The 54,312-nt window shown below is 76.4% G+C and carries 55 protein-coding genes and 3 tRNA genes; 34 read left to right on the top strand and 24 right to left on the bottom strand.

The features are described 5' to 3' along the window. Window positions 1–134: 134 nt before the first annotated feature. From ACI8AR_RS20690 to ACI8AR_RS20675, 4 genes are all read left to right on the top strand, one after another. Window positions 135–893, top strand: coding sequence for a DUF3566 domain-containing protein (locus ACI8AR_RS20690; protein ID WP_457052665.1), 759 nt, complete (start codon window positions 135–137; stop codon window positions 891–893). Between the two features lie 57 nt (window positions 894–950). Further along, window positions 951–1,024 (top strand) — tRNA-Ile (locus ACI8AR_RS20685). Window positions 1,025–1,098: 74 nt separating this feature from the next. Then, window positions 1,099–1,248, top strand: a complete 150-nt coding sequence (locus tag ACI8AR_RS20680) for a DLW-39 family protein (protein WP_456927731.1) — start codon at window positions 1,099–1,101, stop codon at window positions 1,246–1,248. A gap of 40 nt (window positions 1,249–1,288) precedes the next feature. Continuing rightward, a tRNA-Ala gene (locus ACI8AR_RS20675) sits at window positions 1,289–1,361 on the top strand. A gap of 27 nt (window positions 1,362–1,388) precedes the next feature. Here the strand turns inward: ACI8AR_RS20675 and ACI8AR_RS20670 are convergent. Then, the gene (locus ACI8AR_RS20670; RefSeq protein WP_457052664.1) at window positions 1,389–3,305 is read right to left on the bottom strand and encodes a winged helix-turn-helix domain-containing protein; all 1,917 of its coding nucleotides are present in this window, start codon (window positions 3,303–3,305) and stop codon (window positions 1,389–1,391) included. A gap of 69 nt (window positions 3,306–3,374) precedes the next feature. After that, entirely contained in the window at window positions 3,375–4,085 is a 711-nt protein-coding gene (locus ACI8AR_RS20665) for a hypothetical protein (RefSeq protein WP_457052663.1), read from the bottom strand. 143 nt (window positions 4,086–4,228) lie between these two features. Here ACI8AR_RS20665 and ACI8AR_RS20660 point away from each other — a divergent pair, with 143 nt between their 5' ends. Both ACI8AR_RS20660 and ACI8AR_RS20655 read left to right on the top strand, forming a co-directional pair. After that, window positions 4,229–4,762 (top strand): peptidylprolyl isomerase, encoded by a 534-nt coding sequence (locus ACI8AR_RS20660; RefSeq protein WP_456927734.1) that lies wholly within the window; start codon window positions 4,229–4,231, stop codon window positions 4,760–4,762. Between the two features lie 128 nt (window positions 4,763–4,890). After that, a complete protein-coding gene (locus ACI8AR_RS20655) occupies window positions 4,891–5,658 on the top strand; it encodes a rhomboid family intramembrane serine protease (protein ID WP_457052662.1) in 768 nt (255 codons plus the stop codon). A 16-nt stretch (window positions 5,659–5,674) separates the two neighbouring features. Here the strand turns inward: ACI8AR_RS20655 and ACI8AR_RS20650 are convergent, their stop codons facing one another. Beyond that, on the bottom strand, window positions 5,675–6,085 hold the full coding sequence (locus ACI8AR_RS20650) for a PH domain-containing protein (protein WP_457052661.1): 411 nt from the start codon (window positions 6,083–6,085) through the stop codon (window positions 5,675–5,677). A gap of 467 nt (window positions 6,086–6,552) precedes the next feature. Next, window positions 6,553–6,825 carry a cell division protein CrgA gene (gene crgA, locus ACI8AR_RS20645; RefSeq protein ID WP_456927737.1) on the bottom strand — a complete coding sequence of 91 codons (273 nt, stop codon included), beginning with the start codon at window positions 6,823–6,825 and terminating at the stop codon, window positions 6,553–6,555. A 139-nt stretch (window positions 6,826–6,964) separates the two neighbouring features. Between crgA and ACI8AR_RS20640 the strand changes: the two genes are divergently transcribed. After that, complete coding sequence (locus ACI8AR_RS20640; protein WP_457052660.1) at window positions 6,965–7,729, top strand: DUF881 domain-containing protein; 765 nt, start codon at window positions 6,965–6,967, stop codon at window positions 7,727–7,729. Window positions 7,730–7,754: 25 nt separating this feature from the next. Continuing rightward, the gene (locus tag ACI8AR_RS20635; protein WP_457052659.1) at window positions 7,755–8,402 is read left to right on the top strand and encodes an aminodeoxychorismate/anthranilate synthase component II; all 648 of its coding nucleotides are present in this window, start codon (window positions 7,755–7,757) and stop codon (window positions 8,400–8,402) included. Window positions 8,403–8,466: 64 nt separating this feature from the next. On the opposite strand, the gene pknB is transcribed toward ACI8AR_RS20635, so the two are convergent. The 7 genes from pknB to ACI8AR_RS20600 all read right to left on the bottom strand — a co-directional run bounded on the left by pknB (window position 8,467) and on the right by ACI8AR_RS20600 (window position 18,006). Continuing rightward, window positions 8,467–10,422, bottom strand: a complete 1,956-nt coding sequence (pknB, locus tag ACI8AR_RS20630; protein ID WP_457052658.1) for a Stk1 family PASTA domain-containing Ser/Thr kinase — start codon at window positions 10,420–10,422, stop codon at window positions 8,467–8,469. A 136-nt stretch (window positions 10,423–10,558) separates the two neighbouring features. Continuing rightward, complete coding sequence (locus ACI8AR_RS20625) at window positions 10,559–12,370, bottom strand: protein kinase domain-containing protein (RefSeq protein ID WP_457052657.1); 1,812 nt, start codon at window positions 12,368–12,370, stop codon at window positions 10,559–10,561. Beyond that, the gene (locus ACI8AR_RS20620; RefSeq protein WP_457052656.1) at window positions 12,370–13,812 is read right to left on the bottom strand and encodes a peptidoglycan D,D-transpeptidase FtsI family protein; all 1,443 of its coding nucleotides are present in this window, start codon (window positions 13,810–13,812) and stop codon (window positions 12,370–12,372) included. Before ACI8AR_RS20620 ends, ACI8AR_RS20625 begins: the two co-directional genes overlap by 1 nt. Continuing rightward, complete coding sequence (locus ACI8AR_RS20615; RefSeq protein WP_457052655.1) at window positions 13,809–15,221, bottom strand: FtsW/RodA/SpoVE family cell cycle protein; 1,413 nt, start codon at window positions 15,219–15,221, stop codon at window positions 13,809–13,811. Before ACI8AR_RS20615 ends, ACI8AR_RS20620 begins: the two co-directional genes overlap by 4 nt. After that, the gene (locus tag ACI8AR_RS20610; protein WP_457052654.1) at window positions 15,221–16,642 is read right to left on the bottom strand and encodes a PP2C family protein-serine/threonine phosphatase; all 1,422 of its coding nucleotides are present in this window, start codon (window positions 16,640–16,642) and stop codon (window positions 15,221–15,223) included. The genes ACI8AR_RS20615 and ACI8AR_RS20610 overlap by 1 nt, the downstream gene beginning before the upstream one ends. 67 nt (window positions 16,643–16,709) lie before the next feature. After that, window positions 16,710–17,171 carry an FHA domain-containing protein FhaB/FipA gene (locus ACI8AR_RS20605; protein WP_387988658.1) on the bottom strand — a complete coding sequence of 154 codons (462 nt, stop codon included), beginning with the start codon at window positions 17,169–17,171 and terminating at the stop codon, window positions 16,710–16,712. Window positions 17,172–17,184: 13 nt separating this feature from the next. Then, window positions 17,185–18,006 carry an FhaA domain-containing protein gene (locus tag ACI8AR_RS20600; RefSeq protein WP_457052653.1) on the bottom strand — a complete coding sequence of 274 codons (822 nt, stop codon included), beginning with the start codon at window positions 18,004–18,006 and terminating at the stop codon, window positions 17,185–17,187. A 176-nt stretch (window positions 18,007–18,182) separates the two neighbouring features. Here ACI8AR_RS20600 and ACI8AR_RS20595 point away from each other — a divergent pair. Continuing rightward, window positions 18,183–18,265, top strand: a tRNA-Leu gene (locus ACI8AR_RS20595). 61 nt (window positions 18,266–18,326) lie between these two features. On the opposite strand, the gene ACI8AR_RS20590 is transcribed toward ACI8AR_RS20595, so the two are convergent. The 6 genes from ACI8AR_RS20590 to ACI8AR_RS20565 all read right to left on the bottom strand — a co-directional run bounded on the left by ACI8AR_RS20590 (window position 18,327) and on the right by ACI8AR_RS20565 (window position 24,147). Continuing rightward, the gene (locus ACI8AR_RS20590; RefSeq protein WP_457052652.1) at window positions 18,327–18,965 is read right to left on the bottom strand and encodes a response regulator; all 639 of its coding nucleotides are present in this window, start codon (window positions 18,963–18,965) and stop codon (window positions 18,327–18,329) included. A 15-nt stretch (window positions 18,966–18,980) separates the two neighbouring features. Beyond that, complete coding sequence (locus tag ACI8AR_RS20585) at window positions 18,981–20,909, bottom strand: histidine kinase (RefSeq protein WP_457052651.1); 1,929 nt, start codon at window positions 20,907–20,909, stop codon at window positions 18,981–18,983. A gap of 35 nt (window positions 20,910–20,944) precedes the next feature. After that, window positions 20,945–21,679 carry a hypothetical protein gene (locus ACI8AR_RS20580; protein WP_457052650.1) on the bottom strand — a complete coding sequence of 245 codons (735 nt, stop codon included), beginning with the start codon at window positions 21,677–21,679 and terminating at the stop codon, window positions 20,945–20,947. A gap of 303 nt (window positions 21,680–21,982) precedes the next feature. Next, window positions 21,983–22,378: a nuclear transport factor 2 family protein gene (locus ACI8AR_RS20575; RefSeq protein ID WP_457052649.1), complete on the bottom strand. Its 396-nt coding sequence runs from the start codon at window positions 22,376–22,378 to the stop codon at window positions 21,983–21,985. 71 nt (window positions 22,379–22,449) lie between these two features. After that, window positions 22,450–22,887, bottom strand: a complete 438-nt coding sequence (locus ACI8AR_RS20570) for a DUF1707 SHOCT-like domain-containing protein (protein WP_457052648.1) — start codon at window positions 22,885–22,887, stop codon at window positions 22,450–22,452. Window positions 22,888–22,983: 96 nt separating this feature from the next. Beyond that, window positions 22,984–24,147, bottom strand: a complete 1,164-nt coding sequence (locus ACI8AR_RS20565; RefSeq protein WP_457052647.1) for an acyl-CoA dehydrogenase family protein — start codon at window positions 24,145–24,147, stop codon at window positions 22,984–22,986. Window positions 24,148–24,245: 98 nt separating this feature from the next. Between ACI8AR_RS20565 and ACI8AR_RS20560 the strand changes: the two genes are divergently transcribed. The 4 genes from ACI8AR_RS20560 to ACI8AR_RS20545 are packed head-to-tail and all read left to right on the top strand — an operon-like array spanning window position 24,246 to window position 27,079. Then, complete coding sequence (locus ACI8AR_RS20560) at window positions 24,246–24,833, top strand: TetR/AcrR family transcriptional regulator (protein ID WP_457052646.1); 588 nt, start codon at window positions 24,246–24,248, stop codon at window positions 24,831–24,833. Continuing rightward, window positions 24,830–25,303, top strand: a complete 474-nt coding sequence (locus tag ACI8AR_RS20555) for a GNAT family N-acetyltransferase (protein ID WP_457052645.1) — start codon at window positions 24,830–24,832, stop codon at window positions 25,301–25,303. The genes ACI8AR_RS20560 and ACI8AR_RS20555 overlap by 4 nt, the downstream gene beginning before the upstream one ends. A 31-nt stretch (window positions 25,304–25,334) precedes the next feature. Continuing rightward, window positions 25,335–26,015: an RNA polymerase sigma factor gene (locus tag ACI8AR_RS20550; protein ID WP_457052644.1), complete on the top strand. Its 681-nt coding sequence runs from the start codon at window positions 25,335–25,337 to the stop codon at window positions 26,013–26,015. Then, complete coding sequence (locus ACI8AR_RS20545; RefSeq protein ID WP_457052643.1) at window positions 26,012–27,079, top strand: hypothetical protein; 1,068 nt, start codon at window positions 26,012–26,014, stop codon at window positions 27,077–27,079. The genes ACI8AR_RS20550 and ACI8AR_RS20545 overlap by 4 nt, the downstream gene beginning before the upstream one ends. A 60-nt stretch (window positions 27,080–27,139) precedes the next feature. On the opposite strand, the gene ACI8AR_RS20540 is transcribed toward ACI8AR_RS20545, so the two are convergent. Next, on the bottom strand, window positions 27,140–28,321 hold the full coding sequence (locus ACI8AR_RS20540) for a DUF222 domain-containing protein (protein WP_457052666.1): 1,182 nt from the start codon (window positions 28,319–28,321) through the stop codon (window positions 27,140–27,142). A gap of 223 nt (window positions 28,322–28,544) precedes the next feature. Between ACI8AR_RS20540 and ACI8AR_RS20535 the strand changes: the two genes are divergently transcribed. Then, on the top strand, window positions 28,545–29,468 hold the full coding sequence (locus ACI8AR_RS20535) for an aldose epimerase family protein (RefSeq protein ID WP_457052642.1): 924 nt from the start codon (window positions 28,545–28,547) through the stop codon (window positions 29,466–29,468). 7 nt (window positions 29,469–29,475) lie between these two features. Continuing rightward, on the top strand, window positions 29,476–30,180 hold the full coding sequence (locus tag ACI8AR_RS20530) for an MOSC domain-containing protein (protein ID WP_457052641.1): 705 nt from the start codon (window positions 29,476–29,478) through the stop codon (window positions 30,178–30,180). A gap of 27 nt (window positions 30,181–30,207) precedes the next feature. Here the strand turns inward: ACI8AR_RS20530 and ACI8AR_RS20525 are convergent, their stop codons facing one another. Then, window positions 30,208–30,624 carry a hypothetical protein gene (locus ACI8AR_RS20525; protein WP_457052640.1) on the bottom strand — a complete coding sequence of 139 codons (417 nt, stop codon included), beginning with the start codon at window positions 30,622–30,624 and terminating at the stop codon, window positions 30,208–30,210. Between the two features lie 175 nt (window positions 30,625–30,799). Between ACI8AR_RS20525 and ACI8AR_RS20520 the strand changes: the two genes are divergently transcribed. The 4 genes from ACI8AR_RS20520 to ACI8AR_RS20505 are packed head-to-tail and all read left to right on the top strand — an operon-like array spanning window position 30,800 to window position 34,443. Next, window positions 30,800–31,015 carry an RNA-binding S4 domain-containing protein gene (locus ACI8AR_RS20520; RefSeq protein ID WP_456927759.1) on the top strand — a complete coding sequence of 72 codons (216 nt, stop codon included), beginning with the start codon at window positions 30,800–30,802 and terminating at the stop codon, window positions 31,013–31,015. Further along, window positions 31,012–32,466, top strand: coding sequence for an RNB domain-containing ribonuclease (locus ACI8AR_RS20515; protein WP_457052639.1), 1,455 nt, complete (start codon window positions 31,012–31,014; stop codon window positions 32,464–32,466). The genes ACI8AR_RS20520 and ACI8AR_RS20515 overlap by 4 nt, the downstream gene beginning before the upstream one ends. Beyond that, complete coding sequence (locus ACI8AR_RS20510; protein ID WP_457052638.1) at window positions 32,463–33,659, top strand: pyridoxal phosphate-dependent aminotransferase; 1,197 nt, start codon at window positions 32,463–32,465, stop codon at window positions 33,657–33,659. Before ACI8AR_RS20515 ends, ACI8AR_RS20510 begins: the two co-directional genes overlap by 4 nt. A 22-nt stretch (window positions 33,660–33,681) precedes the next feature. Next, entirely contained in the window at window positions 33,682–34,443 is a 762-nt protein-coding gene (locus tag ACI8AR_RS20505) for a nitrilase-related carbon-nitrogen hydrolase (RefSeq protein ID WP_457052637.1), read from the top strand. Here ACI8AR_RS20505 and ACI8AR_RS20500 read toward each other — a convergent pair. After that, entirely contained in the window at window positions 34,440–35,405 is a 966-nt protein-coding gene (locus tag ACI8AR_RS20500; protein WP_457052636.1) for a PRC and DUF2382 domain-containing protein, read from the bottom strand. The two genes, ACI8AR_RS20505 and ACI8AR_RS20500, sit on opposite strands and share 4 nt — an antisense overlap. 125 nt (window positions 35,406–35,530) lie before the next feature. Here ACI8AR_RS20500 and ACI8AR_RS20495 point away from each other — a divergent pair, with 125 nt between their 5' ends. The 4 genes from ACI8AR_RS20495 (at window position 35,531) to ACI8AR_RS20480 (ending at window position 39,708) form a co-directional block, all read left to right on the top strand. After that, window positions 35,531–37,135 carry a CYTH and CHAD domain-containing protein gene (locus ACI8AR_RS20495; RefSeq protein ID WP_457052635.1) on the top strand — a complete coding sequence of 535 codons (1,605 nt, stop codon included), beginning with the start codon at window positions 35,531–35,533 and terminating at the stop codon, window positions 37,133–37,135. 230 nt (window positions 37,136–37,365) lie between these two features. Next, window positions 37,366–38,487: a metallophosphoesterase gene (locus ACI8AR_RS20490; protein ID WP_457052634.1), complete on the top strand. Its 1,122-nt coding sequence runs from the start codon at window positions 37,366–37,368 to the stop codon at window positions 38,485–38,487. Window positions 38,488–38,566: 79 nt separating this feature from the next. Next, entirely contained in the window at window positions 38,567–39,307 is a 741-nt protein-coding gene (locus ACI8AR_RS20485; RefSeq protein WP_456927766.1) for a GntR family transcriptional regulator, read from the top strand. Window positions 39,308–39,375: 68 nt separating this feature from the next. Further along, window positions 39,376–39,708: a hypothetical protein gene (locus tag ACI8AR_RS20480; protein WP_457052633.1), complete on the top strand. Its 333-nt coding sequence runs from the start codon at window positions 39,376–39,378 to the stop codon at window positions 39,706–39,708. An 8-nt stretch (window positions 39,709–39,716) separates the two neighbouring features. Here ACI8AR_RS20480 and ACI8AR_RS20475 read toward each other — a convergent pair whose 3' ends face one another. Beyond that, on the bottom strand, window positions 39,717–40,850 hold the full coding sequence (locus ACI8AR_RS20475; RefSeq protein WP_457052632.1) for a hypothetical protein: 1,134 nt from the start codon (window positions 40,848–40,850) through the stop codon (window positions 39,717–39,719). Window positions 40,851–40,993: 143 nt separating this feature from the next. On the opposite strand from ACI8AR_RS20475, the gene ACI8AR_RS20470 reads away from it, so the two are divergent. From ACI8AR_RS20470 to ACI8AR_RS20460, 3 genes are all read left to right on the top strand, one after another. Further along, the gene (locus ACI8AR_RS20470; protein WP_457052631.1) at window positions 40,994–41,458 is read left to right on the top strand and encodes a MarR family winged helix-turn-helix transcriptional regulator; all 465 of its coding nucleotides are present in this window, start codon (window positions 40,994–40,996) and stop codon (window positions 41,456–41,458) included. Continuing rightward, window positions 41,455–41,919 (top strand): SRPBCC family protein, encoded by a 465-nt coding sequence (locus ACI8AR_RS20465; protein ID WP_457052630.1) that lies wholly within the window; start codon window positions 41,455–41,457, stop codon window positions 41,917–41,919. The genes ACI8AR_RS20470 and ACI8AR_RS20465 overlap by 4 nt, the downstream gene beginning before the upstream one ends. Window positions 41,920–42,015: 96 nt before the next feature. Then, on the top strand, window positions 42,016–42,285 hold the full coding sequence (locus ACI8AR_RS20460) for a GlsB/YeaQ/YmgE family stress response membrane protein (RefSeq protein ID WP_456936239.1): 270 nt from the start codon (window positions 42,016–42,018) through the stop codon (window positions 42,283–42,285). Between the two features lie 25 nt (window positions 42,286–42,310). Here the strand turns inward: ACI8AR_RS20460 and ACI8AR_RS20455 are convergent, their stop codons facing one another. Continuing rightward, window positions 42,311–42,949 (bottom strand): MBL fold metallo-hydrolase, encoded by a 639-nt coding sequence (locus ACI8AR_RS20455; RefSeq protein WP_457052629.1) that lies wholly within the window; start codon window positions 42,947–42,949, stop codon window positions 42,311–42,313. Between the two features lie 105 nt (window positions 42,950–43,054). On the opposite strand from ACI8AR_RS20455, the gene ACI8AR_RS20450 reads away from it, so the two are divergent. Further along, window positions 43,055–43,306 carry a hypothetical protein gene (locus ACI8AR_RS20450; protein ID WP_457052628.1) on the top strand — a complete coding sequence of 84 codons (252 nt, stop codon included), beginning with the start codon at window positions 43,055–43,057 and terminating at the stop codon, window positions 43,304–43,306. A 92-nt stretch (window positions 43,307–43,398) separates the two neighbouring features. Here ACI8AR_RS20450 and ACI8AR_RS20445 read toward each other — a convergent pair whose 3' ends face one another. Further along, window positions 43,399–44,190 (bottom strand): enoyl-CoA hydratase-related protein, encoded by a 792-nt coding sequence (locus ACI8AR_RS20445; RefSeq protein ID WP_457052627.1) that lies wholly within the window; start codon window positions 44,188–44,190, stop codon window positions 43,399–43,401. A gap of 141 nt (window positions 44,191–44,331) precedes the next feature. Between ACI8AR_RS20445 and efeU the strand changes: the two genes are divergently transcribed. The 5 genes from efeU to ACI8AR_RS20420 all read left to right on the top strand — a co-directional run bounded on the left by efeU (window position 44,332) and on the right by ACI8AR_RS20420 (window position 51,368). Next, window positions 44,332–45,261 carry an iron uptake transporter permease EfeU gene (efeU, locus tag ACI8AR_RS20440; RefSeq protein ID WP_457052626.1) on the top strand — a complete coding sequence of 310 codons (930 nt, stop codon included), beginning with the start codon at window positions 44,332–44,334 and terminating at the stop codon, window positions 45,259–45,261. Next, window positions 45,254–46,408: an iron uptake system protein EfeO gene (gene efeO, locus ACI8AR_RS20435; RefSeq protein ID WP_457052625.1), complete on the top strand. Its 1,155-nt coding sequence runs from the start codon at window positions 45,254–45,256 to the stop codon at window positions 46,406–46,408. Before efeU ends, efeO begins: the two co-directional genes overlap by 8 nt. A gap of 82 nt (window positions 46,409–46,490) precedes the next feature. After that, entirely contained in the window at window positions 46,491–47,810 is a 1,320-nt protein-coding gene (efeB, locus tag ACI8AR_RS20430) for an iron uptake transporter deferrochelatase/peroxidase subunit (protein WP_457052624.1), read from the top strand. A gap of 208 nt (window positions 47,811–48,018) precedes the next feature. Further along, the gene (locus ACI8AR_RS20425) at window positions 48,019–49,770 is read left to right on the top strand and encodes a serine/threonine protein kinase (RefSeq protein WP_457052623.1); all 1,752 of its coding nucleotides are present in this window, start codon (window positions 48,019–48,021) and stop codon (window positions 49,768–49,770) included. Window positions 49,771–49,790: 20 nt separating this feature from the next. After that, on the top strand, window positions 49,791–51,368 hold the full coding sequence (locus ACI8AR_RS20420; RefSeq protein WP_457052622.1) for a serine/threonine protein kinase: 1,578 nt from the start codon (window positions 49,791–49,793) through the stop codon (window positions 51,366–51,368). Window positions 51,369–51,383: 15 nt separating this feature from the next. On the opposite strand, the gene ACI8AR_RS20415 is transcribed toward ACI8AR_RS20420, so the two are convergent. After that, a complete protein-coding gene (locus tag ACI8AR_RS20415; protein ID WP_457052621.1) occupies window positions 51,384–52,205 on the bottom strand; it encodes a hypothetical protein in 822 nt (273 codons plus the stop codon). 166 nt (window positions 52,206–52,371) lie between these two features. Between ACI8AR_RS20415 and ACI8AR_RS20410 the strand changes: the two genes are divergently transcribed. Together ACI8AR_RS20410 and ACI8AR_RS20405 are read left to right on the top strand one after the other, a co-directional pair. Next, entirely contained in the window at window positions 52,372–53,655 is a 1,284-nt protein-coding gene (locus tag ACI8AR_RS20410; protein ID WP_457052620.1) for a competence/damage-inducible protein A, read from the top strand. Window positions 53,656–53,710: 55 nt separating this feature from the next. Then, window positions 53,711–54,130: an SRPBCC family protein gene (locus ACI8AR_RS20405; protein ID WP_457052619.1), complete on the top strand. Its 420-nt coding sequence runs from the start codon at window positions 53,711–53,713 to the stop codon at window positions 54,128–54,130. Window positions 54,131–54,312: the final 182 nt, after the last annotated feature.

Below are 54,312 nucleotides of genomic sequence, written 5' to 3'. Positions count from 1 at the left end.
GTGGTGACCTCCGGTCACCACGCGCCCCCGGCTCCCGCTGACGGACACGACCGGCGCCCGGGCGCCTCCGGCACCACGCCGGACCGCCCCGGCGCGAGAGCGCGGCGAGGGCCGCAGGCGAACGGGAGAACGGCATGAGCGACCGGCCGCAGGCGGTGCGCACCGGGGTCCGCCCGGAGAGCGCAGCCGGAGCGGACGGAGCCCCGGCGACGGGCTCGGCGCCCGCCACCGGCCAGACGCCCGCTCCGTCCGGGGCGACCCCGGCCGGGGCCACCCCGCCGGGCGCGGCCCCGTCACTGGCCAAGCCGGCCACCGGCCAGGCGCCCGCCCAGCAGGTGCCGCCGGTGGCGCCGCCGCAGCAGGCTCCCCGTCCGGCGGACGCGACCATGCCGGGGCCGGTGAGCGCCACCCAGGCGGTCCCGCCGGCCGCGGTGGCCGCCCCGCCGCCGGCGGCGGCCCGGGCGCCCCAGCAGCCGCCCGCGGCCCAGCAGCAGGCCGGCAAGCAGGCCAAGAACCGCGGCAACCGCGGTCCGCGGCGCGCCCGGCTGCAGCTGCGGCACGTCGACACCTGGTCGGCGCTGAAGATCTCGCTGGTCCTGTCGATCGCGATGTTCTTCATCTGGATGGTCGCGGTCGGGATCCTCTACGGGGTCCTGTCCGGGCTCGGCGTCTTCGACACCCTCAACGACCTGTTCGGCCAGCTCGGCACGTCGTCGAGCGGCGAGGGCGGCGGCGACGTCATCACCCCGGGCATCGTCTTCGGCGGGGCGGCCGTCATCGGCGCGATCAACATCGTGCTGATGACCGCGCTGTGCACCGTCGCGGCGTTCATCTACAACCTCTGCGCCGACCTGGTCGGCGGCCTCGAGGTGACGCTCGCCGAGCGCGACTAGACGAGGGACCCGCCTACAGGGGCCGTCCGCGGCCCCTGTACGCTGGTCGAGGTCCACGGGCCTGTAGCTCAGGCGGTTAGAGCGCATCCCTGATAAGGATGAGGCCGGAGGTTCAAGTCCTCCCAGGCCCACCCGTGAACCGGTGCCCCGGCACCGCGACAGCGAGGCCCCGTCCGTGGCCGCCGTCGTACCCAGGAGGTACCGCGTGCTGAAGAAGCTGGCCCTGGCCGCCGTCGCGGCCGGCGCCGTCGCCGCCGTCCGCCGGCGCTCGTCCGGCAGCGGCAAGGCCGAGGCCGACCTCTGGCACGAGGCCACCAACGGCCCGCAGTCGGTCAGCCGCCCCACCACCCGCTGAACCCGGGCTCCCGCGCGGAGCTCCCGGGGACAGCGCCCCCGGGGACGTAGCTCAATTGGCAGAGCACCGCCTTTGCAAGGCGGGGGTTAGGGGTTCGATTCCCCTCGTCTCCACCGCAGGACGCCGGGTGCGTCCGCCGCTCAGGCCAGCTGTGAGCGCCAGTCCTCCCGCAGCCGGTACCCCCGCCCCCGCACGGCCTCGACAGCCGGGGCGCCCGGCCCCAGCTTGGCCCGCAGGGTCCGCACGACGGCGTCCACGACGTTGCTGCCGCCGGCGTACTCGGTGTCCCAGACCTCCCGCAGCAGTTCCGGCCGGCTCACCGTGCGGCCCTCCCGGTCGCGCAGGCACCGCAGGAGGCCGAACTCCAGCGGCGTGAGCGCGACCCGCCGCCCACCGACCACCAGCTCGTGGGCGTCGGCGTCGAGGGCCGGTTCGTCGGCCACCCCGAGCTCCCTGGCCAGCAGCTCGACCAGCCAGCCGTCGACCGAGCGCCTCCCGAAGTCGAGCACCACGCTCGTGAACGGCCGGCCGTCGAGCACGACCGGGGGACCGGGGAGCGGACGGAAGCCCAGCTCCCGGACGACGGGCCAGTAGGCCGGGACGTCCTGGACGACGACGAACATCTGCCGCAGCGCCGGGCGCAGCGCCATGTAGGTCCGCTTCACGTCCAGCCAGCACGCCGCCTGCGTCGTCCCCGGGGCCTCGCCGCGCTCCCGGTCCAGCCACCGGCGCAGCCCCAGCGCGACCTCACGGCGCCCCAGCGGGTGGCTGTCCAGGTGCCGGGCCCAGGACCGGACGACGGGGTCGTCGGCGACGGGGGAGTGCCGGATGCGGGCGTCGTCGAGCAGCACGGAGAAGGCCGCCACGCCGCCGTCGCGGTCCCGGGAGACGGAGAACGCCGACGGCGTCGTGACCCACCACCGGTCCAGCAGCCGGGCGCCCTGGGGGCCCTCGTGCCGGTGCGTGATCCCCCGGACCGCGTCCTCGTCGAGGGTGCTCGCGGGCTCCACGGCCGGCTGCTGCGCGTCGGCGGGGAAGAATGCGGTCCGCACGACCGGGTTGTCGAGCAGGTAGAGGACGTCCGCGGTGTAGCGCCACAGCTCGGCGGGCGCCGCCGACCGCATCTCGTCGCGCAGCCGCCGCCACGCCGCCCGCCGGTACTCGCGGTGGCGCACCGGGTCGGCGGTGCGCAGGTGCCCGGCCACGGCGTCGCGGACCGCCTCGTGCACGACCGCGCCGTCGCGGCCGGCCACGACGAAGGGGAGCGCGAGCAGGCGCTCCATCGCGACGGCGCCGCCGCCGTCCAGGACGGCGTCGAGCAGGGACTCCGTGGCCCGGCGCAGGACCGAGGCCGCCTCGAGCGCCCGCCGCGTCAGCGGGTCGGCGATGTCCTCGAAGTACAGCCGGGTCAGCTCCTCGACGACGCGGGACATCGCCGCGTCCTCCAGCCCGAGCTGCGGGTTCTCCGCGACGCCGGCCGTCGCCAGGACCAGCGCCAGCGGGTGCCCGCGGGCGACGCGGTTGAGCCGGTCCGCCTCCGTCGCGGCCACGCCGTGCTCGGCCAGCAGCAGGCCCGCGTCGGCGTCGGACAGCGGGGCGAGCGGGACGGTGCGGAAGCCGGGCACGCCGTACCAGGCCGGCACCGGGCGCTCGCGGCTGCCGAGGACCAGGAGGGTGCCGGCCGGGAGCGCGGGCGCGAGGGTCCGGCGCAGCCAGGTGTCCATGAGCCGGAAGTGCTCGTACTGGTCCAGGACCAGCACGACCGGGGGCTCGGGCCCCTCCAGGGCGGCGACGAGCGCCTCCACGGTGGGGTGGCCGCCGAGGGCGCCCAGCAGCCCGCGTTCGGTCGGCTCCACGGTCCGGCAGTCCAGCGCCACGACGGTCGCGCCCGCGTCCGCCGCGAGGCCCGCGAAGGCGTGCAGCAGGGCCGACTTCCCGATGCCGGGCAGGCCGTGCACGTGGGTGGTGCCGCCGCGGCGCAGGTGGTCGAGCAGGAGCGTGACCTCGGGTCCGCGCCCCAGCAGCGGAGCGGCGCCGGGCCGCGTGGCCGTGCGCACGCCCCGAGACTGGCCGCCGGGGGAGGGTGCGGCAAGGGACCGACGTCCCCCCGCCGCCGGTTCCCCGGGTCACTCCGGGACGACCTCCACGGTGACCGAGAGGGACCCGTCGTTGTTGTCGTACCAGCCGGGCGGGCCCTGGTAGTCGTAGGCGTCGGCGAAGCCGAGGAAGAGCCGGGTGGCCCCGTCCGGGGCGGTGACCCGGAGGTCGCGCCCGTCCCCGACGAGGAAGGTCTGGCCGATCTCCGGCGCGACGGGACGGGCGGTGTTGACGCCGGTGACGTCCAACCGCGGCGGTGCCTCACCCCGCGGCGGGTCGTCGGTGAGGAACACCCCGGTGAGGAACATGCCGTTGTCGTCGGCGACGATCCCGGAGATCCCGCCGTACGACTCGACGTCGGTCGTCCCGTTCGCCCCGCCGTCGCCCCCGGGGCCCACCCGGCTCGCGGTGCCCACGATGGGCGTGACGCTGCCGTCGACGTCCGGGAAGGTCACGACGCGGCCCCCGTCCTCCGGGAGCCGGAACAGGACCGGGGGCACGCCGTCGCCGCCCCCGCCGGGGCCGGGCGGGTCGTCGAGGCCGGCACCGAAGACGTTGGCCTGGGCCGGGACCTCGAGCGCGCCGTCCCCGCCCCCGGAGACGACCGCCACGACCCCCCACGCGAGCAGCCCGCCGGCCGCCGTGCCGGCGACCACCGTCGCCACCCGGCGCCCGGGAGGACGCCGCTCACCGGGCGCCCGGCCCGTCGTCCGTCGCGGTGTGGTGGTGGAGGTGGCCACGGCCGTCCCCTCTCGTGCGTCAGGAGAGCAGGGTGGCCCGCCGGCGGGCGCCGTCGATGAGGGGTCGATGAGGCTCCGGTGAGGCTCCGGTGAGGCCCGCTCCCCGTGCTCGGGGGCGGCGGAGCAGTGGGAGAGTGGGCGGCGTGACCGAATCGACCCCCGCACGCCGTGCCGTGCTCCACACCAACCACGGCGACATCACCGTCGACCTGTTCCCCGACCACGCGCCGAAGACGGTCGCGAACTTCGCGGACCTGGCCGAGGGCCGCCGCGAGTGGACGCACCCGGCGACCCGGCAGAAGAGCACCGACCCGCTGTACGACGGGACGGTCTTCCACCGGATCATCGACGGTTTCATGATCCAGGGCGGCGACCCGCTGGGGCAGGGCTTCGGCGGCCCGGGCTACCAGTTCGGCGACGAGTTCCACCCCGAGCTCAGCTTCGACCGGCCGTACCTGCTGGCCATGGCCAACGCCGGGCCCGGCACCAACGGCTCGCAGTTCTTCATCACCGTCAGCCCGACGCCGCACCTCAACCGCAAGCACACGATCTTCGGCGAGGTCGCCGACCAGAGCAGCCGCGAGGTCGTGGACCGCATCGCCAAGGTCCGCACCGGCCGCAACGACCGCCCTGTCGAGGACGTCGTCATCCAGTCGGTCGAGGTGCAGCGCAGCTGACCACCGGTTCCGACGACGGGGGCGCCGGCCGGCCGCCGGCGCCCCCGTCGGCCACCTGCTACCGCCACCCGGACCGGCCGACCGGCGTCCGGTGCGCGCGCTGTGACCGGCCGATCTGCCCGGAGTGCATGACGCCGGCCGCCGTCGGCTTCCAGTGCCCCGACGACGTCCGGGCCGGTTCTGCCGGGGTCCGCCGTCCCCGGCCGGCCTCCCGGTGGTCGGGCGCCCGCCGCCGGTTCGGACCGGTCACCGTCTCGCTGGTCGCGGTCAACGTCGTCGTCTTCGTGATCACGGCCGTGTCGGCGGCGTCGGCCGGCCAGAGCCCGCTGGACAACTGGCGCTCGCCGGTGTTCGAGGAGTTCTCGCAGGTCCCCGTCCTCGTCGACGTCTTCGGCCAGGACTGGCGGCTGCTCACCGGGGCGTTCCTGCACATCGGGATCACCCACCTGCTGCTCAACATGCTCAGCCTGCTGGTGTTCGGCCCCGAGCTCGAGGGCCGCCTGGGCTGGTGGCGCTACCTCGCCGTGTACCTGCTCTCCGCCCTGGGTGGCGCCGTGGCCATCCAGCTGTTCGGCGACCCGGGCCGGCCCGTGGCCGGGGCGTCGGCGGCCCTGTACGGCCTCCTGGGCTCCCTGGGCGTGCTGCTGCTGGTCGCCCGGCAGGACCTGCGCGGTCTGCTCACCCTGCTGGCCATCAACGTGGTCATCAGCTTCCTGCCCGGCGTCTCGCTGCTGGGCCACCTCGGCGGCCTGGTCGCCGGCGCGCTCGCCACCGGGCTGCTCGTCCTCACCCGCCGGCGGACGGCGGCGCAGGCGGCGTCGCTGGTGGCGCTGGCCGCGGTCCTGGTGACCCTCGCCCTCGCCGTACCGGTGCCGCTGGCCGTCCTCGCCCTGTAGCGGGCCGTCCCGCCCCTCAGCCGGGCCGCCGCGCCTCCAGCGCCTGCGCCACGGCCGCCGGGTCCGTCCCCAGGTCCCGGCGGCCCAGCAGCACCAGGGTGCCCGCGTCGTCGGGGTCCGTCGCGGCGGTGTCCAGCTCCAGCAGCCGCGAGCGCACCCCCAGCCGCCGCGTCGTCCGCAGCCGCACCCGCAGGCCCGGCCACGGCAGCCGGGTGCGCCCGGTCAGCGTCCGCACGACGACGCCGGCGTCATCCACCGCCAGCCGCGGCCGCAGGACGACGTCGCGCAGCGCCGCGCCCACCAGCAGCACGCCGGCGGTGCCGACCAGCACCCGTCCCGCCGCGTCGAGCCCCAGGGCGGCCAGCGCCAGGAGCACCCCGCCGAGCCCGAGCGTGACCGTCTCCGCCGTCCGCGCCGACCACTGCACGTCCCCAGCCTCCCAGGACGCCCGTGGGGAGTTCGTCCACAGGCCCGGAGAGGTGGGGACGCCCGTCCGCAGGTGGGGATCTGCCCTGTTCGGCCCGCGTGTCGACTCCTCGACCGCAGTGCCGTGCTCGCGCTCGGTGACCGTCCCGGTGCTGCGGTCATGTCGACACATCCACAGCTGGGTACACAGCTGGGGACAAAGCACAGACCTGTAGTTACTCGGCTGCCCTTCCCGTCACACGCGCCTCACTGGTCGCGAAACCGCAGGTCAGCGCAGTGCAGTCGAACAGGCGTTCTCCACATGCGGTGGACAACCCTGGGGGTACGGCGTCATGTCGACCTGTGGATCCACCGGTGGTGGATGCACAGCGGTCCACACCCCCGGTGTCCACCGCCGGACGGGCCCCGTGTACACGAGAGGCCCCCGTCCCGGGACCGGGACGGGGGCCTCTCGTCAGGCGGTAGGGGCTAGCGCCAGCGCATGGACATGATCAGGCCGACCACCATGGCGCCGAAGCCGATGGCGAAGTTCCACGCCCCCAGCGACACCATGAACGGGATCTGGTCGCCGGCCACGTAGTAGACGACGATCCACAGCAGGCCGAGCACCATGAGCCCGACCATGAGCGGCGCGTACCAGCGCGGGCTCGGCTGGACGGCCCGTGCGTTGGCCGCGCGCGACTGCAGCACGCCCTCGGGCGGCGTGTAGACCGACTTCTTGCGGACCTTGGACTTGGGCACTCGGACCGTCTCCTGCTGACTCGCTGGGGTGCCGGTCCGTCGCGACCGGCACGATCTCCTCCCAGCCTAAGCTGCGAGGGGACCCGCACGGCCGCGCCCGACGGCGTGCCTCCCCCTCCCGTCCCCCCCAGGAGCCCCCGTGACCGCCTCCGAGCCGCCGGTGGGCCCCGCCCGCCACCGGTCGGCCTGGGGCGCCCTGGTGCCCGTCGTGGCGCTCGCGGCGGGGCTGCTGTTCGCCACCTCCAGCCAGACCGCGGAGGGCTCGGACCTGCGCGCCGGCGACGTCACCGAGCTGTCCGAGCTCATCGCCCAGCGCAACGAGGTCATCGCCGGCCAGCAGGAGCAGCTGGCCGCGCTGCAGCGCCAGACCGAGGCGCTCACCGACCAGGCGGCCTCCCGCGACGGCGCCGTCGCCTCCGCCCAGGCGGCCGGTGACGCCGGCGCCCTGTCGGCGGGCCTGGTCGCCCTCCGCGGCCGGGGGGTGGAGATCACCCTCGACGACGCCCCGCGCCGGCCCGACGGCAGCCTGCCGACCGGCGCCCGCCCCGACGACGTCGTCATCCACCAGTCCGACGTGCAGGCGGTGGTCAACGCCGTCTGGGCGGCCGGCACCGACGGCGTGGCGATCATGGACCAGCGGCTGATCGCCACCAGCGCCGTCCGCTGCGTCGGCAACGTGCTGCTGCTCCACGGGCGGACCTGGTCGCCGCCGTTCGTCGTCACGGCGGTCGGCGACCCCGCCGCCGTCCGCGCGCAGCTGGCCGCCTCCCCGCAGGTGGCGGTGTTCGAGCAGGCGGTCGAGGACTTCGGGCTGACCTTCGCCGTGCGCGACCGGCCGGAGGTCACGGTGCCGGCCTACACCGGCCCCCTGGACATGGCACACGCCACAGCCGCTGACGGCTGACCGGGCGCTGCTGTACACAAGGAGCGTGAGCAGGCCCGTCCTCGTCGTCGACAACTTCGACAGCTTCGTCTACAACCTGGTCCAGTACCTGGGCCAGCTCGGCGTGCAGTGCGTCGTCCGGCGCAACGACGCCGTCACCGTCGACGAGCTGCCCGACCTCGACGTCGCCGGTGTGCTGCTGTCCCCCGGCCCGGGCACGCCCGCCGGCGCCGGCGTGACCGTCCCCATGGTGCGGGCCGCCGCCGAGGCCGGGACCCCGGTGCTGGGCGTGTGCCTGGGCCACCAGGCGATCGCCGAGGCCTTCGGCGCCGAGGTCGTGCGCGCGCCGGAGCTGCTGCACGGCAAGACCAGCGAGGTCGTGCACGACGGCGTCGGCGTGCTGGCCGGGCTGCCCTCGCCCTTCACCGCCACGCGCTACCACTCGCTGGCCGTGGACCGGGCCACCGTGCCCGACGAGCTCGAGGTGACCGGCACGACGGCGTCGGGCATCGTCATGGCGCTGCGGCACCGGGAGCTGCCTGTCGAGGGCGTGCAGTTCCACCCCGAGTCGGTGCTCACCGAGGGCGGTCACCGGATGCTGGCCACGTGGCTGGCCGCGTGCGGCCTGGCGCCCGACCCGGCCGTCGTCGAGGCCGCCGCCGCGGGCGCCCGCCGCCTCTCCGCCGCCGTGTAGCCCCCGGCACGAGAGAAGGGGCCCCTCCCGACCGGGAGGGGCCTCTTCTCTCGTCCGCGGTCGCTCAGATGGGGGTGCTCGGGTCGCCGTCCAGGCCGCCGGGGGCGGGGCTGCCCGTCGTCGGCGTCGCCGTCTCGCGGGCGACCAGCAGGGTGACGGTGCCGTCCGGCGCCACCGTCTGGCCCGGCTCCGGGTTGCTGCCCACCACGGTGCCGTCGGCCTGGCCGGGGTCGGCCTCGGTGTCCTGCACCGAGATCGTCCCGGTGAAGCCGGCGGCGGCCAGCGTCTGCCGGGCCTGCCCCTCGGTCTGTCCGACGATCGTCGTCGGGACGGTGACCTCCGCGGCCCCGCCGGACACCTGCAGGGTGATCGGCTGGCCGGCGGACGCCTGCTGGCCGGCGGCCGGGTTCGTCCCGACGACGGTGCCGGCGGGCTCGTCGGAGTCGACCTCGGTCACGGTCAGGTTGGTGAAGCCCGCGCTCCGCAGCGCCTCCTGGGCGGCCTCCTGGAGCTGGCCGGCCACGTCCGGGACCTCGTCCGTGCCGTCGGAGACCGACAGCGTCACGGTGGTGTCCGGGGCGACCGCGGTCCCCTCCTCCGGGTCGACCGCGACGACGGTGCCCTCCTCGGCGAGGGAGTCGACCTGGTCGGAGTTCACGTTGCCCTCGAAGCCGGCGTTCTCCAGCGCCGTGCGGGCCCGGTCCTCGTCCAGGTCGACCACCTGCGGCACGGTCACCGTGTCCGGGGCGACGCCGACGGTCAGGGCGACCTCGCTGCCCTCCTCGACCTGCGCGCCGCTGTCGGGGTCGGTGTCGAGCACCGTGCCTACCTGGGTCTCGTCCGAGACCTGCTGCTGCGTCACCTGCTCGGCGACGGTCAGGCCGGCCGCCTCGATGGCGGCCCGGGCGTCGGCCTCCTGCTGCCCGACCAGCCCCGCGGGCACGGTCACCTGCGCGGCGGCCGGGGGCTGCTCCTCGTCGCCGCTGTCGACCAGCAGCGCCACCCCGACGACGGCGCCGACGAGCACCAGCGCGCCGACGACGAGCGCGACCACCCGGTTGCGCCTGCGCCGGCGGGCGACCGCGTCCTCGTCGTCCCAGCCGCCGTCGCCGTACGCGGGCGCGGCGCCGAGGATGGTGGTCTTCTCCTCGTCGCCCATGACCGGCGTGGCCTCGACCCGCTGCCCGGCCAGGGCCCGGAGCAGGTCGTTGCGCATCTCGGCGGCCGACTGGTACCGGTTCGCCGGGTTCTTGCTCATCGCCTTCATGAGGATGGCGTCGAGCTCCGGCGGCACGGCCGGGTTGATCGAGGACGGCAGCCGCGGGTCCTCGCGCACGTGCTGGTAGGCGACCGAGACCGGCGAGTCGCCGGTGAACGGCGGTGCGCCGCAGACCAGCTCGTAGAGCAGGCAGCCCAGGGAGTAGACGTCGGAGCGGGCGTCGACGGCCTCGCCGCGGGCCTGCTCGGGGGAGAGGTACTGCGCGGTGCCGATGACCGCGGCGGTCGAGGTCATTGTGGCGGCGGAGTCCGACACCGCGCGGGCGATGCCGAAGTCCATCACCTTGACGGTGCCCTGGGGCGTGATCATCACGTTCCCGGGCTTCACGTCGCGGTGCACGATGCCGTTGCGGTGGCTGAAGTCCAGGGCGGCGCAGATGTCCGCGGCCAGGCTCATCGCCCGCTCCGGCTGCAGCACGCCCTCGCGGCGCAGCACGTCGCGCAGCGTCTCGCCCTCGACGTACTCCATGACGATGTACGGCGTCGCGCCGCTGGTCGTCCGGTCCTCGCCGGTGTCGTACACCGCGACGATCGACGGGTGGTTCAGCGAGGCCGCCGCCTGCGCCTCCCGCCGGAAGCGCACCTGGAACGACGGGTCGCGGGCCAGGTCGCTGCGCAGCACCTTGACCGCCACCTCGCGGCCCAGCCGCAGGTCGCGCCCGCGGTGCACCTCCGCCATCCCGCCGCGGCCGAGCACCCCGCCGATCTCGTAGCGCTCGCCGAGCACCTGGGGGGTGGTCATGCGTGGTCCTCTCGGGCGGTGCTCTGGTGGGTCGCGGGCGTCCCGGGGCAGCAGGGAACGCCGGGAGCGCGCCCGGTTCCGGCGGTCACCCTAACGGGCGACGCCGCCCGGTCCCGGGCGGCGCGAGGGAGCGGCGTCACGCCGGCGGGTCCTGGGCGACCACGTTCGCGGCGCCGGGCGGCTGCAGGCCCTGCCCGTTCGTCGAGGCCCCGGCCTCCTCGCTGACCGTCGGCTCGGTGGTCGGGGGCGGCTCGGGCGCCGAGGTGCCGGGGGCGTTCGGCGTGGTGGTGACCGGCGCTTCCGTGGTGGTCGCGGTCGGCTCGGGCGCCTCGGTCGTGGTGGTCGGCGCGGGCGCCTGGCTGGTGGTGGTCGGCGCGGGGGTGTCCTCGTCGCCGGAGCCGCCGTCGTCCTGGCCGCCGGAGTCGTCGCCGGTGTCCTCGGGCTCCTGCTCCGGGGTGTGGTCCTCCTGAGCCACGTACAGGGTGACGGTGGAGCCGCGGGGGACCGGGATGCCGTTGGGGTCGACGGCGGCGACGTCGCCGGCGCTGAGCTCGACGCCCGCGGCCGCCAGCTGGTCGGCGTCGGCGTCGGCCCGGGTCACCTCGAGGCCGGCCTCCTCCAGCTCGGCCTGCACGTCGTCGGCGTCCTCGCCGATGTACTGCGACGCGGCGGGGATGTTGACCAGCTGCTGCGTCGCGCTGGCCGAGCCGCTGGCCGAGGACGTGCTCGCGGAGGGACCGGCGGTGGTGCCGTCGCGGTCGTCCCCGCCGCCCAGCAGCAGCCAGGCGCCGGTGACCAGCCCGGCGACCACCAGCAGGGAGACCAGCGCCCACACCCACCGGCGGCTGCCCCGGCGCGACGCGGCGCCGTCGTCCCACCGCTGCTCGTCGCCGTCGACGGGCGGGCCCTGCAGCGGGGGCATGGTGCGCGCACCGGCGGCGTGCCGGCCCCCGGTGCGCGGGGCGGCGGCCGCGTCGCCGAGCGCGGCGCCCGCGGCCGCCCCGGTGAGCGGCCCGCCGAGGACGCGGGTGCCCTCGCCGTCGACCTCGGGGATGACCTCGGTCCGCGCCGCGGCCATCGTCCCGGTGGCCGACGTCCCGGGCGCCAGGTCGCCGCCGGAGGCGACCGAGCGGATCGCCGCGCCGAAGGCGGCGCCGTCGGTGAACCGGTCGGCCGGGTCCTTGGCCAGCGCGCGCTCGACGAGCAGCCGCACCGGCGGCGGGATGTCCCCGGGCAGGGGCGGCGGCGGGCGGTTGATGTGCGCCAGCGCGATGGCCACCTGCGAGGTGCCGTCGAACGGCCGCACGCCCGTGAGGCACTCGTAGCCGACGACGCCGAGGGAGTAGACGTCGGAGGCGGCGGTGACCTCCATGCCCTGGGCCTGCTCCGGCGACAGGTACTGCGCGGTGCCGACCACCATGCCGGTGCGGGTCAGCGGCGTGGTGTCGCGGGCGCGGGCGATGCCGAAGTCGGTCAGCTTCACCACGCCGTCGGGCCGGACGATGAGGTTGCCCGGCTTGATGTCGCGGTGCACCACCCCGGCGGCGTGCGCGGCCGACAGGCCGTCGGCGGCCTGGCCGAGGACGTGCAGCGTCCAGTCGACCGGCAGCCGCCCCTCCTCGTGGAGGATGGTCACCAGCGGCTTGCCCTCGACCAGCTCCATGACGAGGAAGGCCAGCTGGCCGTTGCCGCCGTCGGCGCTGGTCTCGCCGTAGTCGTAGACCGAGGCGATGTTGGGGTGCGACAGGGCCGCGGTGTGCCGCGCCTCGTTGCGGAACCGGGCGACGAAGCTCGGGTCGCCCATGTACTCGCTGCGCAGCACCTTGGCGGCGACGACGCGGTCCAGGACGCGGTCGCGCGCCCGCCAGACCTCGCCCATGCCGCCCGTGGCGATCGGCTCGGTGATCTCGTAGCGGCCGGCCAGGATGGTGCCGGTGGACAGGGCCATCAGCCCCCCTGACCCTCGAGGTAGGCCTCGATCACGTCGCGCGCGATCGGGGCGGAGACGTCGCCGCCGGTACCCCCGCCGTTCGCCACGAACACCGCGACGGCGATCCGCGGGTCGTCGGCCGGGGCGAACCCGATGAACCAGTTGTGGTCGGGCCCGGCGTTCTGCGCCGTCCCGGTCTTGCCCGCGACCTCGACGCCCGGCACCTGCGCGCGCCGGCCGCTGCCGTTCTCCACGACGCTGACCATCATCTCGGTGAGCTGGTCGGCGACCTCGGGCGTGACCGGCTGGGAGTACTCCTCCGGGTCCGACCGGTCGATGACGGTGAGGTCGGGGGCGCGCACCTGGTCCACCAGGTAGGGGGTCATCAGGGTCCCGTCGTTGGCCACGGCCGCGGCGATCATCGCCGCCTGCAGCGGGGTGGTCCGGACGTCGCGCTGGCCGATCGAGCTCTGGCCCAGCGCCGCCTCGCTCTCGATGTCGCCGACGCTGCTGCCGGCGACCTCCAGCGGGATCTCCATGCCGTCCCCGGTCATCCCGAACGCCTCGGCCATCTCCCGCACGCGGTCCTCGCCGAGGTCGATGCCCAGCTGCGCGAAGGCGGTGTTGCAGGAGATGGTCAGCGCGTCGATCAGCGACTGCTCCTGGCTGCTGCTGCAGGAGGACCCGTTGAAGTTCTCCAGCGTCGTCGACGTGTCCGGCAGGGTGAGCAGGTCGGGGGCGGGGACGACGGTGTCCGGGGTGTACTCGCCGGTCGCCAGCGCGGCCGCCGAGACGATCACCTTGAAGATCGAGCCGGGCGGGTAGTTGTCCTGGGTCGCCCGGTTCAGCCGCGGGTCGGTCTCCATCGCGTCCAGCTGGTCGGCGTAGGCGCGGATGGCGGCGGGGTCGTGGCTGGACAGCTGCCCGGGGTCGTAGGTGGGGGTGCTGGCCATGCCGAGCACCGCGCCGGTGGACGGGTCGAGCGCGACCACCGCGCCGGTCACGCCGTCGAGCCCGGCCATCGCGGCCTCCTGGACGGCGGCGTCCAGGGTCAGGACGACGTCGCCGCCGGCCGGGTCGCGGCCGGTGAACAGGTCGGCCAGGCGCCGGGTGAACAGCCGGGCGTCGGAGCCGGTGAGCACGTCGTTGGCCGCGCGCTCCATCTGCCAGCTGTTGTAGAGCAGCGAGTAGTAGCCGGTGACCGCGGCGTACGTGGCCCCCTGCGGGTACTGCCGCAGGTACTCCAGCCTGTCCTGGGTGGGGACCGACAGGGCCACCTCGGTGCCGTCGACGACGATCGAGCCGCGCTCGCGCGAGTACTCCTCGGTGAGCACGCGGGTGTTGCCCGGGTCCTCGCGCAGCTCGTCGGAGCGCACGACCTGGATGTAGTTGACGTTGACGATGAGCAGGGTGAACAGCACCAGGACGCTGATCGCCACCCGGCGCAGCGGCGCGTTCACGTGGACACCACCTCGGTCGGGGCGTCGCCGAAGGCGGCCTTGGGGGGAGCGGGCGGGGTGGCCGGCCGGCGGGCGGCGTCGCTGATCCGCACCAGGATCGCGACCAGCCCGAAGTTGGCCACCAGCGAGGACCCGCCGTAGGCGACGAACGGCGTCGTCAGGCCGGTCAGCGGCAGCAGGCCGGTGACCCCGCCGAGGACGACGAACAGCTGCCAGGCGACGGCGAAGGCCAGGCCGCCGGCCAGGAGCTTGCCGAAGGCGTCGCGGACGATCAACGAGGTGCGCAGGCCGCGCTCGACGAGCACCAGGTAGATGACGATGACGGCGACCAGGCCGAACAGGCCCAGCTCCTCGCCGATCGCCGAGGCGATGAAGTCGCTCTTGGCCACCGGCACCTGGTCGGGGCGGCCGCCGCCGAGCCCGGCGCCGAACAGCCCGCCGGTGCCCAGGCCGAACAGCGACTGGACCAGCTGGTAGCCGCCCTCGTCGCGGTAGGCGAAGGGGTCCAGCCAGGTGTCCACGCGGACCCGCACGTGGCCGAAGAGCTGGTAGGCGAGGAACGCGCCGCCGGCGAACAGGCCCAGGCCGATGAGCAGCCAGCTGGCCCGCTCGGTGGCGATGTAGAGCATCACCACGAAGATGCCGAACAGCAGCAGCGAGCTGCCCAGGTCGCGCTCGAAGACGAGAACGAGGATCGACACGACCCAGACGACCAGCACCGGGCCGAGGTCGCGGCCGCGCGGCAGCTCCAGGCCCATCACCCGGCGGCTGGCCAGCGCCAGCACGTCGCGCTTGTCGACCAGGTAGGCGGCGAAGAAGACGATCAGGCAGATCTTGGCGAACTCGCCGGGCTGGATGCTGAAGCCCGCGACCCGGATCCAGATCTTGGCGCCGTAGACCTCGGAGACCGACGCGGGCAGCACCGCGGGCAGCGCCAGCAGCACCAGGCCGACCAGGCCCAGGGTGTAGGCGAAGCGGGACAGCAGCCGGTGGTCGCGCAGCACGACGACGACGGCGATGAACAGCGCCACGCCCAGCGTCGCCCACAGCAGCTGGACCGGGGCGTCCTCGCGGGTGGCCTCGCCGTCCTGCAGGCCGGCGAGGTCGAGCCGGTGGATCATCGTCAGCCCGAGGCCGGTCAGCACCGCCACCGAGGGCAGCAGCAGCGGGTCGGCGTAGGGCGCGAACCGGCGGACGACGAGGTGCACGACCAGCCACAGGGCGGTGAACCAGCCGCCGAAGGTCAGCAGGTCCGCGCGCAGCGAGCCGGTGACCGTGACGTCGACGATGCACTGCGCCGCGAGGGTGATGAAGACGGCGAACCCGAGCAGCGCGAGCTCGGTGTTGCGCCGCCGGGGCGGGACCGTGCCCGGCGCGGGGGCGCGCGGGTCGGTCGAGGGGCCGCCCATCACTCCGCCTCCCGGCAGTCCACCCCCGGCTCGGGCGACGACGACGGGGAGCCCGACGTCGGCGCGGCCTCGGTGCTGCTGCCCGTCGCCGACCCGGAGGGCAGGGCCCCGGCGTCCGGGGAGGGCAGCGCGCCGTCAGGGAGCGGCGACAGCGAGGCCTCGGCCGACGGGGGGGCGTCGTCCGAGGGGGTGGACGGTTCGGCGTCGCAGGGCGGCAGGGCCGCGTCGTGCAGGTCGCTCACGATGCGCTGCGCGTCGTCGGCGTCGCTGGCCTCGATGCCCTGCCGCACGCTGTTCTGGTCGTAGGAGGACAGGTCGTCGAGCGCGATGTCGGTGACGTCGTCGACCCGGTAGAGGTCCAGGCCGAGCAGGGCGGTGTCGAAGCCGCGGTAGACCGCGACCCGCTCGCCGCCGTCGGCGGCCGCGACGCCCACGAACCAGTGGGTGAGCACCCACAGCCAGGTGGCGATCGCGCCGGCCGCCAGGACCAGAACCGTCCCCACAGCGACGAACAGCCGCCGCCGAGGGCGGCGGCGGTCGGGGGGAGCGGCGGCCGTGGAGCTGTTCGTCGGTGGTGGCGGAGGCGGGGGCGGGGGGTCGGCGAGCGCCGCCCGGCCGGCCGCCGAGCGGGGGTCGACCTCGCGCTGGCCGCGGTTGTTGCCGGCCGCGCCGTCGACCACCGGCTCCATGGAGGTGCCCGTGCCGGAGTCCTCGACGACGTCGGCGACGATCACGGTGATGTTGTCCGGGCCGCCGCTGCGCAGCGCCAGCTCGACGAGCCGGTCGGCGGTCGACTGCGGGTCGGGGTCCTTGAGCGCCTCGGCCAGCGTCTCCTCGCTGACCACGCCGGACAGGCCGTCGGAGCACAGCAGGTAGCGGTCGCCGGCGCGGGCCTCGCGCATCGACAGGTCGGGGTCGACGTCCTGGCCGTTGAGCGCCCGCAGCAGCAGGGAGCGCTGCGGGTGGTGGTTGGCCTCCTCGGGCGTGATCCGCCCGTCGTCGATGAGGGTCTGCACGAACGTGTCGTCGTGCGTGATCTGGGTGAGGACGCCGTCGCGCAGCAGGTAGGCGCGGGAGTCGCCGACGTGGCACAGCGCCAGTCGGCCGCCGGCGAACAGGACGGCGGTGAGCGTGGTGCCCATGCCCTCCAGCTGCGGCGACTCGCGGATGACCTCGCGCAGGTGCTCGCTGCCGTCGAAGACCGCCTCGCGCAGCGCCTGCAGCATGTCGCCGCTGGGCGCGTCGTCGTCGAGGTGCTCGAGCGCGGCGATCACGACCTTGCTGGCGACGTCGCCCGCGGCGTGCCCGCCCATGCCGTCGGCCACGGCCAGCAGCCGGGGCCCGGCGTAGACCGAGTCCTGGTTGTTGCCGCGGACCAGGCCGCGGTCGGAGCGGGCGGCGTAGCGCAGCGCGAGGCTCATCGGGACCTGCTCACGTCTGGTCTGCCGCTCCCCGTGGTCGTCTGCGTGCTCGTGTGGAGGGTGCCCATCAGCGCAGCTCCAGGGCGGTCTGGCCGATGCGGATCGGCTGGCCGGGAGCCACGAGCAGCGGCCCCTGCACCCGCTGCTGGTCGAGGTAGGTGCCGTTGGTCGACCCGAGGTCCTCGACGTACCACTGCCCGCTGCGGTTGGTCAGCCGGGCGTGCCGGGAACTGGCGAAGTCGTCGGTGAGGACGAGCGTCGAGTCGTCGGCGCGGCCGATGAGGATGGGCTGCTCCCCGAGGGTGATCTTCGTCCCGGTCAGCGGACCGGCGGTCACCACGAGTGTCCTGGGGCCGCGTCCGCGCTTGCGGGCGGGGGTCGCCGCGGCCCGGGGCGGGACCGAGGCGACCCGCCCCGTCCGGCCGCCGAACAGGTCGGCGCGCACCACGCGGAACGCGGCGAAGATGAACAGCCAGAGCAGCAGCAGGAACCCGAAGCGGAAGACCTGCAGCACGATCTCGGCGGTCACGGCCGGCTCCCGTTCACGCGCCGTCCTGCCGGTAGACCAGCACCGAGTGGCCGATGCGGATGACGTCGCCGTCGGACAGCGCCTGCCGGCTCACCCGGCGGCCGTTGACCAGCGTGCCGTTGGTCGACCCGAGGTCCTCGACGACGGCGGTCCCGTTCTCCAGGACGCAGTCGGCGTGCTTGCGGCTGACGCCGGTGTCGGGCAGCCGGATGTCGGCGTCGGTGCCGCGGCCGATGACGTTGCGGCCGGTGCTGAGCTCGTGCCGGGTGCCGGGCCCGTCGACGACGAGCACGTGCGTGACGCCCGGGCGGGAGCCCGCGCGGCCGGTCACCGAGGGGTGCTGCCGCCCGGTGTCGGTGGCGACGCGGCCGTGCAGCGGCGGCAGCGGGGGGACCGCGCCGGAGCCGTGCAGCGACGGCGCCGGCGGGACGGCGGCGGAGTCGGCCCGCGAGCCCGGGCGGGCGGGGTCGGCGACGTGCGAGCTGACCTCGAACACGCCGGTCGGCAGGGCGTCGTCGCGCTCGAGGCGGACCTGGACCTGGCCGAAGACCTGCCAGCCCTCGTCGTCGATGTGCTCGGAGACCATGTCGGCGAGCTCGGAGGCCAGCTGACCGGACCACTCGGCGAGGTTGTCGTAGTCGGTGGGGCCCAGGCGGACGTCGTAGACGTTGGGCGCGAGCACGCGGCCCTCGCCCATGACCGACTTCTGCTCGTCGGCCTCCCGCTGCAGGGCCTTGGCGATCTCGGCGGGGTGGACCTTGCCCTTGAAGATCCGGGCGAAGGCGAAGCCGACCATCCCCTCGAGCCGTCGCTCGAAGCGCTGCAGCACGCCCACAGTCGCTCCTCCACGCTCGCCCGTACAGGTGATCCTCGACTGATCGTAGCCGGGTGGTTGCGTCGCGACCGGCCAGGAACACGTGACACCCCCGGGCCCGGCCGGCGCCGCCGGGCCCGGGGGCGGGACCCCTCCGCCGGGTCCCGCCGGTGGGCTGCTACTGTCTCTCCTCGCCAGGGCAAGTGGCGGAATGGCAGACGCGCACGGTTCAGGTCCGTGTGTCCGGAAGGACGTGGGGGTTCAACTCCCCCCTTGCCCACCCAGTCGAACGGCCTCCGGGATCCCCGGGGGCCGTTCCGCGTTGCGGGGCGGCACGCCGGTCAGCGGGGCCGGCCCAGGCCGGCCTCACGTGCCCGGACCACCGCCTCGGCGCGGTCCCGTACGGCCAGCTTCGCGAAGATCGACGTCACGTTGTTGCGGATGGTCTTCTCCGACAGGTACAGCCGGTGGGCGATCGCGGTGTTCGGCAGCCCGGCGGCGATGAGGTCGAGGACCTCCCGCTCGCGGTCGGACAGCTCCGGGAACGGCTTGGCGACCACCCCCGACCCGGCGGTGAAGAAGGCCCGCAGCCGCCGCGCCACCTCGGCCCCGTACACGCCCTGACCGGCGGCGACCGACTCCAGCGCCCGCCCGATCTCGGCCTGGCCGGCGCCCTTGAGCACGTACCCCAGCGCGCCGGCCTGCACGGCCGCGAACACGGCCTCGTCGTCGGCGACCATCGTGAGCACCAGCACCCGGGCCTCCGGCCACTGCTCCACCAGCCGCCGGGTCGCCTCGATCCCCGACAGGCCCGGCATCTGCACGTCCATCAGGACGACGTCGGGGCGCTCCCGGAGGGCCGCCGCGACGGCCTCGGTCCCGTCGGGTGCCTCGGCGACGACGTCGACGCCGAGGTCCTCGAGCAGGACCCGCATGCCCTGGCGGAACACGAGGTGGTCGTCGGCGACGACGGCGCGCACGGTCTCCTCCTCGGATCAGGTGTGCAGCTGGCGGGGCAGGACGGCGCAGACGCGGGTGCCCGACGGCTCGGCCGGACCCACGGAGCAGGAGCCGCCCAGCTCGGCGGCCCGCTCCCGCATCGAGGACAGGCCGACGCCGGGGACCGGCCGCTCGGGCAGGCCGCGGCCGTCGTCGGTGACGGCCACCTCGACGGTGTCCCCGGTGACCCGGACGTGGACGGCGACGGTCTGCGCCGCCGCGTGGCGGACGGCGTTGTGCAGCGCCTCCTGGGCGATGCGCAGCGCGGCGACCTCGAGCGCGGCGGGCAACCCGGTCAGGTCCCCCTCGCCGGTCACGGTCACCCGAGGGCCGCCCTCCGCGAGCGGCGCCGCGCCGGCGCGCAGCGCACCGAGCAGCCCCAGGTCGTCGAGGGTCGGCGGGCGCAGGCCGTGCACCAGGCGCCGGACGTCGGTGACGGCGTCGGCGGCCTGGGTGCCGGCCGCGGCGACCAGCGTGGCGGCCCGGGCGGCGTCGTCGCGGCGCAGCGCGGACCCGGCGGTGTCCAGGGTCATCACCACCGCCGACAGCTGCGGGCCCAGGCCGTCGTGCAGGTCGCGCCGCAGGCGGCGGCGCTCCTCCTCGCGGGCGGTGACCAGCCGTTCCCGGGACTCGGCGAGGTCGCCGCTGAGCCGCACCGCGTACGCGGCGGCCGCCAGCCGCCCGGCGAGGTCGGCGAGCACCCGGTCGTCGGCGGGCTCGAACCCGGCCGCGGCCGCCCGCGGGGCCACGAGCAGCTCGCCCACGGGCTCGCCGTGCAGCGCGAGCGGCACCCGGCGGGCACCACGGGGCACCTGCCCGGCCTCCTCGCGGACGACGGCACCGCCGGGCAGCGGCACCTCGACCGCCGCCCCGCGCAGCCGCAGCCCCGTGGCCACCGCCTCCGCGCCCGCGTGCAGCGCCTGCCGGGGCGACGCGGCGGCGCCGAGGGCGGCGTCGACCCGGGTGAGCAGCGTGTAGGGGTCCCCGCGGTCGCCGTGGAGCAGCCGGTCGACCAGCCGCTGCACGTGCAGCCGGGCGGGGTGGAAGGCCAGCGCCACGGCGAAGGCGGCGAGGAAGGGGGCCCATCCCCGGCGGTCGCCCAGCAGGGCGCCGGCCCAGCCCACCACCGCGGCGTACACCAGCGCGGTCAGCCCGAGGAGCACACCGCCGACGACGGTGCGGTTGACCAGCAGGTCGATGTCGTAGAGCCGGTAGCGGAACGCGGCGACGGCGAGCCCGGCCGGCACGAGGAGCACGGCCAGCGACACGCCCCACCACGGCGCGAGGAACGTGGCCGCGATCGCGACGACGACGCCGTACCCGGCCCAGGCCAGCTGCCGCCGCTGCACGCCGTCGGCCCGGCGCACCCGGACCACGAGCGAGGCGACGCCGGCGGCCACCAGCGCGCCCAGCAGCACGGGGAAGGCGGGGACGCCGAAGGGGTCGCCGACGCCGAGGGGGAGGGCCACGGCGGCGGTGGCGAGGACCGTCAGGGCCAGCGCCGCCGCGTGCGGGAGCCGCCACCAGCCGGGCAGCGGCCGGCCGTGGGGGAGGACCTGCGGCAGCACCGTGGTGACCAGCAGCAGTGCGGGCACCCACACCCAGCCGCGGACCCAGCCGGCCGGTCCGGTCTGTCCCGCCGCGGCCCACCAGGACGTCGCGAGGACGTACGCCGAGGCCGAGCAGCCGACGGCCAGCAGCAGCCAGCCCAGCCGCCGGGCCTGCGGCAGCCCGGCGAGCAGGGCCCCGGCGACGGCGAAGCTCGGCCCGGCCACCGGCTCCGGGGTCCGGAAGAGCTGCGGCAGCCAGTCCCCGCCGCGCAGGACGGGCAGGACCAGCGCGACGGCGGTGGCCACGACCGCGGCGACGGCGAGCAGCCGGGCCGCCGGGAGGGCGACCCGGCTGCCGCGCCGGTTCCGGTACATGTCCGGTGGACCGTAGGGGTCGGGGTCCCCGCGGGTCAGGAGGCGAGGCCGGGCTGTTCGCCCGAGCGGGCGAGGTGACCTGCGCGGGTGGGGTGACCTGCGCGGGCGATGTGCACCGCCAGCCCCAGGGCGCCGGCCAGCCACAGCCAGTGCGGGTCGACCGGGCCGACCGCGCCGACGGAGAAGTCGAGCACGATGAACGCCAGCCACGCCCCCGGGATCCAGCGCGGGACGACGCGGGAGCGCAGCAGGCCCACCGTCAGCGTGACCATCCCCAGCGTCGTGCCGAGCAGGAAGGGCGCGAGGAACAGCGCCAGGAACACCGGGTGCGCCTCGGCGGCGGACAGCAGTGCCGCCGCGCCGTCGAGGTCGGCGGCCTGCGAGGCCGGCAGTTGCAGGTAGCCCGTGAGGTAGATGCCCACGAACCCCCACATGCCGGCCAGCAGCAGGGTGCCGGCGGCGATCGCGGTCCGCCGCATGCGGGTGGCCAGCAGGCCGGCGGCGGCGAGGAAGGCGATCGCCATGAACGGGATGGCCAGCGTGCCGGCGACCAGGCGCGTCGTGAACAGGGCGGTGTTCTCCCCGACCAGCGCCAGCTGGTCGACGATCGCCTCGGGGCGCTCCGGCAGGAACTGCACCAGGGTGGCCTCGGCGGTGTTGAGGACGCTGCCGACGACGAGGCCGGTGACGGCCAGCCGGCGGCCGACGGGGCCGAGGGAGCGTGCCGGGGCCGGCGCGGCGGGGACGGGGACGGGAGCGGTGGTGTGCACGGGAGGGACCTCCGGGTCCGGTGCGGCGGGTCGTTCCCGCCGGTGTGCACCCACCGTCTGCTCGGACACGTCCCGGCCACCCGGGAGCCAGGTCCCCTCCTGACCGGGACCGGCGACCGCGGCCACGCCGAGGACCTCGTGCGGACGGCGCCGGCCCGGACGCACAGGGACGTTCACCCACCCGGTCCTCGAGGGACAGCGCAGCGACGTCGAGCCCGCGCAGGTCCACGCCGGCTGGGACGCCACCCTCGCCGGCTGCACGGAGCGCGGGTCGGCGAGGGGTGAGCGGCGCTCCGGCGGTGCTCAGGCGGTGCCGGCGGTCTCCTGCAGGAAGGCGGCGGAGTCGTAGTAGGTGCGGACGCCGGTGAGCAGGCCGTCGTCGGACCCGTCGCCCTCGATCACGGTGACGCCGCGGTAGGTGAACGGCTTCCCGTTGCGCAGCGTGCCGCGCGACTCCCACTCCAGCGCGGCCGTCCTCTCGCCGACCGTGCTCGAGGTGAACGTCGTCTCCAGGTCGCCGAAGACATTGCGGTAGTCCTCCCAGAACCGGCGGGCGCCGTCGCGGCCGCGCGCCTCGTGGTCCTGGTTGAGCTTCACCAGCTCGGCGTCGTCGCCGGTGAGGTCGACCAGCGGCTGCGGGTCGCGCTCGGCGTCGAGGTGGTGCAGGGCGTCGGTGAAGCGCTCGGTGAGCGTGTGCACGGTGGTCCTCCGGGCTCTCGGCTGCGGTCCCCGGGGGCTACCCGGCCCGTACCGGACGGACCCGCACCGGTTCAGGCGGCCGGCCGCCGTCCGCAGCGCCGCTCGCCGAGGGTGCGGGCGAGCAGGACGACGCCCCACGGGCCGACGACCCACACCGGCCACGGGTAGACGAGGCCGCCACTGCCCACCACGGACACCAGCCAGATGCCGACGACGATCACGCCGGTCACCAGCCAGCTCGTCCAGGCCGCGCGCAGGTCGTGCCCCCACGCGCCGTGCCAGGCGCCGCCGTACGCGGCCGCGGCGACCGCGCGGGGCGCCGGGCGGGCCGGGCCGGGCAGGTCCGTGGTCAGCTCGGCCAGCTCGCCGTAGGTCCGGGCGGCGTGCGCGCGGGCCGACCGGTCCTCGTACTCGGCCAGGGTCAGCCGGCCGTCGGCCAGCGACTCGTCGAGGCGGGTGACGACGACGGCGCGGTCGGCGTCGGCGGCGAGCAGGTGCGGCTCGGGCATCTGGGGGCTCCTCGTCAGCGGGTGACCCGAGTCTTTCCCGGTGCCGCGGCCGTCACCATTGACAGACGTCACGGGTCGGCCGTGCGTCCTGCACGGTCAGCCGTTCGCGGGCACGGCCTCCCGGGCCAGGTGCTTGCCGATCACCATCCGCTGGATCTGGTTGGTGCCCTCGAAGATCTGCATGACCTTGGCCTCGCGCATGTACCGCTCGGCGGGGTGGTCACGGGTGTAGCCGGCGCCGCCGAGCACCTGGACGGCGTCGGTGGTGACCTTCATGGCGGCGTCGGTGGCGACGAGCTTGGCGATGCTGGCCTGCCGCGAGTACGGCTGCCCGGCGTCCTTGCGGCGGGCGGCGACCAGGTAGGTGGCGCGGGCGGACTCGACGGCGGCGGCCATGTCGGCCAGCAGGAACGCCACGCCCTGGTGGTCGACGATGCGCCGGCCGAAGGCCTCCCGCTCGAGTGCGTAGGCGACGGCGACGTCGAGCGCGGACTGGGCCAGCCCGACGGCGACCGCGCTGACGCCCAGGCGGCCGGAGTCCAGCGCGCCCAGGGCGATCGCCAGGCCGCGGCCGGGCTCGCCGACCATCCGGTCGCCGGGCACCGCGACGTCGTCAAGCCGGATCGCCGCGGTGGTGGAGCCCGTGAGCCCCATCTTCTGCTCGGGCGGCGCGGCGGACAGGCCGGGCAGGTCGGGGGTGAGGTGGAAGCAGGAGATGGCGCGGTCGCCGTCGTCGGGGGTGCGCAGGAAGGTCGTGTAGAAGTCCGCCTGCCCGCCGTGGGTGACCCAGGCCTTCTCGCCGGTGGCCACCCAGCCGTCCTCGGTGGTCTTGGCGGCGGCGCGCATGGCCGCGGGGTCGGAGCCGGCGTGCGCCTCGGACAGGCAGTAGGCGCCGAGCAGCCGGCCGCCGACCATCTCCGGCAGCCACTCCTCGCGCTGCTGCGGGGTGCCGAACCGGTCGACCGGGCCGCAGGCGAGGGTGTGCACGCTGACCCCCAGCGCGACGCTGGCCCAGCGCATCGCCAGCTCCTCGACCACCTGCAGGTAGACGGCGTAGGGCTGCCCGCCGCCCCCGACGTCCTCGCCGAACGGCAGGCCGAGCAGGCCGGCCTCGCCGAGCAGGGCGAACACCTCCCGCGGGAAGCGCTCCTCGCGCTCGTACGCGGCCGCCTTCGGCGCCAGCTCGGCGTCGGCGATCTCGCGGGTGAGCGCGATCAGGTCGGCGGCCTCCTGGGTGGGCAGCTCTCGGTCGACGGCCACGGGGTCCCCCTCGTCGCGGATCAGCGGCAGTACCGAGGACGATACGCGGGTACTGCTGCGAGGCCAGGGGGCATGCTCTCCCGCCGGATGGAGGTGCCGTGACGACGACCGAGACCGGCGAGCGGCGGCTGACCGCGCGCCAGGCGCAGCTGCTCGACCAGCTCACCGAGCTGTTCCTCGCCGAGGGCTTCGCCGGGTTCACCCTCGAGGACCTCGCCGTCCGGCTGCACTGCTCCAAGACGACGCTGTACGCGCTCGCCGACAGCAAGGAGCAGCTCGCCGTCCGGGTGGTGCGGCACTTCTTCCGCCGGGCGACGGCCGCCGTCGAGGCGCGGACCGCCGGGGAGACCGACCCGGCGCGGCGGGTCACCGCATACCTGGAGGCCGTGGCGGGGGAGCTGACCCCGGCGTCGCGGGCGTTCTACCGCGACCTCGAGGCGTTCCCGCCCGGGCGGGCGGTGTACGAGCACAACACCGCCGCCGCCGCCGAGCGGGTGACCGCGATGATCGCCGACGGCGTCGCGGCCGGCCGGTTCCGCGAGGTGCACCCGGCGCTGGTGGCCGACACCGTCACCACGCTGATGTCGCGCATCGGCCGCGGCGACACCGCCCGCGCCACCGGCCTGGACGACGCCGCCGCCTACCGCGAGCTCGCCGCACTGCTGCTGCACGGGATCAGCCGGTGACGGTCGTGCTCGAGCCCGCCGCCTGGGACGACGACGAGGTGCGGCGGCTGACCACCGCTCAGCAGGCCGAGCTGCGGGCCCGCTACGACGGCGACAGCGAGCCGGGGACGCCGCCGTCGGCCGCGGACGTCAGCGTCGTCCTGGTCGCGCGGGACCCCGACGGGACGGCGGTCGGCTGCGGCGCGCTGCGCGCCCTGGGCGACGACGTGGCCGAGGTCAAGCGCATGTACGTGGCACCGGAGGCCCGTGGGCGGGGCGTGTCCAAGGTGGTGCTGGCCGGGCTGGAGGCCGCGGCCCGCCAGCGCGGCTGGACGACGCTGCGGCTGGAGACCGGGCCGCGCCAGCCCGAGGCGATCGCGCTGTACGAGGGGGCGGGCTACCGTGCGATCCCCGCGTTCGGCGCGTATGTGGACGCCCCGGACGCCGGGTGCTCGCTGTACTACGAACGGGACCTCGCCGGCCGCGCGTGAACCCGATCCGGCGCACCGGACATGGAGGGGTGTGACCGCCTCACCGCCCGCGTCCGGCTCACCACCGGTCGCCACCGCCCCCGCCGTGCACCGGCCGGCCGGCCCGCCCCCGGACGCCGTCCCGCTGCGCGCGCTGCCGTCGTCGCTGCCGACCGACGCCGAGGTGCTCGCCGGGTCGCTCGCCGAGCCGGAGCTGTTCGCGACGCTGTTCGACCGGCACGCCGCCGCGGTGCACCGCTACCTGGGCCGGCGGGTCGGCGAGCTGGCCGACGACCTGCTCAGCGAGACGTTCCTCGTCGCCTTCCGGCGCCGCGCCGACTACCGGCCGGAGCGCCTGGACGTGCGGCCCTGGCTGATCGGCATCGCGACCAACCTGGTGCACGGCGCCGCGCGGGCCGAGCGGCGCCGCTACCGGGCGCTGGCCCGGGCGGCGGCCGAGCCGGACGCCCGCCCCGACGACGACCCGCACGACCGGCTCGACGCGCAGGCGCTGCGCGGCCCGCTGGCCGCCGCGCTCGCCGGCCTCAAGGCCCCCGACCGCGACGTCCTGCTGCTCGTCGCCTGGGGCGACCTGTCCTACGAGGAGGTCGCCGCGGTGCTCGACGTCCCCGTGGGCACCGTCCGCTCCCGCCTGCACCGCGCCCGCCGCCGGACCCGCGCCGTGCTCGAGGCGCCGACGCTGTCCGACCTGCTGTCGGAGGAGACCCGATGAACGAGACGACCCTGCTCCGCGAGGCGGGGCCCGAGGCGCCGGAGCTGACGCCCGCCGCGCGCGCGGCCGCCCGCGCCGCCCTGCTGGAGGAGATCGAGGCCGCGGGGCCCCGCCGGTGGCGACCGCGGCTGCCCGGGCGGCGGGTGTCGCTGCGCGTCGGCACCGCGCTGGTCGCCGTCGCCGCCGCGTGGACGACGGTGGTCGTGGTCACGCCCGACGACGCCGTCCCGCAGCGCTCCGTCCCGCCGGCCGCCGCGCCGGCGCCGGGCGGGATCACGCTGGTCGCCGCCGAGGCCGTCACCTTCCCGGTCGCCCTCGACCCGGTGCCCGAGGGGCTGACGCCGCTCCACAGTCGGCGCGGCGGCATCCCGGAGTACGGGAGCACGCCGCCGCACTTCGTCGCCGACTACGAGCCCGCGGACCCGGCGGCTGCCGACCCGGGACGGGTCCTGCTCGGCCTCTACCCGGAGGACCCGCGGACGTCAGAGGACTACGGGTTCTGGCCGGAGGGGGAGCCGACCGGGACGGCGACGGTCGACGGTGCCGAGGCCGCCGTCTGGCGGGAGGACGGCACGGTCAGCCTGCTGTGGGAGCGGCCGGACGGGCAGTGGGTCTGGCTCGCGGGGGAGGGTGCCCCGGCGGAGGTCGAGGCCCTGGTCGCGATGGGGGAGTCGATCGTGGACCGGCCCGTGCCGGTGGGACTCCAGTTCGGCCTGGCGCCGGCCGGTTGGTCCGTGGGCGGCTACGAGGAGAGCCGCAGCCTCGACCTGGTGAGTGACGCCGACCCCGTGCTGGCACTGCGGCTCAGCGCGGTGGGCGCCCAGTACACCGGGACGATCGACGAGCTCCTCGAGGGGATGCCGACGGCCGCCCCGACGGAGCCGGTGACCGTGCAGGGCCGCGACGGCCGGCTGGCGCTGCTGACCGGCGACGTGGGGCAGTCGCCGTTCTGGACGCTGATCGGGCAGCTCCCGGACGGCCGGTTCTTCCGCCTGCTCGCCCCGCAGGTGTTGACCCGCGAGCAGGTGCTGCAGATCGGTGAGCAGGTGACCGCCGCGCCCTGACGGCGCGCAGCCCGGCACGGCCGTCCGCTCGCAGCGGGCGGCCGTGTCCGGGCGCGGAGGTCAGGCGGCGGGCGCCAGCGGTGGTGGCCGCAGCGGTGCCGGCATGGTGATCTCGGTGCCGTCGGGGCGCCAGGTGCGCCATCGGCCGTCCGGTTGCCGCTCGACGCGGAAGCCGTGGTGGACCTTGGTGTGGTGGCGCTCGCACAAGAGCGCCGAGTTCTCCAGCGACGTCTCGTCGCCGTCGAGCCAGTGCACCAGGTGGTGGGCGTCGCACCACCAGGTCGGGGCGTGACAGCCGGCGAAGACGCAGCCGCCGTCCCGGACCTCCGCGGCGCGGCGGATACCCCGGGTGGGCAGCCGGTGGTCCCGGCCCACGTCGAGCGGCACGCCGTCGGGCCCCATGACCACCCGGGCTATCGCGCCGTCGCAGGCCAGCCAGCGGGCGCGGGCGGCGGAGACGAGCGTGCCGGAGCCGAGCTCCGCGCTGCCCGTTCCAGCCGCGAGGTCCTCGGCATCGACCTCCACGACGACCTGCGGCTTCACCCCACGCAGCACCGGCACCCCACCGGAGGCCAGCGCGTTGTCGGCCACCTGCACCAGGGCGTCGCCGAGGCGCTGGGCGCGGGTGCGCTCGTCCCCGGCGGGCCGGTCGGCCTGCACGTGGGCTTCGAGTGCGGTCTGCAGCCTCTCCCCGCCCACGGCGTCCAGGTGGAACCGGCCGGACAGCGAGCCGTCGGCGTGCCTGGCCAGCGTCAGCGACCGGCCCTCGGTCGGGTCGGGCTCCGGCCCGTCGGGATCGAGGTCGGTGCAGTGGTGCTGCACCACCTGCACCAGGTCGGCGTACTCCCGCTCGACCGCCACACCGGTGAACACCGCGTCGATCACCGCCAGGTCGACGCCCTGCTCGGACGCGGCGATGAGCCGTTCCGGAGTCACCGCCCGCGCGGCGACCGCGACCTGCTTGGCGGACACCAGACCGGCGGCGTGCGCCTCGGCCGGCGCCGGCAGGTGCTCCAGCGCCCGGCCGTTGCGCACCAGCCGCGCGGCCTCCGCCGTCGAGAGCCGGCAGTGCCCGCGCAGCCACGAGGCCATCGACCTCAGCCCGTCCCGCTCGGGAGCCTGGGACAGCTCCGCGGACCGCACTGCGCGGGCCAGCCGGGCGTCGACCCGGTTGCGTTCGGCGACCAGCGCGGCGACGTCGTCGAGGACGTCCCCGCTCTCCCAGTCATCCGAACACGTGATCGAAGTCTCGTGGACCCAGCGGCCTCGTGCAGGGCGAATCCCCAGCTCAGAGGGCCGTCCACTGATCTCACGAGACACTCGACACGGGCGGGGAGGTCGACTCGCGTGAGCGGCAGGCCGGGCCGGGTCCCGCCCGACCCGCCGCCGCCCCGTGCGGAGGGACGCCGCCGACGCAGGAGGAGGACCGCTGGGCCGGGTTGCCGGGATGTGGTGGGGTGAGCCGGTGAGCGTGCCGCCGATGACCGCCTGGCCGCAGACGGAACCGGCGGAGGTGGAGCTCGTCCGCGGCGACGCCCGCCTCGCCGTCGACCTGCGCGGCGGCGGGCTGCGCGCCCTCGCCGCCGGCGGCTGGGACGTCCTCGACGGCTATCCCGCCGGCACGGTGCCCGTCGGACGGCGCGGGGGTGTCCTGCTGCCCTGGCCCAACCGGCTGCGTGACGGGCAGTGGACCTGGCAGGGGCAGCGGCTGCAGCTCGACGTCGCCGCGCCCGGCAAGCCCGCCGCGCACGGCCTGGTCACCTGGCAGCGGTGGGAGGTGCTGGCCCGCCACTCCGACGCGGTCACCGTCGGGACCGTCGTCGAGGCCCGCCCCGGTTACCCGTTCCGCCTCGCGGCGGCCGTCGACCACCTCCTCGCCGAGGACCGGCTCACCGTCACCGTCCGGGTCCGCAACGCCGGGGACCGGCCCGCGCCGTTCGGCGCCGGCATGCACCCCTACCTGTCGGTCGGGGCGGACGCCGACGGCGGCATCGGCGAGGCCGAGCTCAGCGTCCCGGCGCGCACCGCCCTCGACCTCGACGGCGGCCTGCCCACCGGCACCCGCCGGGCCTTCGACGGCGCGATCGGCCGGATCGGTGAGCGCGCCCTCGACGACGCCGTCACCGACCTCGACCGCGACGACGACGGCTGGGCGCGGGTCCGGCTGCGCGGCGCCGCGGGCACGCTCGAGCTCGCCGTCGACCGGGCCTGGCCGTGGCTGCAGGTCTACAGCGGCGACACGCTGCCCGAGGGTCAGCGCCGGCGCAGCCTCGCCGTCGAGCCGATGACCTGCCCGCCGAACGCGCTGGCCGACGACGCCGACCTCGTCGTCCTCGACCCGGGGGAGACCTGGTCGGGCACGTGGACGCTGTCCTGGACGGCGGCCTGAGGTGCGGGTGCAGGAGCTCTGGCGCTACCCGGTGAAGTCGCTGCAGGGCGAGCGGCTCGACGCCGTCGACGTCGGCCATGAGGGGCTGGCCGGCGACCGCCGGTGGGCGCTGTTCGACCGGTCCACCGGCTTCGGCCTCACCGCCCGCCGCGTCCCCGACCTGCTGTTCGCCTCCGGCCGGCTGCGCGCCGACGGCGGCGTGGAGGTGGTCCTGCCCGACGGCACGGTCACCACCGACGACGCGGTCCTCTCCGACTGGCTCGGGAAGCCGGTGGCCCTGCGCGCGGCGGAGGCCGTCCGGGGCCCGCGGCAGTACGAGGACCCGGTCGACGACGAGGACGGCGGCCCGTGGGACGCCTGGGAGGGCGCGTCTGGCGCCTTCCACGACAGCTCGCGGATCCGTGTCTCCCTCGTCTCCACCGGCACGCTCGGCACCTGGGACCGGCGCCGGTTCCGCGCCAACGTGCTGCTCGACGGCGCGGGCGAGGACGACCTGGTCGGGTCGACGGTGCGGCTGGGCACCGCGGTGCTCGACGTGCTCAAGCCGGTCAGCCGATGCGTCATGGTGACCCGGCCGCAGCCGGGCGGCATCGGCCGCGACACCGGCGTCCTCAAGACCGTGCACCGCGAGCGCGGCGGCACCCTGGCGGTCGGCGCGCTGGTCCCGGTGCCGGGCCGGGTGGCCGTCGGCGACGCGCTCGTCCGGGCCTGAGCCCGGGAGCCGGCGCGGCGGGGCGGCCTACGAGGACGCCATCTGCCCCGGCAGCGGGATCCCGCGTTCCCGCGCGAACCGCACGATGTTCGGCATCATCACCGCCATCTGCTCCCGCGCCTCCTCGGTGCGGGTGAAGGCGACGTACTCCGTCCCGGCCGACGCGAACGGCGTGTGCCCGGGCTCGATGACGAACGCGTCCCCGGCCTCGAAGACCTCCTCGGTCCCGTCGGCCCTCCGGATCCCGAACCGTCCGGAGAGCACGTAGCCCACGTGGCTCGCCTGGCACATGTCGTCCGGCGCGCCCTCGAAGAACGGCGCGTAGTCCATGTCGGTGAGGTCGCGCTCGATGGTGACCGTCCAGTCCCCGGCCTCCTGCTCGTGGGCGTCCACGTAGCCCGGGAAGGTCTGGTGGGGCGCGGTCGACCTCGACACCTTCGGCATGTCCTGCTCCCTCCTCGTGGCGGCCGGCGCCGCGTCGGTCCGGCAGGGCTCCGATGGTGGACAGGGCCGGGCCGCCTCCCCAGGGACCGACGGCCTGCGCCGGTACCGCCCTTGATCCCTGCCCGGCGGGCCGTCGGTGACGCGCCCGTCCCCGCCTGAGGGCACGATCGACGTCGTGCGCACCGTCGAACTGCGTCCCGGTGAGGACTCCATCCGCCTCGGTCAGCTGCTCAAGCTCGTCGACGCCGTGCCGACCGGCGCCCAGGTCAAGGACGTGCTGGTCACCGGCGCGGTCCGCGTGAACGGCGAGCCCGAGGACCGCCGCGGCCGGCAGGTGCGCCGGGGCGACGTCGTCTCGATCGAGGGCGCCGAGGACGTGCGCATCGCATGACCGACGGTGCCGGTTCCACGTGGAACCGCTTCCCGCTGGCGCTGCCGCGGTGGCCCGACGCCGCCCCCGCCGGGCCGGACTTCGCCGCGATCCGCGCGGAGCACGACGTCCCCGAGTCCTTCCCGGCCGACGTGCTCGCCGAGGCCGAGCGGGTCGCGGCGGCCCTCCCGCTGCCGGACGAGGACGCCACCGCCCTCCCGCTGGTCACCGTCGACCCGCCGGGCAGTCGCGACCTCGACCAGGCGGTGCACCTGGCGCGGGAGGACGGCGGCTACGTCGTCCGCTACGCGATCGCCGACGTCGGCTCGGTGGTGGCCTCCGGCGGGGCGCTCGACGTCGAGGCGCGGCGCCGCGGCCAGACCCTCTACAGCCCCGACCGGCGCACCCCGCTGCACCCGCCGGTGCTCGGCGAGGGCGCGGCCAGCCTGCTGCCGGGACAGGACCGCGCCGCGGCGCTGTGGACCCTCCGGCTCGACGCCGACGGCGAGGTGTGCGGCGTCGACCTGCGGCGGGCCCGCGTCCGCAGCCGCGCGCAGCTGGCCTACCCCGACGTCCAGGCGCAGGCCGACGCCGGCACCCTCCCCGACCCGATCGCCCTGCTGCCCGAGGTCGGCCGGCTGCTCGAGCGGCGCGCGGCCGACCGCGGCGCCATCGAGCTCGGCACCCCGGAGCAGCAGGTGGTGCGCGGCCCGGACGGCGGCTGGACGCTGGTCGCCCGCGCGGATCTGCCGGTGGAGGGCTGGAACGCGCAGGTCTCGCTGCTCACCGGCCGAGTCGCGGCCCGGCTCATGCTCGACGGCGGCGTCGGCGTGCTGCGCACCCTGCCGCCCGCCCGGCCGGAGGACGTCGAGCGGCTGCGCCGGCTGGCCCCCGCGCTCGGCGTGCGGTGGCCGGGCGGCGCCGGTCCGGGGGAGGTCCTCGCCGGGCTCGACGTCACCGATCCCCGGCACGCGGCCTTCCTCGAGGAGGCGGCCGCCCTGCTCCGCGGCGCGGCCTACACGCCCTTCGACGGCGCCCCGCCCGCGCAGACCGGCCACGCCGGCGTCGGCGCCCCGTACGCGCACGTCACCGCCCCGCTGCGCCGCCTGGTCGACCGGTTCGCCACCGAGGTCTGCCTCGCCCTGGCCGCCGGCCGCGAGCCCGACCCCGCGGTGCGCGCCGCGCTGCCGGAGCTCCCCGGCCTCATGGCCGCCTCCGACCGGCGCACCCGGGCGGTCGAGCGGGCCGCCGTCGACGCCACCGAGGCCTGGCTGCTCGCCGGCCGGGAGGGGGCCCTGTTCGACGCCGTCGTGGTCGACGCCGACGGCGACCGCGGCACCGTCGTCCTGGCCGAGCCCGCGATCCGGGCCCGCTGCACCGGCACCGCACCGTCCGCCGGCTCCCGGGTGCGGGTCCGGCTCACCGAGGCCGACGTCGCCCGCCGCTCGGTCCGCTTCGAGGTGGCCCCGTGAGCCGCGAGCCGTACCTCGCCGACCGCCTGCAGGGCTTCGGGACGACGGTGTTCGCCGAGATGAGCGCGCTCGCCGTCGCCACCGGGTCGATCAACCTCGGCCAGGGCTTCCCCGACACCCCCGGCCCCGCCGAGGTGCTCGACGTCGCCCGCGCCGCCATCGGCACCATGGCCGACCAGTACCCGCCCGGCCCCGGCACCCCGGAGCTGCGGACGGCGATCGCCGCGCACGTGCAGCGCTTCCGCGGGCTCACGTACGACCCCGACGCCGAGGTGCTGGTGACCGCCGGCGCCACCGAGGCGCTGACCGCCGCGATGCTGGCGCTGGTCGAGCCCGGCGACGAGGTGGTCCTGTTCGAGCCGGTCTACGACAGCTACGCCGCGGCGGTGGCCATGGCCGGCGGCGTCCTCCGGCCGGTCCCGCTGAGCCCGCCGCCGGCCGACACCGAGGGCGGTGTCTGGACGTTCGACCCCGCCGACCTGCGCGCCGCCGTCACCCCGCGGGCGAAGCTGCTGCTGCTCAACACCCCGCACAACCCCACCGGCAAGGTGTTCAGCCGGGCCGAGCTGGACCTGGTCGCCGAGGTGGTCCTCGGGGCGGGCCTGCTGCTGGTCAGCGACGAGGTCTACGAGCACCTGGTGTTCGACGGCGCCGGGCACGTCTCCGCGGCGACCCTCCCGGGGCTGCGCGAGCGGACGCTGGTGGTCGGCAGCGGCGGCAAGACGTTCAGCACGACCGGCTGGAAGGTGGGCTGGGCCTGCGGGCCGGCGCCGCTGGTGGCCGCCGTCCGCACCGCCAAGCAGTTCCTCACCTACGTCAACGCCGGGCCCTTCCAGCCCGCGATCGCCGCCGGGCTCGCGCTGCCCGACGACTACTTCACCGGCATCGCCCGCGACCTGCAGCGCCGCCGCGACGTCCTGGTCGCGGGGCTGCGCGCGGCGGGCCTGCCCACGATCAGCCCGCAGGCCACCTACTTCGCGATGGTCGACGTCCGCGGGGTGCAGCCCGACGGCGACGGCCTGGTCTTCTGCCGCGCGCTGCCCGAGCGGGCGGGGGTGGTGGCGGTGCCCGCCGGCGTCTTCTGGACGGCGGGCCACGCCGACCTCGGCCGCCACCTCGTGCGGTTCGCCTTCTGCAAGCGCGACGAGGTGCTCACCGAGGCGGTGGCCCGCCTGGGCAGGATGTCCCCATGAGGTCCGGCCGGGGAGGCGCAGCGTGAGGTTCGGCATCGTCCAGCACGACATCGTCTGGGAGGACCGGGAGGCCAACTACGCCCGGCTGGCGCCGCAGGTCGCCCGCGCGGCGGCCGCCGGGGCGGAGTTCGTGCTGCTCAGCGAGACGTTCTCCACCGGCTTCTCGATGACGCCGGGCATCGGCGAGCCCGAGGACGGCCCGTCGGCGTCCTTCCTGCGCGCGCAGGCCGCCGAGCACGGCGTCTGGGTGGCGGGCACCTGCCCGGAGGTCGCCCCGGGCGCGGAGCTGCCGTACAACTCGTTCGTGCTGGCCGGCCCCGACGGCACGGTGCACCGCTACCGCAAGCTGCACCCGTTCACCCACGGCGGCGAGGCCGAGCGCTACCGCGCCGGCGACGGCCCGGTGACGGTGACCGTCGGCGACCTGCGGATCACGCCGTTCGTCTGCTACGACCTGCGCTTCGCGGACGTGTTCTGGGCCGCCGCCGAGACCACCGACGTCTACCTGGTGACGGCGAACTGGCCCTCGACCCGCCGGCACCACTGGACGACGCTGCTGCAGGCGCGCGCCATCGAGAACCAGGCCTACGTGGTCGCCTGCAACCGGGTCGGCACCGGCGGCGACGGCCTGCACCACGCCGGCGACAGCCGGGTCGTGGACCCGATGGGCGAGGTGCTGGCCGCCGCCGCGGGTGGCGAGACGCTCGTGCTGGCCGACGTCGACCCCGCCGAGGTCACCGCCACCCGCAAGCGGTTCGCCTTCCTCGCCGACCGCCGCGGCTAGCGGACCTGCGGCGATCGCGTCTGGTCGACGACGATCTGCTCCCGCTGCACCTGCTCGCTGACCCGCTCCTGGCCCTGCACCACCTCGGTGGCGAGCCGGACCCGCTCGACCGGCACGACCTCGACCGACACCACCGGCCGCTCGGCGTGCAGCACGATCTCCGCGGGCAGGCCCCCGGTGCCGATGCCGGTGCCGGCCCCCGGCGCGCCGGCGACGGGCGCCGTCCCGCCGGCGGGCTGCAGCGACTCGCCGGGGAGGTCGGGGGCGTCGAGGGGCACGTGCTCGACGCGGATCTCCTCGCGGCGGATCGGCACGGTCACCTGCACCTCCTCGGTGACCACGTACTTGACCAGCCGCACCCGCGTGGCGGCCACCTGCTCGGTGCCCACGCGCAGCTGCTCCTCGCTGCGGGTCATCGCGCCGTCGGCGGGCGGCGCGGCGTACCCGGCGGCGGGCTCCCCCTGTGGCGGCGGGGCGGCCTGCTCGGTGGTGGTCCGCGCCGTGGTGGCCGGCGGGGGGACCGGCCGGGTGGGCGTGTCCGCCACCGCCGCGCCGGTGACCGGCAGGCCGGTCGCGGGTCCGGTCGCCGCGGGGGCCGGGCCGGTCGCCGACGGCGTCCCCGGCTGCCCGGTCGCGACGCCGGGCGCCGTGCCGGCCGTCAGCCCGTAGTGCTGTCGCAGCGCGGCCTCCTCCTCCGGGCCGAGGTGGTCGCCCCCCAGGTGCGGCGCGGACCGGACGGCGTCCTTGTGCACGGGCACGCTCAGCACGCCGTCGTCGAAGGTCGCCTGCGTGGCCGGGACGATCGAGTGCCGGGTGCCGAACAGGCCGGTGCTCACGGCCACCCAGGTGGGCGCGCCGGTGCGGTCGTCGACGAAGAAGCTCTCGACGGTGCCGATCTTCTCGCCGTCGGGGCCCTGGACCGTGCTCCCGATCGCCGCGGACAGGTCTCGCTCGCTCAACACGGTGCTCGCCTCCTCCGTCGACACCCCGGCTGGCGTCGTTTCCGCGGGGGAGTGCCCGTACCGGTGTCTTCCGACACCCGGACGCCTACGGTCGTGCGCGGAGGGTCATCCAGGAGGAGGACGACGTGGGCAGCGGACAGCTCGAGGTCGAGCGCAAGTTCGAGACGGGGCCGGACGTCGTCCTCCCCGACCTGACGACCGTGGACGGCGTGGCGTCGACGGGGGACCCGGTCACCCACGACCTGGACGCCACCTACTACGACACCCCGGACCTGCGGCTGGCCCGCGCGCGGATCACGCTGCGCCGGCGGACCGGCGGCACCGACGCCGGCTGGCACCTCAAGCTGCCCACCGCCGTCGCGGGTTCCCGCCGGGAGGTGCACGCCCCGTTGGGCACCCGGCGCACGGTCGTCCCGCGGGCCGTGACCGAGCCGGTGACCGCCGTGCTGCGCGGCGCGAGGCCGGGCCCGGTCGCCACCCTGCAGACGACGCGGCAGGTCACACACCTGCTCGACGACGAGGGCCGCGTCCTCGCCGAGGTGGCCGCCGACACCGTCACCGGCACCGCGCTGGCCCCCGACCCCGAGAGCCCGGCGACCGTCATGACGTGGCGCGAGCTGGAGGTGGAGCTCGTCGAGGGCGACCGGGCGCTCCTCGACGGCGTCACCGAGGCGCTGGCCGCGGCGGGCATCGAGCCCTCCGCCCTGCCGTCCAAGCTCTCCCGTGTGCTGGCCGACCGGCTCGCCGCGCTCGCCCCCGCGCGTCCGCCGGCCGCCGCGGAGGACGGGGACGGCGGCAAGAAGGGGAAGAAGCAGCGGAAGCAGAACGGGCCGACGGCGGGCGAGGTGGTGCTCGGCGCGCTGCGGACCCAGGTCGACGCGCTGCAGACCGCCGACATCGGGGTCCGCACCGGCGACCCCGAGGGCGTGCACGACCTGCGCGTGGCCTGCCGCCGGCTGCGCAGCATCCTGGCCGCGTTCCGGCCGGTGCTCGACCGCACCGCCACCGACCCGGTCCGCGACGAGCTGCAGTGGATCGGCGCCGCGCTCTCCGGCGCCCGCGACGGCGAGGTGGCCCTCGAGCACCTCAAGTCCGTCGTCGCGGCGCAGCCGGTCGAGCTGGTCCGCGGGCCGGTGGCCGCCCGGCTGCAGTCCACCGAGATCGCCGACGTCGAGCGGGGCCGCAAGGCGGCGGTCCGGGCGCTGTCGGACCGGCGGCACCTGGCGCTGCTCGACGCCCTCGACGCGCTGCTCGCCGACCCGCCGCTCCTCGAGGCGGCCGGTGAGCCCGCGCACGCCGTCCTCGTCGACGCGGTCAGGCGCACCGGCAAGCGGATGCAGGCCCGCATCGACGAGGCCCGCGAGCGGGAGGCCGAGGACCCGGGCGCGCACGAGGACGAGACCGAGCACGCCCTCCACGAGGTCCGCAAGGCGGCCAAGCGGGTCCGCTACACCGCCGAGGTCGCCGCGCCGGTGCTCGGGGCGCCGGCCGAGGCCCTGGTCGCCTGCATGAAGGAGGTGCAGGACGTGCTCGGCGAGGCCCAGGACACCGTCGTCGCCCGGCAGTGGTGCCTGCGGCTGGCCGCGGCCGCCGTCGGGGCGGGGGAGGACACCTTCGCCTACGGCCGGCTGCACGCGCTGGAGGAGCTGCGCGCCGAGCACGCCGACCAGCGGTTCTGGGCGCTCGAGCCCTCCCTGCGCGCCGCGGTGAAGGCGGCCGTCAAGGCCTGAGCGGGCGGGCGCCGGCCCGGGGCGGGAACACCCCGGGCCGCCCGCACGTCTCCTGCCGTGGTGTCTCCCGCACAGCCGAAGCGAGGTCCGTCCTGTCCCTGATCGGTCTGCTCGGTTTCGGGACGGTCGTCCTGCTCGCCCTGCTCCTCCTGCACGGCTACCTCTGGTGGCGCCTGGTCAGGAGCACCACCCGGCCCGGCCGGGCGCGGCGACGGCTCACCGCTCTCACCGTGGTGCTCGCCCTGCTGCCCGCCGCCGCGGTGCTGCTGCGCCGCACGCTGCCCCTGGACGCCGCCGCACCGCTGGACTGGGTGGCCTACACCTGGCTCGGGATCGCCTTCTACGCGTTCCTCGCGCTGCTCGTCCTGGAGCCGGTCCGCCTGGTGCTGCGCGGCTGGACCCGCCGGCCCGCCGTCCCCGCCGCCGCCCCGGCCGCGCCGGCACCGGTCCCCGCCGTCGGCCCCGACCCGGAGCCGGCCCCGCGGCCGGAGGACCGCGCGGTCGTCGCCGACCCCTCCCGCCGGCTGTTCCTCGCCCGCTCGCTGGCCGTCACCGCCGGCGCGGTGGCGCTGGGCACCGCGGGCACGGGCGTGTACCTCGCCAACTCCGCGCCCGTCGTCCGCCGGGTGCCGGTCACCCTGCCGCGGCTGGACCCGGCGCTCGACGGCCTGCGGATCGTGACCTTCTCCGACGGCCACCTGTCGGCCACGTACGGCGGACGGCGCTTCGAGCGGCTGGTCGAGATCGTCAACTCCCAGCGCCCCGACGTCGTGGCGATCGTCGGCGACCTGGTCGACGGCGAGGTCGACCAGCTGCGCGAGGAGGTCGCGCCGCTGGCCGATCTGGTCAGCGAGCAGGGCGTCTTCTTCGTCACCGGCAACCACGAGTACTTCGTCGACACCACCGCCTGGCTGCGGCACCTGCCCACCCTCGGCGTCGAGGTGCTGCGCAACGAGCGGGTGCCGATCGCCCGCGGCGGCGCGTCGTTCGACCTGGCCGGCATCGACGACCGCACCGCGGCCGGCTCGGGCGTCCCCGGGCACGGGGCGGACCTCGACGCCGCCCTCGACGGCCGCGACGACGCGACGCCGGTGGTGCTGCTCGCCCACCAGCCGTACATGGTCGAGCAGGCGCGGGCCGCCGACGTGGACCTGCAGCTGTCCGGGCACACGCACGGCGGGCAGCTGTGGCCCTTCGACTACGCCATCCGCCTCGACCAGCCCGCGGTCGAGGGCTGGTCGCGGCACGGGGACACGCAGCTGTACGTCACGACCGGCGCCGGGTACTGGGGACCGCCCATGCGGATCGGTGCGCGGCCCGAGGTGACCGTGGTCGAACTCCGGGCACCGTAGGGGTGGACGTCACCCGAGCGAGAGACGTCTCATACGACATGACGTCCTCAGACGTCTTTCCCCGCATAGTCTGGCGCCCGTGACAGCGGCGACGGCGGGACCGAAGTACCTCTCGGTCCGTGAGCACCTGCGGCGCCGGGTCGCCGCGATGCCCGAGGGGGCCCTGCTGCCCCCGGAGCCCACGCTGTGCGCCGAGTACGGCGTCAGCCGGATCACCCTGCGCCGCGCCGTCGACGGGCTGGTCGCCGACGGCCACCTCGTGCGCGAGCAGGGCCGGGGCACCTACGTCACCCGCCCGGCGATCCGGCACGAGTACCGCGAGAGCTTCGTCCACCGCATCGCCGGGTGGAGCTCGGTGATGGCCGAGCAGGGCGCCCAGGTGGGGACGACGGTGCTCACCCAGCGGGTCGTACCGGCGCCGTCGTCGGTGGCCGCCGAGCTGTCCCTCGACGTCGCCGAGGACGTCGTCGAGCTGGAGCGGCTGCGCAGCGTCGACGGCGCGCCCAACCACGTGGCGCACAGCTTCCTGCCCGCGGCGCTCTACCCGCGGGCCGCGGAGGAGGACTTCAGCGAGGGCTCGCTGTACGACTTCCTGCGCCGCGAGTACGGCGCCGACCTCGCGCACGCCCGCATCGTCGTCGACGTCGGCACCGCCGCCCCGGACGAGGCCGACCTGCTGCGGATCGCCGCCGGCTCCCCGCTGCTGGTCGTCCGCACCACGGTGCGCGACAGCGCCGGGCACCCGCTGGTGCACAGCTTCTCCCGGCTGCGGCCGGACGTGAGCCAGGTCGAGTTCGAGGTCTCGGTCACCGGCCGCTGAGGACGCCGGGGGACGGCGACCGGGATATCCGCTCGACCGGGGGACGGGCCCGCCGGCAGGCTCCCGGCGTGCCGCCCGACGTCGCAGCCGCACTGCGCGCCCGGTTCCTGGCGACCGCGGAGGCGGTCGCGCGGGCGCGGCCCGAGGTGGACGCCGAGGCGGCCCGCGAGGTGCTCCTCGAGGCGGCGACGCTCCTCCACGACGGCCTCGTCCTCGACGACCTGGACGAGCACGACGCCCTCGCCGTCGTCGCCGGGCTCTCCGAGGACCTCGTCGCCGGCGACCCCGGGGCCGCGGTGCGCGGGCGGTCCCGGGCGGTGTCGGAGGACCCGGGGGACCTGCACGACCCGGAGGCCGTGTCCGCGGCCTACCTGCTCGCCGCGGCGACCCTGCAGCTCTGAGGGCGGCGTCACCGGCCGCTGAGCGCGGCCAGCCGCGGCTCGAGGTCGAGGACCATCCGGACGAAGGCCGCCCGCCGCGCCGCGTGCCCGAGCACCTCGCCGGTCACCGGCTCGAACAGCAGGTGCAGCGGCAGGCCGGTGCACGGGTAGCGCAGCAGCGCAGCCAGGAGCACCCCTGTCTCCAGGTCGGCGGGGGACACGTCGACGCCCTCGGCCGCCAGCCCGCGGGCGTGGGCGGCGACCGCCGGGCCGAGCAGGGCGGGCACCTCGTCGGGTGGGCCGGCGCCGCACTCCGCCCGGCCGAACAGCAGCGGCACGAGGTCGAAGCCGGCCGGCGCCGGGCCCGCCATCGCCCAGTCGACCAGCACGAACGTGTCCGGCGCCGCGGCGGGCCGGAGCAGGTTCATCGGCGTCGCGTCCCCGTGGGCGGGCAGCACCGGCAGCGCGGCGAGGCGGGCGTGGACGTCGTCGACGCGGGAGGCCAGCGCGCACACCTCCTCCCGCAGGGCCACGACCTCGGGCACCCGCATGACCGGCGCGGCCCAGGTGGCGTCGTCCCGCAGCCAGGGGACCGCCCAGGCGCCCAGCTGCTCGTCCCGGTAGACGGTGAGGAAGTCCCCGCCCGGCATCGGCGGCCACGGCCGGCCGCGGCGGCGGGCGGCCAGCCGGCCGAGGGCCTCCGCGGCGCGCAGGGTGTCGTCCGCCGTCCACGGGGCGTCGACCGGCTCGGCGTCCTCGAGCCAGAGGGTCAGCCGGTCGCCGGGCTGCTCGTGCACCGCCACGACGTCCGGCGGGCGGAGCCCGGGCGGGGCGCACCCGGCGACGCCGGCGGCCAGGACGTCGGCCTCCAGCCGCCACGGGATCACCTCGTCCAGGTGCGCGCGGGCGTCGTCGGGCATCTGCGGCGGCAGGCCGTACCGGGCGGCCTGCAGCTCCTTGGCGACCAGGCGCAGCACCACCCGCCCGCCGGGCCCCCGGCCCTCGACGGCGACCCGGGTCAGCGCCCGCGTCGACGGCGCGCTGACGTCGTGCTCCAGCGGGCGGCAGGTCACCGCCTCGACCTCGAGCGCCGGGTCGCCCGACCGGAGGCGCAGCGCGGGCAGCAGCTCGGCGACGGTCGTCCCGCCGGGCAGGCCGGTCACCGCGGACGCCGCTGGCCGCGACGCGGCGGGAGGTGGAGGTGCACGGGGCGGAACAACGCCAGCCAGGGCGAGGTCGTCATCGCGGGCTCCCGTGGGAGGATGGTCAAGCCGCTTGTCTGACGGTGGGTGGATGGTGAAGCCGCTTGTCCGATCCCGTCAACCGAGAACGCCCCGTCCTGGTCACCACGCTGCTCGAGCAGGCGATGACCCTGATCCGGGACGACCTCTACGCTCTCAGCGACGCGCGCTACCCGGGCCTGCGCATGCGGCACTACCGGCTGCTGGCGATGCTGCCGCCCGAGGGGGAGCGGCTGAGCCGGCTGGCCGCCGACAGCGGGCACACCAAGCAGGCGCTGGCCCAGGCGCTCGCGCCGCTGCAGGCCGGCGGGTACGTCGAGGTGCTCCCCGACCCCTCCGACGGGCGGGCCCGGCTGGTCCGGCGCACCGGCCGCGGCCGGGAGGTCGACGAGGCGGTGCGCCGGCGCCTGGCCGACGTCGAGCGGGACTGGGCGCGCCGGGTGGGGGAGGAGCGCTGGGCCGTCGCCCGGGCCGTGCTCGCCGACCTCGCCCCGGCACCCGGCCGTCCCCCGTCTACCGTCGGGACGTGACCACGGCCAGCGGGACCCGGGAGGTGGCCGCGCCGCGCCGCCGGGTGTGGCGGGCGCTGGCCGTGCTGGAGCCCTACTGCGCCGTCTGCGACGTCTCCTACGTCGTCGAGGGCGGCCGGTCCGGGAAGGGCGCCCGGTTCGTCTGCGTCCCCGGCCGCCTCCCCGCCGACGGGACCCCCCGCGAGGGCGCCCCGCGCGGGGAGATCGTCGAGTGGGAGCCCGAGCGGGTGGTCACCACCCGGCTCGAGCTCACCCCCGAGACGTGGACGACGCGCATCGAGCTCGACGACGCCGCCGACGGCGCCACCCGGGTGACCATCACGCTCACCCACGAGCCGCGCCGTCCCCGGCTGGCCGACCGGCTGGTCCGCCGCGCCGTGCAGCAGTTCGTGCAGCGCACGGTCGACGAGGAGCTGGACAAGCTCCCGGCGCACGTGGAGCAGGTCCCCGCGGACCGGTGACGAACGGCCCGGGTGTGCGCCGTGATCATGCGGGTAGATGACCTGCAGGCGCGCCCGGCGACGGGCCGGGCGCCACGCACCCACCGGAGGATCGTCGTGATCGGTTTCCTCGTGGCCGGCCTGATCATCGGGGCCCTGGCCCGCCTCATCGTCCCGGGCAAGCAGCACCTGGGCATCCTCGCCACCCTGGCCCTCGGCGTGGTCGGCTCGCTCATCGGCGGGCTCATCGCCCAGTTCTTCGGCACCGGCAGCATCTGGGAGCTCAACGTCCTGGGCTTCGTCCTGGCCGTCGTCGCCGCCGTCCTGCTGATCGGCGTCGCCGAGGGCATCTCGGCCCGCTCGCGCCGCGGCGCCGTCCGCCGCTGACCTCCGCTGGGGGAGGCGGCGGGCCTCAGAGCTCGACCGCCTCTCCCGGGGCCAGCCGGCCGTAGGGGGTGGGCGTGCCCGGGCCGCGCTCGCCCAGCAGGCCGGCCATCAGGCCCAGCCCGGTGTCGTTGAGCAGGCCGTCGTGCACGGCGAAGGCCTGGTCGGCGTCCACCGCCCGCACGTAGTCGATCACCTCGGCCGCCTTCGACCACGGCGCGTGCAGCGGCACCAGCAGCGTGGCCACCGGGGTCCCCGGCACGGTGAACGCGTCACCGGGGTGGAACACCTGGCCCTCGACCAGGAAGCCGACGTTGCGCACCCGGGGCAGCTCGGGGTGGATCACCGCGTGCCACTCGCCGTGGACCTGCACGTCGAAGCCGGCGACGGTCAGCGCGTCGCCGTCGCCCACCGCGTGCACCCGGCTCCCGGGGCCGTCCAGCTGCTCCGCGACCGACGGGTTCGTCCACACCTCCAGCGCCGGGTCGGCCTCCAGCGCCGCACGCAGCCGGTCGCCGACGAAGTGGTCGGGGTGCTCGTGCGTCACCAGCACCGCGGTCGCCCCCTCGAGCGCCGCCGGGTCGGTGAAGGCGCCCGGGTCGACGACCAGCCGCCGGTCGCCGTCGCTGATCACGACGCAGGCGTGCCCGTGCTTCGTCAGCTCCACGGGGACATCCTGCCGTCGCCCCCGCGGGCCCGCCGTCTCACCCGGGTGGGTGACACCGCGGCGGCCCGGCTCCCCGGCGGGGGGCGCTCCGTCGACCCTCCCTGCATGGCCACCACCGCCGCCCCGACCGCCCCCACCGCGTTCGCCGCGACCGCCTACGTCGCCGCCCGCAGCCGCGCCCACGGCCCGACCGCCGCCCTGTGGCACGCCGTCGAGCTGCACCGCCCGGCGTCCGAGGTCGACGGCGCCTGCGAGCTCACCCTCTGCGGCACGCTCGCCCGCATCACCCTCGACGAGGAGTGGCCGACGTCGGCCCGCGACGTCTGCGGCCCCTGCACCACCCTCAGCCGGGCCTGAGGCCCGCGGCGGAGGGCCTTCTTCAGCTCCCCCGGCCCCGTCCCGGGTCCCACCCCGAGCCTGCGAGGGGTGGGGAGGACGGGGTCCTTCGGTCAGTGGCCCGTGAACCGCGGCGGGCGCTTGGCGAGGAACGCCTCGACCGCCTCGGCGTGGTCGGCGGTGCCGCCGAGCTCGGTCTGCAGCCGGGCCTCCAGCGCCAGCGTCTCCTCCAGCGAGGCGGTGGGCGCGCCCGCCAGCACGGTCTTCACCGCCCGGTAGGCCGCCGTCGGCCCCGCGGCCAGCCGCTCGGCCAGCGCCCGGGCCTCGTCCGCCACCCGGTCGGCCTCGACGACCCGGTGCACCAGGCCCCACTGCAGTGCCGTCTCGGCCGGGAAGGCGTCGGGCAGCAGCAGCAGCTCGGTGGCGCGGGCGACGCCCACGCTGTGCACCAGCCGCGCGGCCAGGGCCGAGTCGCTGGACAGCCCGATGCCGGTGAACGCCGTCGTGAACTTCGCGCCCGCGGCGGCCACCCGCAGGTCGCCGGCCATAGCGAGCCCGAGGCCCGCGCCGGCGCAGGCGCCGTTGATCCCGACGACGACCGGCACCCGCAGCCCGGCCAGCGCCAGGACCAGCGGGTTGTACTCGTCCTCGACGACCGACAGCGAGGTCCCGGCGTCCCCGCGCAGCGACTCGACGTGCTCGGCGAGGTCCTGGCCCACGCAGAACGCCCGGCCGGTGCCGGTGAACAGCACCGCCCGCACCGACCCGTCGCCGGCGATCCCCTGCACCACCTCGAGCAGCTCCCGCCGCATCGCCCGGGAGATCCCGGGTCGCTGCAGGGTGACGGTCGCGACGCCGCCGGCGTCCTCGCGGGTCACGGTCGTGGTGGCGGTCGTCTCTGACATGCCGGTCACCCTGCCACGCCCGCGCGCGGCCGAGGGGGCCTCCCGCGGACGGGGACTGGATCGACCACCCGCCGCGAGTAAGGTGTGCCTGCCCTCAGTACGGACCCGGGGGTTCCCCGAACCCCGACAGATGGGTCAGCCATGGGCCAGGCGTTCCTCGCCAGCTACCTCATCGGCCTCCGCGAGGGCCTCGAGGCCACCCTCGTGGTCAGCATCCTCGTCGCCTACCTGGTCAGGTCCGGCCGGCGCCGCCGGCTGCTGCCCCTGTGGGCGGGTGTCGCCGCCGCGGTCGCCCTGTCGGTGCTCTTCGGCGCGCTGCTCACCTACACCGAGACGACGCTGCTGGCCGACTACCGCTCGCGCGAGCTGTTCGAGGCGATCACCTCGGTGCTCGCGGTCGCGCTGGTCACCTGGATGGTCTTCTGGATGCGCCGGACCGCCCGGAAGCTCAAGGGCGAGCTCACCGGGCAGCTGGAGCAGGCGCTGGGCACGGGCACGCTCGCCGTCGCCGGCGTCGCCTTCCTCTCCGTGGTCCGCGAGGGCCTGGAGACGACGCTGCTCTTCTACGCCGCCGCCCAGGGCGCCACGACGACGGCGACGCCGCTGGTGGCCATCTCCGCGGGCGTCCTCACCGCCGTCGTCGTCGGCATCGGCCTCTACGCGGGCGCCATCCGGATCGACCTGTCGCGGTTCTTCACCGTCAGCGGCGTGCTGCTGGTCTTCGTCGCGGCCGGGATCCTCAAGTACGGCGTCCACGACTTCCAGGAGGCCGGCGTCCTGCCCGGCCTGGACGTCCTCGCCTTCGACATCTCGGGCGTCCTCGACCCCGACAGCTGGTACGGCGCGGCGATCGCCGGGATCTTCAACGTCACCGCGGCGCCCACGGTGCTCGAGACGATCGCCTACGTCGCCTACCTGGTGCCGGTGCTCGTCGCCTTCCTCTGGCCGGCCCGCACGCCCGCGTTCGCCGCCCCCGCGCCGAACGTGGTGGCCGCCCCGCAGCCCTCCGGCGCCGACCCGGCCCGGACCCCCTCCCAGCCGTCGGAGACCACCCAGCATGTCCGTGCGTGACCGCCGCCTCCCCCTGCTCACCGCCGGCCTGCTGGCCGCGCTGACCACCGCCGCGTGCGGCAGCGCCGACACCGGCTCCGGCGCGGCGTCCGGCGGCGGGGAGGCCGCCGACACCGTCGCCGTCGCCGTCGCCGCCGCCGACGACGCCTGCGACGTCGCCAGCAGCGAGCTGCCGGCCGGGACGCACAGCTTCCAGGTCACCAACTCCGGCGACCAGGTCACCGAGTTCTACGTCTACGCCGATGGCGACCGGGTGATGGGCGAGGTGGAGAACATCGCCCCGGGCCTCACCCGCGAGCTGCTCGTCGAGCTGCCCGCCGGCAGCTACGAGACCGCCTGCAAGCCCGGCATGGTCGGCGACGGCATCCGCAGCGACCTCACCGTCACCGGCGAGGCGCAGTCGCTGTCGGAGGACGAGACCCTCGCCCGGGCGAGCGCGGACTACCAGCGCTACGTGCAGAGCCAGACCGGTGCGCTGCTCGAGCAGACCACGGCGTTCGTCGACGCGGTCAAGACGGGCGACGTCGAGGGCGCCAAGGCGCTCTACCCGGTCGCGCGCACCTACTGGGAGCGGATCGAGCCGGTGGCCGAGGTCTTCGGCGACCTCGACCCGCTCATCGACGGCCGCGAGGGCGACCAGGCCGAGGGCGAGGACTTCACCGGCTACCACCGCATCGAGCAGGCGCTGTGGGTCGGCGGCACCACCGAGGGCATGACCCCCTACGCCGACCAGCTGCTCGAGAACGTGCAGCAGGTCGTCGACCTCGCCAACGACACGACGCTGGAGCCGCTGCAGCTGGCCAACGGTGCCAAGGCCCTCCTCGACGAGATCGCCACCGGCAAGATCACCGGCGAGGAGGACCGCTACTCGCACACCGACCTGTGGGACTTCGCCGCCAACCTCGAGGGCTCCGAGGCCGCCGTCCAGGCGCTGCGCCCCCACCTCGAGGACGCCGACCCCGACCTGGTCGCCGAGATCGACGAGCGGTTCGCCGCCACCGAGGCCGCGCTCGAGCAGTACCGCACCGACGGCGGCTGGACGCCGCACGACCGGCTCACCGAGGACCAGCTCCGCGGCCTGTCCGACAGCATCACCGCGCTGTCGGAGTCGGTCAGCCAGGTCGCGGCGGTCGTCGCGGACCAGTGACCCGCGGAACACCGACGCCGGGGACGCGCCGGTGTCCGCGGGGCGTTGCGCCCTGCGAGACCGTCCCCGTCCCGAGGAAGCCATGACGGAGCCCACCGCCGACCAGCCGGCCGCGCCGCAGCGGCCGGGTCTGTCCCGCCGCCGCCTGCTCGGCACCGTCGGTGTCGGTACCGCCGGCGTCCTCGCCGCGGGCGCGGCCGGCGGGGTCGTCGGCCGGGCGACCGCCGACGAGGCCCCGGACGCCGGGCCGGCCCCGACCGACGCGGTGCCCTTCCACGGCGAGCACCAGGCCGGGATCGTCACGCCCGCCCAGGACCGGCTGCACTTCGTCGCCCTCGACGTCACCACCGACAGCCGCGACGACCTGGTCGCGCTCCTGCAGGACTGGACCGAGGCCGCGCGGCGCATGACCGCGGGCCGGGACGCCGGGCCGGTGGGTGCCGTCGACGGCGAGCGGTACGCGCCGCCGGACGACACCGGCGAGGCGCTCGGCCTGCCGCCGTCCGGGCTGACGATCACGATCGGCTTCGGGCCCACGCTGTTCACCACCGCCGACGGCCGCGACCGCTTCGGCCTCGCCGCCCGCCGGCCCGCGCCGCTGGCCGAGCTGCCGGCGTTCCCCGGCGACCAGATCGACCCCGCGATCAGCGGCGGCGACCTGTGCATCCAGGCCTGCGCCAACGACCCGCAGGTCGCCGTCCACGCGGTCCGCAACCTGGTCCGCACCGGCGCCGGCGTGGTGAGCGTGCGCTGGTCGCAGCTGGGCTTCGGCCGGACGTCGTCGACCAGCACCGGCCAGGCCACCCCCCGCAACCTGTTCGGCTTCAAGGACGGCACCGACAACCTCAAGGCCGAGAACGGCAGCGCCCTCGACCGGTTCGTGTGGGTCGGGGACGACGACCGCGAGGAGGGCAGAGCCGACTGGCTGCGGGGCGGCTCCTACCTGGTCACCCGGCGGATCCGGATGCTGATCGAGCCGTGGGACAGTTCCTCGCTGGACGAGCAGCAGCGCACCATCGGCCGCACCAAGGGCACCGGGGCGCCGCTCGGCCAGCGCGCGGAGTTCGACCCGGTCGACTTCACGAAGCAGGTCGACGGCGAGTTCGCGATCCCCGAGACCAGCCACGTCTTCCTCGCCCACCCGACCAACGCGGGGACGGCGATCCTGCGCCGCGGCTACAGCTTCGTCGACGGCTCCGACGGACTGGGCCGGCTCGACGCCGGGCTGTTCTTCATCGCCTTCCAGCGGAACCCGGAGACCGGCTTCGTGCAGGTGCAGCGCAACCTGCGGCTGGACGCGATGAACGAGTACGTCCGGCACACCTCCTCGGCGGTGTTCGCCTGCCCGCCCGGCGTCCGCGACGACGCCGACTGGTGGGGCCGCGCCCTCTTCACCGGCTGAGCCGCCGCCCCCCCGCCGTTCCCCGGCGTGTCGCCGGGGTGTCGCGGAGTCGATGCCGAGCCGTGACGCACGGGACTCCCCGGACGGGTGGGACTGCTGGGAGGATGTGTGGTCTCGGAAGGACCGGGCACCTCTGCGGACGAGAGGCGGTGCGCCGGGGGTGGACGGCGTCGGCAGCAGGGCCGGCAGGGATGGGAGAGGTCCCGTGGTGGAACCGGGTCGCCGGATGCTCGGTGACCGCTACGAACTCTCCCAGCTGATCGCCGCCGGGGGCATGGGCCAGGTGTGGCGCGGCACCGACGTGCTGCTGCACCGCCCGGTCGCGGTCAAGGTCCTCCGCAGCGAGTACACCGGCGACCCGACCTTCCTCGCCCGCTTCCGCGCCGAGGCCCAGCACGCCGCCGCGCTGAACCACCCGAACATCGCCGCGGTCTACGACTACGGCGAGACCGAGGCCGGGGACACCGGCGAGACGCTCGCCTACCTGGTCATGGAGCTGGTCGAGGGCCAGCCGCTGTCGGCGCTGCTGCGCCGCGAGGGCCGGCTGGACACCTCCACCACCCTGTCGGTGCTCGGCCAGACCGCCGCCGCGCTGTCCGAGGCCCACCGCGCCGGTCTGGTGCACCGCGACGTCAAGCCGGGCAACATCCTGGTCCGCGCCGACGGCAGCGTGAAGATCACCGACTTCGGCATCGCGTGGTCGGCCGGCAGCGTCCCGCTCACCCAGACCGGCCAGGTCATCGGCACGCCCCAGTACCTCTCGCCGGAGCAGGCCGAGGGGCACCTGGCGACCCCGGCCAGCGACGTCTACGCCCTCGGCCTGGTCGGCTACGAGTGCCTCACCGGGCACCCCGCCTTCGACGGCGACAACGCGGTCACCATCGCGCTCAAGCAGCTGCGCTCGGACCCCGAGCCGCTGCCGGACACGCTGCCCCGCGACGTCCGCACCCTCATCCGGCGCGCCCTGGCCAAGGACCCGGCGGCCCGCATGCCCGACGGCGCCGCGTTCGTCACCGCGGTCGAGGACGCCCGCGCCGGGCGGCTGCCGGACCTCGAGCCGCCGGCGCCGCCCGCGCCCGTCCCGGCCGCCGCGCCGGCCGCGGTGGCGGTGGCCGCCCCGGTCGACGCCGCCCCGGTCAGCGCCGGCCCGGTCGCCGTCGACGCCGGCCCGCTCACCCAGGCCGCGCCCGGCCCGTCCGGGGCGCTGCCCGGCCGGCACGGGCCGCGGCGCCCCGGCCCCCCGCCGCCGCCCCGCCGCCGGGTCGCGGCGGTCCTGGTGCCGCTGCTGGCGCTGCTGCTGGGCGCCGGGCTGGCCGGCGTCGTCTTCACCGCCCTGGTCGACGACCCCGCCTCCCCGACGGTCGTCGCCGCGCAGACCCGCGACGGCGAGGACGGCGTGGTGCTGGAGGCCGGCGACTACGTCGGCCGGCCGATCGACGACGTCGCCACCCAGCTGTCCGCGCTGGGCCTGGGCGTGGAGCGGCGCGAGCAGGTGACCGGGTCCGCGGTCCCGGGCCGGGTGCTCGGGGTGTCGCCGGAGGGCGTGCGCCTGGAGCCCGGCGACGACGTCGTCGTCACCTTCGCCGTGGCGCCGAGCGGTGGCCGCCGGTCCGGGGCGTCGTCCACGGGGCAGGGCGGCGGCGGCGTCTCGGCCGTGACCGGCGACAGCGCGCCCGGCACGGTCGTCGAGCCGCCCCCGCCCGTGACGGAACCGGCCCCGGGCACGACGGTCCCGGAGCCGACCGACGCCGCGACCCCCACCACCGCGAACGCACCGGGCTCGTCCACGACCGGCTCGCCGACGACCGGCGCCACCAGTTCGTCGGCCACGCCCACGGGCACCGCCACCACGAGTTCCAGCACCAGCACGAGCACCTCGCCGTCACCCTCACCGGTGACCAGCCCCGCCGGGACGCCGAGCGGGACCACCTCCGCCGCGGGAGACTTCCCCGACGACTGATACGGAACCGAGGAGGTGCGATGGACGGCAGTCCCGTGCGTCGCGTCGTCGGCGGCCGCTACGAGCTGCTCGGCCTCCTCGCCACCGGCGGCATGGGCCAGGTCTGGCGCGGCCGGGACGCGCTGCTGGACCGGCCGGTCGCGGTCAAGCTGCTGCGCAGCGAGTACGTCGAGGACGAGACCGTCCGCACCCGGTTCCGCACCGAGGCGCGCCTGGCCGGCCGGCTGCTGCACCGCAACATCGCCGCGCTGTACGACTACGGCGAGGTCGTGACCGAGGACGGCGAGGTCTGCGCCCACCTGGTCATGGAGCTCGTCGACGGCGAGCCGCTGTCGGCACTGGTGACCCGCGAGGGGCGGCTGCCGGCCGAGCGGGTGCTGGACCTGGTCGGGCAGACCGCCGCCGCCCTGGCCGCCGCGCACGCCGCCGGGGTGGTGCACCGCGACGTCAAGCCGGGCAACGTGCTGGTCGGCTCCGACGGCGTCGTCCGGATCACCGACTTCGGCATCGCCTGGTCGGCGGGCAGCGCCCCGCTGACGCGCACCGGCCAGGTGGTCGGCACCGCCCACTACCTCTCGCCCGAGCAGGCGGCCGGGGGCAAGGCCGGGCCCGCCAGCGACGTCTACGCGCTCGGGATGGTCGCCTACGAGTGCCTGGCGGGGCGGCGCGCCTTCGACGGCGAGCACCCGGTGCAGATCGCGCTGCGGCAGCTCCGCGACGAGCCCGACCCGCTGCCCCGTGACGTGCCGGAGCCGGTGCGGGAGCTGGTGGCGCGGATGCTGGCCAAGGACCCCGCCGGCCGGCTCGCCGACGGGGCGGCGGTGTGCCGGGCGGTGGAGACGGTCCGCGCCGGCCGCCCGCTGCCGCCGGCGCCGCCCCCGGTCACCGCGCCGCTGCCGCCCGCCGTGTCCGCCTTCTCGCCGGCCGTGGCCCCGCCCGCCCCCGCGCCGCGTCGCCGACGGGCAGGTCGGGTCCTCACCGGGGTGGCGACCCTCGCGGTCGGCGCCGCGCTCGGCGTGGGCGTGCTGGAGATGGCCGCACTGGGAACGGCGCCCGTGCCGGCGGCCGAGGCGGAGTCCCCGGCGGACGCGGGCACCGACGTGCGGCGGGCGGACCTGGTCGGCCGGTCCGCCGACGAGGTGGAGGAGCAGCTGGTCGCGGCCGGGCTGCGGGTGCTCCGGGTGGTGGCGGAGACCGCGGACGCGGCCCCGGGCACCGTCACCGGGGTGACCCCGGTCGGGCGGCTGACGCCGGGGGAGACGGTCACGCTGACGGTGGCCACGGCGCCGGCGCCCTCGTCCACGCCGGCGCCCCCGCCGTGGTGGACGGAGTCCACCGCGCCGTCCTGGGCGGGGGACGCGGGCCCGGCCACACAGGTGGCCGCGCCGGAGACCCCTGCCGCGCCGGAGCCGGACGCCGTCCCGGTCCCGCAGCCGACGGCCGGGGACCCGGAGGACACCGCGGAGGTCGGCGACGCCGAGGACGCCGGAGATGCCGGTGCCGCCGGTGACGCCGAGGCGAACGAGAACGGCAACGGCGAGGCGAACGGGAACGCCGGCGGCAACGGGCGCGGCAACGGCTGGGGCCGCGCCGGCTGAGCCGCCGGCGTCCGGTCAGCGTCGGCGGCCGGGCACCAGCCAGGCGGCGAGGGCGACGGCGCCGAGCGCGGCGGTGAGCAGGAAGCCGCGGTCGGTGTCGGCGTGGGGGAGGACGACGAGCACCCAGAAGACCGCCAGCCCGGCGGCTCCGCCGAGGGCCAGCCGCTCGGCGGTCAGGGGGCGCAGGCGGAGCGCCGGCACCAGCCGCGACAGCGCGGCCGCGCCGCCGAGCAGGGCGCAGACGGTGGCGAACGCCGCCCAGGCCGGGACCTGGCCCCACAGGCGCGGCCCGTCCAGGCGCAGCGCGAGCCCGAGCTCGAGCAGCACGAGGCCGAGGCCGGCCAGGCCGGCGCCGATCAGCGCGGCCCGGTCGCGGGGCCGGCGGGGCGCCCGGGGGCGCGCCGGCTTCTCGGGCCGGGCGGCCGGGGCCTCCTGCGGCACGGCGGCCGGCGGGGGCACCCGTGGGGCGCCGAGCAGCGAGTCCAGGGGGCCGGTGGGCTGGGGTCCGGTCTGCTGGTAGCCGGCGGGCTCGTGGTGGGCCGGCTCGTGGGGGAGCGGCGCGTGGTGGGCGGGCTCGTGGTGGGCCGGTGCGAAGTGGGCCGGTGCGGGGTGGGCCGGGGCGAAGTGGGCGGGCTCGTGGTGGGCCGGCTGGGAGTGGTGCGCGGGTTCCGGCGTCGTCGCGGGCTGGGGCGTGGTCACCGGGTACGCGGGCGCCGGCAGGACCGACGGCGGGACGGCGGGCGCGCCCGGGTGTCCGGCCAGGCCGGCGGCCGTCGCGCCCTCCCCCGTGGGGATCTGCTGGGTGCGCGGGCCGGCCGGCGGGGGCGAGGTGGTCACGGGTGCTCTCCTCCTGGGACGCGGGCGACCGGTCCCGCACGGGGTGGGACCGGTCCTCCCCGCACGCTAGCGGCGGTCCGCGCCCGGCCCGGGGAGGCGGGGCGGCGGGTCCGGCGGACCGCCTCGCACCCGGCGGGGAGGACGACGTCCTCCTAGGGTCGGGCGGGTGGGTACGCGCGCGGGCATCGTCGTCACCGGCACCGAGGTCCTGACCGGCCGGGTCGCCGACCGCAACGGGCCGTGGCTCGCCGAGGAACTGCGCCGGGCGGGCGTCGACGTGGGGTCGGTCCTCGTCGTGGGCGACCGGCCCGACGACGTGCGCGCCGCGCTGGCCTGGTTCGCCTCCTCCGGCGTCGAGCTGGTGGTCACCACCGGGGGCCTCGGGCCCACCGCCGACGACCTCACCGCCGCCGTCGTCGGCGAGGTGCAGGGCCGGCCGCTGGACGTCGACCCGGAGCTGGAGCAGCGCGTCGCCGCCGTCGTGGAGCGGCTGATGGCCCGCCGCGGCTGGCGGTCCGATCCGGAGGCGACGGCGGCCGGCGTCCGCAAGCAGGCGATGGTGCCCGCCGGCGCCACGGTGCTCGAGCCGGTGGGGACGGCCCCGGGCCTCGTCGTCCCGCCCGCCGACGGCCGCGGCGGGCCGGTCGTCGTCGTCCTGCCCGGGCCGCCGTCGGAGCTGCAGGGGATGTGGCCGGCGGCGCTGGCGGCCGGGCCGGTGCAGGAGGTGCTGGCCGGGGCGGGGGAGCTGCGCCAGGAGACGATCCGGCTCTGGGGGACGCTGGAGGCGCAGCTGGCCGCCACCCTCCGCGAGCACGAGCACGAGCTCGGCGGGCTGGAGGTCACCACCTGCCTGCGCGAGGGCGAGCTGGAGATCGTCACGCGCTTCGCGCCCGAGGCGCAGCCCGTGTACGACCGGCTGGCCGCCGTGCTGACCAGTACGTACGCCGCGACGCTGTACTCGACCGGGCCCACCCTCGACGAGCTGGTGGCCGGTGCGCTCACCGACCGGGGGCTGACGATCGCCACCGCCGAGTCGTGCACCGGCGGGCTGCTGGTGGCCCGGCTGATCGAGCGGGCCGGGTCCTCGGCGTACGTGCTCGGCGGGATCACCTCGTACGCGAACTCGGCCAAGGAGCAGCTGGTCGGGGTGCCGGGGGAGGTGCTCGCCGAGCACGGCGCGGTGAGCACGCAGGTGGCGCTGGCGCTGGCCGAGGGGGCGCGGGCGCGGTTCGGGGCCGACGTCGGTGTCGGGGTCACCGGGGTGGCCGGGCCCGGCGGCGGGACGCCGGACAAGCCCGTGGGCACCGTGCACCTGTGCGCCGTCGGCCCCATGGGACAGCAGGCGCGGTCGGTGCGGCTGCCCGGCTCGCGGACGGCGGTGCGCGAGCGCTCCGTCGTCCTCGCCATGCACATGCTGCGCGAGCTGCTGCTCGGCGGCCCGCCGGCCTGACCGTGCCGCCGTCCGCGGTGCGTGGCTCGGGCCCGCGGCGGGCAGGGAGGGCGGCATGACGACCGTGACCCTGCACGCCTCCGGCCCGGTGCCGCCCGCCGAGGCCTGGGAGCGCTACGCCCGGCCCGCGCGGTGGCCGGAGTGGGCGCCGCAGATCACCGGGGTCGACGTGCCGGGGCCCCGCCTGGTCGCCGGGCTGAGCGGGCGCGTGCGCGGGCCGGTGGGGGTGACGCTGCCGTTCGTCGTCGAGTCGGTGGACGAGGCGGCGCGGCAGTGGGCGTGGACGGTGAGCGCCGGCCCGGTGCGGCTGCACCTGCTGCACTGGGTCGCCGACGGTCCCGACGGCGGCAGCACCACCGGTCTCCGCGTCTCCGGCCCGGCGCCGATCGTGGTGGGCTACGCGCCGCTGGCGCAGCTGGCGATCGGCCGCCTCGTCCGTCCGCTCGACCCGCGGAGGACCGAACAGGCGGTCTGACCTGCGGGAACTGTCGTACCCCGGTCGTAGCGTGCGGGGTGTGGAGGAGGTCGCGGAGTACGTCTCGCCGGTCGAGCGCGCGCTCGCCGGCTGGCTGATCGAGCGGCCGGTGTCGATCCCCCGGCTGCCGGTGGCGCTGCTGTCGGACGAGCAGGCCGCCGCCGAGTTGCAGCGGGTGCAGG

Source organism: Geodermatophilus sp. SYSU D01036, from assembly GCF_054050435.1.
This window is presented reverse-complemented; position numbering and strand designations above follow the sequence as displayed.

Bases quoted from the DNA above. Each gene is read 5' to 3' on its own strand.
- ACI8AR_RS20690 (WP_457052665.1), top strand. From the start codon at position 135: ATGAGCGACCGGCCGCAGGCGGTGCGCACCGGGGTCCGCCCGGAGAGC.
- ACI8AR_RS20655 (WP_457052662.1), top strand. From the start codon at position 4,891: ATGACGCCGGCCGCCGTCGGCTTCCAGTGCCCCGACGACGTCCGGGCC.
- pknB (WP_457052658.1), bottom strand. From the start codon at position 10,422: ATGACCACCCCCCAGGTGCTCGGCGAGCGCTACGAGATCGGCGGGGTG.
- ACI8AR_RS20625 (WP_457052657.1), bottom strand. From the start codon at position 12,370: ATGGCCCTGTCCACCGGCACCATCCTGGCCGGCCGCTACGAGATCACC.
- ACI8AR_RS20615 (WP_457052655.1), bottom strand. From the start codon at position 15,221: ATGGGCGGCCCCTCGACCGACCCGCGCGCCCCCGCGCCGGGCACGGTC.
- ACI8AR_RS20610 (WP_457052654.1), bottom strand. From the start codon at position 16,642: ATGAGCCTCGCGCTGCGCTACGCCGCCCGCTCCGACCGCGGCCTGGTC.
- ACI8AR_RS20585 (WP_457052651.1), bottom strand. From the start codon at position 20,909: ATGTACCGGAACCGGCGCGGCAGCCGGGTCGCCCTCCCGGCGGCCCGG.
- ACI8AR_RS20570 (WP_457052648.1), bottom strand. From the start codon at position 22,887: ATGCCCGAGCCGCACCTGCTCGCCGCCGACGCCGACCGCGCCGTCGTC.
- ACI8AR_RS20545 (WP_457052643.1), top strand. From the start codon at position 26,012: ATGAACGAGACGACCCTGCTCCGCGAGGCGGGGCCCGAGGCGCCGGAG.
- ACI8AR_RS20525 (WP_457052640.1), bottom strand. From the start codon at position 30,624: ATGCCGAAGGTGTCGAGGTCGACCGCGCCCCACCAGACCTTCCCGGGC.
- ACI8AR_RS20515 (WP_457052639.1), top strand. From the start codon at position 31,012: ATGACCGACGGTGCCGGTTCCACGTGGAACCGCTTCCCGCTGGCGCTG.
- ACI8AR_RS20450 (WP_457052628.1), top strand. From the start codon at position 43,055: ATGGCCACCACCGCCGCCCCGACCGCCCCCACCGCGTTCGCCGCGACC.
- ACI8AR_RS20445 (WP_457052627.1), bottom strand. From the start codon at position 44,190: ATGTCAGAGACGACCGCCACCACGACCGTGACCCGCGAGGACGCCGGC.
- efeU (WP_457052626.1), top strand. From the start codon at position 44,332: ATGGGCCAGGCGTTCCTCGCCAGCTACCTCATCGGCCTCCGCGAGGGC.
- efeB (WP_457052624.1), top strand. From the start codon at position 46,491: ATGACGGAGCCCACCGCCGACCAGCCGGCCGCGCCGCAGCGGCCGGGT.
- ACI8AR_RS20420 (WP_457052622.1), top strand. From the start codon at position 49,791: ATGGACGGCAGTCCCGTGCGTCGCGTCGTCGGCGGCCGCTACGAGCTG.
- ACI8AR_RS20405 (WP_457052619.1), top strand. From the start codon at position 53,711: ATGACGACCGTGACCCTGCACGCCTCCGGCCCGGTGCCGCCCGCCGAG.